Here is a 57,671-nt window from a genome sequence, read left to right as displayed (position 1 = left end):
TTTCCGGAAGGCACGACGTCCGACGGCGTTCAACTGTTGCCGTTTCACGCCAACATGTTTCAGGCGGCGGTGTCGGCGTCGCGTCCGGTGCAGCCTGTGTGCATGATGTACGAGGACGCGCAGGGCCGGCAGTCGACGGCGCCGGCGTATATCGGCGAGCTGTCGCTTGGCGAGTCGCTCGATGCGATGTTGCGCGCAGGTCCGCTGACGGCGCATGTGTATGTCGGTGCGCCGCTCGCGCCGGGGGCGGATCGGCGTTTGCTGGCGGCGGAGGCGCAGGCTTCCGTTGGGGCGGCGCTCGCCGCGCTGCAGGACCCCGAGGCGCGTCGTTCCGGCCAGATCGCGGATCGGACCCAGCAGTTCATCGACGCCGCAGCGGAAGCGAAAAATCCGCAAGAGCCGCTAGCCGATCCCGACGCCGACATGACGCGCCACGCATAGGGCTGCATAGCACTGCATAGCACGTCAGTCAGCCTTCATTCTTCGCGTTCAAGCGACGGCGCGGCAACCTTCGCATTCCACCTGCGTGACCGTGCGTTCGGCGGGCGACTGCGCCAGCCGGACGGCCGACAACTGCTCGCCCCACACGCAGCCCGAATCGAGTCCGATCAGATTGTCGCGGACCATCAAACCGAGCGCGGCCCAATGTCCGAAGACCACGGTAACGTCTTCCGTCTTGCGCCCCGGCACGTCGAACCACGGCATGAAACCCGAGGGCGCCGAATTGATGCCGCCGCTCGACGAGAAGTCCATCACGCCATCGGCATTGCAAAAGCGCATCCGCGTGAGTGCGGTGCAGGTCAGGCGCAACCGGTCGATGCCTTTCAGGCTCGGCTTCCAGCGGTTCGGCTCGTTGCCGTACAGGCCAGCCAGCGTCTCTTTCCAGGTCGGCGCGCGCAATGCGCGCTGCAGCTCGTCGGCGAGTTCCAGCGTCAGATCGACGTCCCACTGCGGCAGTACGCCCGCGTGCACGAGCAGCATGCCGTTCTCGTAATGAACCAGCGGACGATGGCGAATCCAGTGCAGCAGGTCTTCGGCGTCGGGCGCGGCGAGGATCTCATCGATCGTGTCGCCTTTCTTGGACTTTCTGATGCCCGCCGATACCGACAGCAGATGCAGATCGTGATTGCCCAGCACGGGCACGGCGCGATCTCCCAGCGCGATGATGTCGCGCAGTGTCGCAAGCGATTCGCCGCCACGATTGATCAGGTCGCCCGCGAACCAGAGGGGCGCGTCGGCGGGAGGCGCGGCCTTCGCCAGAAGTTGCTGGAACTGGGTGCGGCAGCCCTGCAGATCGCCGAAAGCGAGAGGAGGGAAGCTGGTGGAAACGGTCATCGGCAAGAAGTAGTGGTCCGAAGGACGCGGCGGCGGGGTATGGCAGCGCCGCGAGTCGCCGGGAATTGAGTTCGAAGCTGCTGCAGTCGAGCTGCATTGCACAACACGACATGATAGCGCGCGTTCCCGGGTCCGTCCGGGATCGGCGGCAGGTTGCTGGCGTCGCCGCGCCGTGTCGTACTCCATCGCCGTGCAAGCGCTGAATTATTTTGATTTTTTTCGGACTTTTGGGCGATTTTCTGGCGGCCAAACTACGCTTTCACGACCCTTGGCGAATGAACGGGGCCGATTCATTCGTCCGATATAATCGGCCACTGCCAGCGCGACAGGCGCTCAGATCAGGGAGGAAAGGGATTTGCGGCATCCGTCTCAGCCAGTCATCCACCGCGTTCTCATCACGGGAGCGAGCGGTTTCACTGGTGCCTACGTGCGCGAAGAACTCGCCGACGCAGGCTATGAGGTCATCGGCACGACGGCCGGCGATGCCCAGCCCGGCGAGCGCACGCTCGACATCACGTCGCTGCCGGATTGCCGCCGCCTGATCGGCGAGCTGAAGCCCGAATTCATCGTGCATCTGGCGGCGATCAGCTTCGTCGCACACGACGATCCGTTGGAAATGTACAACGTTAACGTGATCGGTACGACGAACCTGCTGCAGGCTTGCGTCGACGTCGGGCACGAGCCGCGCAAGATTCTGATCGCGAGCAGCGCGAACATTTATGGCAACGCGGAAGGTGTCGTCGATGAAGACGCGCCGGCTGCGCCTGTCAACCACTACGCAGCGAGCAAGCTGGCGATGGAGCATCTGGTGCGAACGTGGTTCGACCGGCTGCCGATCGTTGTCACGCGGCCTTTCAACTACACGGGGCGCGGGCAGTCCGAGCGTTTCCTGGTTCCGAAAATCGTTTCCCATTTTGTGCGGCGTCGACCGTTTATCGAATTGGGAAATATCAACGTTGCACGCGATTTTTCGGACGTGCGGATGGTGTCGCGGGCATATCGGGCGCTACTCGAAGCCCCGGTCGCGGGCGAAACGCTCAATGTTTGCAGCGGCAGTCCGCGCACTCTGACGGATATTATCGATATCGTCCGCGAGGCATCGGGTCACGACCTCGAAATTCGCGTAAATCCCGCCTTCGTCCGGCAAAATGAAGTCAAAGTGCTGGTTGGTTCGGCGAAAAGGCTGAACCGCGTCGTCCCTGACATGCCGGCAATCGGCATTGAAGACACCATCGACTGGATGCTTTCTCTGGTTGTCTGATTTACCAGGAGCTGCGGAAAGCCCCGTCAGGGGCGAGGCGGAGCGCGGCGGCCGACGGGCCACCTTGCGCTTTGCTATGCTCCCGGTATGTTGCCTCGCCGGAATCTAAAGCGCCTTGTGCCCCCTTCTGTTCAAACCGCTACCGCAACGCGCGTCCTCAGGCTTCGCCTGAAGGACCGGCACGCGCGCGTGTTACGAGAGTGGGCATATCACGTCAACCAGGTCTGGAACTACTGCAATGAACTAAGCGTACGCATCTTCGAGCGTGAACGCCGGTTCGTCTCGGCCTACGAGCTTGACCGCTACACCGCCGGCGCGACGAGGGAAGGCTTGCCACTGCACTCCCAAACGGTCCAGGCCATCAGCGCGGAACTGGTGACGCGGCGCAAGCAGTCCCGCAGGGTCAAGCTTCGCTGGCGCGTGTCCGGCGGCGCGCGCCGCTCACTCGGCTGGATACCGTTCAAGGCGAGTGCCATCCGCTATCGCAATGGACAGGTGTTCATCGCGAGCACACCACTCTCGTTGTGGGACAGCTACGGGTTGTCGCGGTACGAACTCGGCGCCGGCTGTATCAGCGAGGATGCGCGCGGCCGGTGGTATTTGAACATCACGGTGAAGGTCGAGAGCAAGCCTAAACCGGCCGTCAGCGGCGTTGCGCGGTCTGTGGGCCTAGACCTGGGGCTGAAGGACTTCGCCGCCACGAGCGACGGTGCTGCGCTTGAGGCGCAGCGCTCCTATCGCGAACTGGAGCCGGCACTCGCCAGCGCGCAGCGGGCGCGCAAGAAGGCGCGCGTGAGAGCGATTCACGCGAAGATTGCCGCACGCCGGAAGGATTTTCTCCATAAGCAATCGACGGCGCTCGTGCGGATGTACGGCGCCATCTTCGTTGGCAACGTGAACGCGCAGGCGCTGACGCAGACCCGCGCGGCGAAGTCCGTGCTGGATGCGGGCTGGAGCGCGTTCCGGACCATGCTGCAGTACAAGTGCGATGACGCAGGCGTGTGGTTCGACGAGGTCAACGAGGCGTACTCAACCCAGACCTGTTCTGCGTGCCGCGCGCGCAGCGGTCCGAAAGGACTTGAAGGTCTGCGAATAAGGGAATGGACGTGCGCCTGTGGCGCGCGTCATCATCGCGACGTGAATGCCGCGAAAAACATTCTCGCGGCCGGACGTGGCCGTCTTGCAGAAGGAATCCCTGTCCTCTTAGAAAGGGCGGGGAGGACGTCAAAAACTGTCTCAGTTTGTTAGTCCTCTGGTGTTTCTCATCGACACCTTTATAATGACTGGTTACGTACCCGCGTGCCCGTTTGTAAGGTTCGGTCAGCATTGCTGCCGCTCCTCTCCGGTCGGCAATGATTGTTCCGTCTCAGGCCGGCTCGGCATGCCGGCCACTCGGCCAAGAAAATCTCTAGAAGGAATCCCATGATCCTGGTAACGGGCGGTGCCGGCTTTATCGGCGCCAATTTCGTGCTTGAATGGTTGAACGCCTCGGATGAGCCAGTCCTGAACCTGGACAAGCTGACGTACGCAGGCAACCTCGGCACACTGAAATCGCAACAGGACAATCCTCGTCATGTCTTCGTGCGCGCCGACATCTGCGATCGTGACACGCTGGACAAACTCTTTGCCGAACACAAGCCGCGCGCGGTGCTGCACTTTGCCGCCGAAAGCCACGTCGACCGCTCGATCCACGGGCCGGCTGACTTCGTTCAGACCAACGTGGTAGGTACCTTCACGCTGCTCGAAGCTGCAAGATCGTACTGGAACACGCTGAACGATGCAGACAAAGCGGCATTCCGCTTCCTGCACGTATCGACGGATGAAGTGTTCGGCTCGCTGTCGGCGACCGATCCGCAATTCTCCGAAACCACGCCGTACGCGCCGAACAGCCCGTACTCGGCCACCAAGGCTGGCTCCGACCATCTCGTGCGTGCGTATCACCACACGTACGGCTTGCCCGTGTTGACGACCAACTGCTCGAACAACTACGGCCCTTACCAGTTCCCCGAAAAGCTCATCCCGCTGATGATCGCCAATGCGCTCGGCGGCAAGCCGCTGCCCGTGTATGGCGACGGTCAGAACGTGCGCGACTGGCTGTATGTCGGCGACCACTGCAGCGCGATCCGCGAAGTGCTGGCGCGCGGCGTGCCGGGCGAAACGTATAACGTCGGCGGCTGGAACGAGAAGAAGAACCTCGAAGTCGTGCACACGCTGTGCGATCTGCTCGACCAGAAACGTCCGAAAGCGCAGGGCTCGTATCGCGATCAGATCACCTATGTGACAGACCGTCCGGGCCACGACCGCCGTTATGCGATCGATGCGCGCAAGCTCGAGCGTGAACTGGGCTGGAAGCCGGCCGAGACTTTCGAAACGGGTCTCGCGAAGACGGTGCAGTGGTATCTCGACAACCAGGAGTGGGCCGACGAGGTCGCTTCGGGCGAGTACCGCAAGTGGGTCGAAACGAACTACGCGCAACGCGCGTAAGGGCGGAACGATGGCACGCAAAGGCATTATTCTCGCGGGCGGATCTGGCACGCGGCTCTATCCGATCACGCACGTCGTATCGAAGCAGCTGCTTCCCGTGTACGACAAGCCGATGATCTACTACCCGCTGTCGACGCTGATGGTCGCGGGTATCCGCGATGTGCTCATCATCTCGACGCCGCAGGACACTCCGCGCTTCGAAGCGATGCTCGGCGATGGCAGCCAATGGGGCATGAATATTCAGTACGCGGTGCAGCCGTCACCGGATGGACTTGCGCAGGCGTTCATCATTGGTCGCGAGTTCGTCGGTAACGATCCGTCGGCGCTGATTCTCGGCGACAACATTTTTTACGGTCACGATCTGGCAAAGCAGCTGGAGCGTGCGGATGCTCGCACGGATGGCGCGACGGTGTTCGCGTATCACGTGCATGATCCCGAGCGTTATGGCGTGGTCGAGTTCGATAAGGATTTTCGCGCGCTGTCGATTGAAGAAAAGCCGGCGAAGCCGCGGTCGAATTACGCGGTCACGGGTTTGTACTTCTACGATAACGAGGTTTGCGATATCGCCGCGGATATCAAGCCTTCCGCGCGCGGCGAACTTGAGATTACCGATGTGAATTCGCGGTATCTGTCGCAGAAGAAGCTGGACGTCGAGATCATGGGGCGCGGCTACGCATGGCTCGACACAGGAACGCACGATTCTTTGATCGAAGCGGCGACGTTCATCGCTACGTTGCAGAAGCGGCAAGGGCTGGTCGTTGCATGCCCGGAAGAAATTGCGTACCGGCGCAAGTGGATCAATGGCGAAGAGTTGCTCGCGCTCGCGAAACCACTGTCGAAGAACGCTTACGGGCAGTATCTGCGAAACCTTCTTACGGACCAAGTCGCATGGCCATCAGCGTAACTGCAACCGCGCTTCCTGAAGTCAAGATCATCGAGCCGAAAGTGTTTGGTGATGCGCGAGGATTCTTTTACGAGAGCTTCAACGCGCGTGAATTTGCCGAATCCGTTGAGGCGGGTGTCGAGTTTGTGCAGGACAACCATTCGCGTTCCGCTAAGGGCGTGCTGCGCGGGCTGCACTATCAGATCCAGCATGCGCAGGGGAAGCTTGTGCGTGTCGTGGCGGGTGACGTTTATGATGTGGCGGTGGATCTCCGCAAGAGTTCACCAAATTTCGGCAAGTGGGTGGGCGTACATCTCTCCGCGGAAAATCAGCGGCAAATGTGGGTTCCGCCCGGGTTTGCGCACGGCTTCTTAACGCTGTCCGATTCGGCTGACTTCTTGTACAAGACCACTGACTACTGGTTCGCGGAGTACGAGCGCAGCATTGCGTGGAACGACCCGCAGATCGGGATTGATTGGCCGATCGAAGGTGAGCCACTTGTTGCCGTCAAAGATGCCGCAGGTAAGCGCCTTGTCGACGCAGATGTTTTTGCTTAAAGGCCGAGGAAGTCAATGGGTGCAGATCGTATCGGGCGCACAATTCTGGTAACGGGCGTGAATGGTCAGGTTGGCTTCGAGCTTGCAAGGTCGTTGCAGGGACTCGGACGCGTAGTCGCGGTCGACCGCTCCGTAGTCGACCTGTCCAACCCGGATCAGTTGCGAGCGGCGGTGCGCGAGATTCGGCCCGACCTGATTGTTAATCCGGCAGCATATACAGCTGTCGACAAGGCAGAAGCCGAATTCGACCTAGCTATGCGTATCAACGGTCAAGCCCCCGGCATACTCGCCGAAGAGGCAAAAAAGTTGGGCGCAGCGCTGATTCATTATTCAACTGACTACGTGTTCAACGGTGACAAGCTTGGCTCTTACCTTGAGGACGATGCAACCGATCCTCAGAATGCTTACGGTCGGACAAAGCTAGCAGGAGAGCAGGCGGTTGCCGCAACCGGCGTTGATCACGCGGTCTTCCGTACTAGCTGGGTCTATGGCAGCCGTGGCAAGAACTTTTTGCTGACCATGTTGCGGCTTGGGGCCGAGCGGTCCGAATTGAAAGTCGTTGCCGACCAGTTTGGCGCGCCTACGTGGGCCAATACGATTGCCACCCTTACTGCCCACGTCGTTGCGCAGGCATTCTCTGTCAGCGATCGAATGGAGTGGTGGAGTAGTCGTTCGGGAGTTTACAACCTGACAGCGGCTGATTCGACCTCTTGGTATGGTTTTGCGACGGCAATATTTGAACTGGCGGGTCTGGAGGGGCGATCGAGTGTGCTGCCGATTCCCGCGTCGGACTATCCGACCCCGGCGAAGCGGCCGTCAAATTCACGAATGTCGAACGAGAAACTGGCGCGGGTTTTCGGTTTGCAGGCGCCACACTGGAAGGATGCGCTAAGACTGTGTCTGGAGACGCGTTGACCGGCATGTCCGGAGGCATACGGACCGGCTGCGTCGTTGTCTTCTATCGACCGGATCAAGCTTGTATCGAGCGTGCAAACCGGATCGCCCTCGTTCATCATGTTGTCGTTGTTGACAATACAGAGGAGCCATCCTCGGCGCAGGCGCTTGGCTTGTCTCCGCGAATAACTTACCTGCCGAATTGCGCTAACCGCGGTATTGCTACAGCGCTCAATCAGGGAGTAAGCCGACTGATCAGCGGCGGCTTTGGTGCGGCCTTTTTGTTCGATCAGGATAGTGAGCCTTCCGAAGCATTGTTGCTTCAACTCCCCGAGTTGCTGGCCGGATATGTGGCTCGTGACGAACGAGTTGCGCTCATGGGTCCCGCTTATGATGACGCGCGGCTTGGCGGCATTGCGCCGTTCGTACGGTTTCGATATTTCAAGCTTCAACGCGTCGCGCCGATCGGTGAACAGCCGATCGAAGTTGATTTTCTGATTACATCCGGTTCGTGTGTGAACTTGCGTTACTGGTCGGATGTCGGTCCGATGGACGATGAATTGTTCATAGACTTCGTTGATCTCGAATGGTGCGCGCGCGCAAGGCACAAGGGATTTCGCGTGCTCGGTGTACCGTGGCTTACCTTGACCCACGAACTGGGTGAAAAGCCTATACGTGTGCTCGGCAGGACCTATCCGATGCACAGCGCGTTACGCCACTACTACCTCTTTCGCAATACGGTGGCGCTGATGCTGCGCGGCTATATGCCGTGCAACTGGAAGTCCACCGAACTTGTAAAGTTGCCCGGGCGGCTGTTGATTTATTCGCTCCTGCCGCCGCATGGCGGCTCACACCTCAGGATGGCATTCAAGGGTATGTGGGACGCTGTGCGGGGGCGGATGGGGCGGCTTGAACAATAATGTGTCGCCTGTAGCGGCGCGTGGTGTCGCTACCGGCTGATTGGCTACTCGAACTGGCCGATGCGAGGCGGCTCAGCCAGTGCGAACGGTGCGAGGTCCGTCTTCAATGTCAGATTGCGGTTATAGGCAGGGTCGTTTGCAATCAGATCTGGCCAGCGTGCTTCCATCCATCGAACTTCGCCAACGAATCTCTCGTATTTATCGGGGGCCATGTCGGAGCCGCGCGATGCCGATTCGTGGTGATACAGCTCCGAGTGCGGTGTCCACACGTTTCGGTAGCCGGCCTTCAGCACGCGGATGCAAAAATCGACGTCGTTGAATGCAACTGCTAGCTCTTCATTCAAGCCACCGACCTGATCGTAGACCGACTTTCGGATGACCAGGCAGGCAGCGGTGACGGCAGACAGGTTTTGTGTCGTGACAGCCCTACCGAAGTACCCGAGTTGCCACCGCCGCAGATTTGGATGCATGTGGCCTGCTACGCCGCCCAGACCAAGCAGCACGCCACCGTGCTGAAGCGTGTCGTTCGGATACCAGAGCCGGGCGCCAACCGCCCCGGCGCCGGGTTGTGCGGCGAGGCTTACCATCTCGTCGAGCCAATCTGGGGTAATGACTTCGATATCGTTGTTCAACAGGCACACATAGTCACCGTTGGCTTGCGCGACGGCACGATTATTTAATGCCGAGAAGTTGAACGGCGAATCGTCGCGCAAGACGCGCACGTTCGGCTGTGTTGCGAGACGGGAGAAATAGTCAAGCGTCTCTAGCTTTACGCTACCGTTGTCGACAACGATGATCTCATAGTTCGGATAGGTTGTTTTAACCTGCACGCTATCGATGCATTGACGCAATAGCTCAAGGCCGTCACGCGTCGGAATGATGATCGACACTCGGGGCGCTGGGCTCGGGACGGCATAACGCACGCGCAGCGGCGCAGCATCGCCAAAAGGTTGTTCGACGCTGGCCCTTATTCCGCAGCGGCTGAGATGTTCTTCGATCGCGCGCACTCGCGCAATGTGCGCATACGGTTTCTCACTACCGCTTTGTGCCGTGCTGCCCGGCATGGTGCGCCAGTGATACAAGATGTGCGGGATGTGTACAACGCTGTCATGGCCCGAGATTTCCAGGCAGCGCAACGCCAGGTCGTGATCTTGGCTGCCTTCCAAGCCCTTTCGGAACCCTCCTGCTTGCCGTACAAGTGCGGTCTCGTAGACGCCTAGATGAGAAAAGAAGTTCTGCGAAAGGATCAGTTGCGGATTCCAATCGGGTTTGAAGTAGGGGTAGGTACGCATGCCGTCCAGCGTGAGCTTGTCCTCGTCACTGTAGAACATGCGTCCATGCGGATGCATGTTGATGTAACGAGCCACCATTGCGAGCGCGTGCTCCGGCAGGATATCGTCGTGGTCGAGCAACGCAACGTACTCTCCCTGCGCCAACTCGAGCGCGCTGTTAGAAGCTTCGGATATATGTCCGTTGGTCGCCCGCACCGTGAAGCGAATGCGTGGATCGGCCCCTGCCGCTTCGGTTAGGACCCGTGCGACCTGCGGATCGGGAGAGGCGTCGTCGGCAATGCATAGCTCCCAGTAGGGGTATAGCTGGGCCGTAACTGACGCGATCATCTCGCGTAATAGCTTTTCGTCGCTGTTGTATGTTGGTACAACAATCGAAATAAGAGGCTTCCGGGGCAGGGACTCAACTAGCTTGCGGACTTCTGAGCGTTTCCCATCGTCAAACGAGTCGAAGCGATCGATCCAAGCGTGATAGCGTTCGTCAGACGGCGGGCCGTCGGCGAAGCCTGAACCGTCGCGAAGCCGGACGAGGCGCGCGCGTACGCCTCGAAGACCCTCGCGGCGTACGATCGTCCAATAGTACGCAAGAGTGCTAGCGAGCCCGCCTCGCACCTTGGCCTGCCCGCGAATCGTATGGATGGCGCGCGGCATAATGTGCGCGGCTTGAGTGGCGAGTCGCATGGGCGCCGTGATGCGCCAGGAAGTCGAAGCTTTAATTGCATCAACCTCGAGTTGCAACTGAGCCGACTTGCGCTGATGTATCGAGGCAAGTTCTGCCTGCTGCCGCGCTTCGGTGAGTTGGGCTTCAAGGGCGGCGATGCGCTTGCGAGCACTATCGAGCGCCTTTTGCTGATCTAGGCTGGATTGATCCAAATCGTCAAATCTCATCGTTTTGAAGGGAAGACGGCGGAACTCCTTACATCGACTTGCGGCGCTGCTGTCTGGCAAGTACGCCGCCGAAGGCGCCATAAGGGGCCGTCGTTTAAGCCAGTACAGTAGCTCGCCGTTGCTGTCCGACTTATAGACGTCGTTGGCAATGTAAGACTTGCTGCGACGACCGCGATATATGAGCGACCGCCACGTCGACCACGTCGTCTTCAAGAGTCAGAACTCGCATCCCAAATGTAAATTGTCCCATTGTTGTGTCGGGCGGTTCCAGTTCGGTGAGGTTGACTAGTAGAGGATCTGTTGCGTTGATCCACTGTGCGCGCCGAGACTGATATCTCGCATGGGGATCCCCATCAGGCCCGTGGACACACTGGAAGACTCCGAGCGGAATATCAACGCATCGTGGATCCAGTGAAGCTGCACGTGATTCTCTTGGGTGCCTTCCGCTACAGCCGCGTTGACCGAGTACGTGCCGGCTATGAGAATCGGCATCGTAAACGTGAAGTCGGCGACTAGTAGAGAATCCGACTGGCATTCGACAGGTACTTCTCGGTACGTAAGGTACGTATTGTCACCGAACAGTGTCTGGCCAAGCTTGTCCTTAATGAAGAAGCCAACGATCGGAGAGGAGATTGCGCGCTCGGTATGAACTGTAACGCGGAGTGTTACTGTTTCGCCTCCCACAATCCACGTGAGTCGGTGTCCCGTTTCGTCGAGAAATTCGACGCCCATGATATGGGCACTGCCCTTACCGAACGACGGGGCATCGGGGTCAAACTTGAAAAGCTCGATGTCGTTTCTCAGATTGCTTTGATTGATGAAAGCAAGCCGCTGATCCTTCAGCGGCGGAGAAGCTTGTGCGTTCTCGCGTGCACGTAGCCTCGTAGTAGTGCTCTTGCCTTGTTGCGCTTCATAGAACGCTTCGAGATAGCGATTGCAGACTTCTTTTGGATCGCCGCTTTCAAGGATAACGCCCTTCTCAAGCCATATTGCGCGTGTGCACAGGCTACGCACAGAGCTTGTGTCGTGGCTAACAAACAGCACCGTCCCTTGTTCCTTGAACTTACGCAGGAAACGCATGCACTTTTGCGTGAAAAAGGCATCGCCAACGGCAAGCGCTTCGTCAATGATGAGCACATCTGCGTCCACGTGAGCAATGACGGCAAACGCGAGGCGCACGAACATGCCGCTAGAATAAGTTTTGACCGGCTGATCGATGAAGTCACCGATATCGGCAAATGCGACGATCTCGTCGAACCGTTGTGCGATTTGGTCACGAGTAAGTCCGTGCAACTGACCATTTAGGAAAACGTTTTCTCGACCCGTGAATTCGGGATTGAATCCGGACCCTAGTTCAAGCAGCGCGGCAACTCGCCCGCGTGTCGCAACTTCTCCTTGGGTCGGCGCCAGCGTGCCACACACAATTTGAAGGAGGGTGCTTTTACCAGATCCATTGCGCCCAATAATGCCGATAGTTTCGCCGCGATGGACCTCGAAGCTAACATCCTGTAACGCCCAGAACGTGCGAGCGCAGGCACTTGCACGCCGCCTCAGTTCGGCTTTCGCAAAGGAGATAGGAACGACACGTGAGGCTAGTGATAGTAGCCCTTGCTTCAGACGGTCCTGCGGACGCTCATAGGAGCGAAAGCCTTTTTTGACGCTGGATACGCGGACGACAACTTCAGACGACATAGGCAAGCCTCTTCTGTGTTTTCTGGAGTCGCACGAATCCACGCCATGTAATCAGATAGCGAACGCTCTGCTGGATGCCCCAGCCTTGCCAGCTAGAGAGTTTTGCCCACATGAGCGCGTTGACATGGGCAAGTATTGGGTTCCAATAAGTGAGCCGCTGAAAGCGAATGGGCGACGGGGGTGCAGGCAAGAAAATGGATGAAGGAAGCATGAGGGCTGTAATTGAAATTCCGATGGCCAAGCTAGTGCTCCGGATGAAGGCCCCAGTGCGGCCAGCCACCCATCGGTCCCCGAGGATGAAAAGGCACGACGGGGTCGGAACAAAATGGGTGAGCAGCGCAGATGCGCTATTGCCTATCTGCACTTTCCCGTCGTTGCTTTTCTTGGGCACACAGAGCACGGTAACATTATCGCACAGGGCCACGCGGGTTCTCACGCGTTTCCCCGACCGATCATGTGGTAGGCGGATTGGGTCCTCCCCCACAGTGCGCGCCGGTAAGCGACATGAGTCGCGATATTTGCACGCGATAGTCCGCTGCGGCCAAGCCACTCGGAGCCCGCATATTCCGTTCGAAGTTCGATTCCGGCCCCGCGACCGCGCGCCGGGTGACGTGCGCATCGCTCTTCGAGGCACTTTGCGGGGCTGCCTTCAATATTTTCTTCAAGGCGCAGGAAAGAAATTGCATCGTCAGATGACCGTTCGGTAAAACATTTCCGTATTTGTCTGTAGTTAGTTAAGCGTTTATACGGTGCCACGCGTACCGCAGATAGCGATCGCGATTCCGGGATTCGTGTGCGTCGCCAATAGGCGTGCCGCGATGATCGGCTGGTCGGAATGGTGCTCGAGGCAGGCGGTCTGACTGCAGGCCTTCATATATGAGACTCGTAAGTCCCACGTGCGTCCGAAACTGGTACCATTCTTTATTTTCGCCCGAGGGCGGTTGGGCTAGGTTCACTCCAAAAAAGGAACGCTGGGCCGTGCGCGGCGCGCGAATGAAAATTTTACCGGTCAAGCTCCGACGCGGCATGCCTTCGCGGACCCAGTCAGACAGCCGCTTTCAGTCGCGTGGCATCAAGCCACCAGTGCGTACTTGCGGTACGCGGGCAAGCCTGGTTACTTAAATTCAATACATTTTCAGATGCAAAATCAGCTTCCAGCCACAGGCGAGCGGTTCTTGCCCGAAGACATGGTCGGCGAGATCGAGTTTGAACACTACCACCGTTATCACGCTGTGTCAGAGTTGGTGGCGGGACTCGACGTCTTAGACATCGCTTCCGGCGAAGGTTACGGATCGGCTTTGATGGCCCGTGTTGCGAAAACCGTGACGGGTGTCGATATTTCGGCTGATGCAGTTGCCTTCGCTCGGAGGAAGTACTCTGGCGACCGGCCAAACCTCGCCTACTTGCATGGCAACTGTGCCGCCATTCCGTTAGGCGATGGTTCGGTTGACGCTGTCGTAAGCTTCGAGACGATCGAGCACCATTACCAGCATGAAGAAATGATGGCGGAGATCAAGCGCGTGCTTCGGCCGAATGGAATGCTGGTTATCTCCTCCCCTGACAAGCACGAGTATTCGGATGTCCCCGGGTACAGCAATCCGTACCACGTCAAAGAGCTGTATAAGGATGAGTTCGAGTCTCTACTGCTGCGCTCGTTCAAACATTGTAGGTTGTATGGACAGCGTGTGTACCGTGGTTCCACCATTTTCCCGCTTTCGGCAAGCGCCGCGGACACCGGAAATATCCGCAACTATCTGCTAGATGGTTCGAACACAGAGGTCGCGGCGGGAGCGATCGAGCCGCTCTACTTCGTGGCAGTGGCATCCGATATCGAGTTGCTGCCGAATTATCCAACGGGAGTCTTCACAAGTCGAAGTGAAGAAGGACGAATCGCACAACTCAGTAAAACGATTCACGAGCAGAGCGAACAACTCAACGCACTGCACGGGCATATTCACTACATGAATCAGCAGCAAGAGGCCAGGGAGGTTGAACTGAAAGCCAGGGAGGTTGAACTGGATTCTCTTCGTTTGGAGCTTGCGCAGGAGCGGGCCCAGAACGAGGCCTCAAACAAGGCACTTGCTGAGGCAAACGCGGTGAGGGCCGCGATGCTTCGATCGACCTCTTGGCGCGTCACGTCGCCGTTGCGCATGGGAAAGGTCCTATCGTCTTCGCTCGCTGCCCGCGTGCGGTTGAAGAGTGTCGCTTCAGAAAGCTTGCACGGAGCGATGGACGGACCCGCGCTGAGCTCGTCGCCCACAAGCGATACGCGCGATTCGGCAATACAACGGATGGCCCGGGTCGCTCGCAGACTTGGCAATGCTGGTAGACCTTTGGAGTTTGATGCCGCTTATTACTTGAAGTGTAATCCCGACGTCGCAGCCGCGGGAGTGGATCCCTATGAGCACTATCAGTCGAGCGGTCGACGCGAAGGGCGTTCGGCTGTACCGCCGAAATTGATTGTTAAGGAATATACAGGCTCGCTGATGCAAGATAGGCCGACTGTGCTGGTAGTTAGCCATGATGCATCGCGCACGGGTGCTCCGATTCTCGCCTGGAATATTTGCAAGGAGCTTCGGCTCCGAAGATTCAACGTGGTTGCGGTTCTATTAGGCCCGGGTGGCATCGCTAGTTTTTTTAACGGCGACGCGTGCGACGTGCTGATCGGACCATACCAATTAGACGCGCGAAATCCGATTGCGATGGGTGTACTCGTTCCACAAATCTGCGAGCGCTACCATATCGATTTCGCGCTAGTCAATAGCATCGAATCGCGATCTGTCCTGCAGGCGCTTGCCGAGAACTTCGTGCCATCGGTTTTGATGGTTCATGAGTTCTCCGCTTACACGCGGCCGAACGACGCGTTCGGATCGGCGCTGCGGTGGGCCGGCCGGGTTGTATTTCCCGCGAAGCTTGTGCGGGATAACGCAATAACCAGCGAAACGAAGGCAGCCATTGCACTGAGCGAGGTTGTGCCACAAGGGAAGTCGGCTATTCCGGTGGTTGCTGGCGGCAACAGTGATGTCAGCGAGTCCCATCTGAAATTCATGCGCGCCGTCGGCTTGGACGAGCGGGAGCGACGTCCGTTTCTTGTCTTGGGAGCCGGGACCGTGCACTACCGCAAGGGCGTTGACTTATTTATCGCGACCGCGGCAGAGCTAAAGCGTCTAGACCCCGCGGCGGATATCGTGATGGCATGGGTCGGGCACGGTTACAAGCCGGAGACGGACCTGCAATATTCGACCTACATTTACGAGCAGATCGAACGGGCAGAATTAGGCAATCGCTTCGCGATGGTGGGCGAGCTTGAAGATATGGAGCCTGTGTATGCGCTATCGGACCTATTCCTGTTGTCATCGCGGCTTGATCCGTTGCCGAACGTCGCAATCGATTCGATGCTGCACGGCAAACCCACGCTGTGCTTTGATCGGGCCACGGGTATAGCTGAGTTGCTGCAGAGCGACGAAACGACCGCGCAGTGTGTCGTGCCGTTCCTTGACGTCGGGGCGGCGGCTCGCAGAATTCTCGATCTGTATCATTCTCCCGACCAACTGGTCGCGTTGTCGAATATGGCCCGTCGCTTTGCCGAGCAACGCTTCGATAGAGGGGCATACGTGGCGAGATTGATCGAGTTCGGTGAAGAGTTGTCGGATGCCACGCGGCAGGAACAAAAAGACTGCGATTTCCTAGCAGGGACCGATGATTTCGCGCAAGACTATTTTGCTGCTCCAGAGTGGGCACCGCAAACCCGTGACGAATCAATCCGTCAATTCGTCAGGTCTTGGCGCAGCGGCATGGCGACGCGTAAGCCGGCACCGGGTTTTAATCTTTCGCTGTACGCTCAGCAGCACGATATCGGCGTTGAGAATCCGTTTGCACACTTCATCCGAGCGGGTCGACCGACGGGTGCGTGGATGCAAAGGTTGATAAACGTGGGGGCGCCGATAGTCGGCGCGGGTCCGGCGCCGAAGTGTGCCTTGCATATCCATGCTTTCTACCCTGAGCTAGTGCACGACATTCTCGCGCGGCTTGGCAAGAATAAGCTTGAGTGCGACATCTTCGTAAGCGTTCGGTCGGAGAGTGACGCCGACGCAGTGCGTGCAACCGTGACGGCCATCAACAAAGGACGAATCGAGATCGAAGTAGTGCAAAATCGTGGGCGCGATATTGGACCGTTCTTCACACAATTTGCGTCACGCTTCGAGCAATATGATGTTGTCGGTCACGTTCACACGAAGAAGAGCGTAGATCTACGGAATCCCGAGTTTGTGGAAAACTGGGTTCGATTCTTGCTCGAAAATCTCATTGGGGGAGTCCATGCGTCTGCAGACGCTATACTGAGCCGCTTTAGAACGGAAGCCGATCTCGGGATCGTTTATGCTGACGACCCTCATCTTCAAGGATGGTCGGAGAACAAACCCTTTGCGGCACCGCTTGCGCAGCGCATGGGGCTAGAGCAGCTCCCCGACGGCGACTTCAGCTTCCCTGTGGGCACAATGTTTTGGGCGCGACCACGGGCGCTTAAACTGATGTTCGGGCTCGGGCTCGATTGGACCGATTACCCTGAGGAACCATTGCCGTACGATGGGTCGATATTGCACGCAATCGAGCGATTGCTACCGCTGGTTGTGCAAGCCCAAGGCTTTTCTTCTGCCGTAACCTTTGTGCCGGGCCTCACACGGTAGTCTATTGGACACTATGTTAGTAGAAAAGGCATCGCTTTCTGGTACCACCATTGCAGTGTTGGGTGGTGGGGGGTTTATTGGCACCCACCTTGTAAATGGGCTTCTCGACCGGGGAGCGCAAGTGCGCGTGTATGAGCGAGAGCCGGTTGCACAGTATCGAGCGGGAGCGGTCGTGCCGGTGACTGGCAACTTCGTTGACGGCAGTGGACTGGATGCTGCATTGGCCGGTGCAGATGTTGTATATCATCTAATCAGCACGACGGTGCCCGGTACATCTAACATCGATCCAGTGGGAGACGTCCAGAGCAATCTCGTCGGTACGATTCGTCTCGTTCAAAAGATGAAGAAGCATCAGGTGAAGCGCATCGTATACCTGTCCTCAGGAGGGACGGTATACGGTGATCCCAGTCGCTTGCCGGTCTCTGAAGATCACCCGCTCGATCCGTTATGTTCGTACGGGATAGTTAAGGTTGCGGTCGAGAAGTACCTGAACATGTATTCGGTCTTGGAGGGTTTGACCGCTACCGTTCTGCGCGTTTCGAATCCGTACGGTGGTATGGCGCGGAGGACAAATGATTTGCAAGGCGTGATTCCAATATTCCTTCGTAAGATGGTGGCTGGCAAGAGCATTGAAATCTGGGGCGATGGTTCGACTGTCCGAGATTACATCTACATTGATGATCTGATCGATGCCATGGTTTGCGCTCTCGAGGCGCAGGGCTCGGCTGTTTATAACATTGGCAGCGGTGTCGGACACTCGCTCAATGAGGTATTGGCGATTCTGTCGGAGGTGACCGGCATCGAACCCCGTGTGGGCTATTCGGTGCCCCGTGGGTTTGACGTGACCCGCATTGTATTGGATGTAAGTAGAGCCCGAGAAGCGCTGGGTTGGCAGCCCAGAACGACGCTCTATGAGGGCTGCAATCGTTATTGGGGCATGCTGCGAATGCAAATGGCCGGTGCCTGATTGGACCGGTTGACGTCGCCCAGGTCGGCTTCTTGTATCGGTATGCGGTGTAGGCTACCCGTGATCCATCATATTTGCCTACTCGGCGCTTTCGGGTAAGCACTGTGCGCAATCTGTTGTGCCGCAAGCCGAGCGCGCCCAGTCCATATGCGCGCGTCGATTTTCGGGATAACGACCGTCCGTGATTGGAAGAGAGTGGCTCCAGGCTTAGAGGAGTGGTCCTCTCTCCGTGTTCTACATGGTCCCCACACAGGGGATTGCGGAACGTCCCCGTTCATGGAGATTCACGCTTCGTCAAAAGTAGAATTACTGTGAATGGCGTTCATGCGAGCGGCAATCGCCGTTCTGCAACTTCTTACATCGTTCCAGAAATCCGGCAAGTCTTCGATTGAAATCGGGCACAAGGCTAATTCGGCGCTCCAGTTCTGCATTAGCGAAGCGCCATAGATGCTCATCGCGGGCGTGAAGCCTTCCTAGCCACTTGTAGACATGCTCCCCAAGCAACACCTCCAGATCGTTCTCTCCCGGAAGGGAATCGCTGACATTCTGGCGGACGTATGTCATGTCGAGTCCTGACGGAAGATATACGGGTGAATTGAAGTATTCGAGCACAACCATCGCCTCGTCGTATCGTTCCACAGGAGCGCAAAGGGAGAATGCCGCGTATCGTGCACACGCCTTTTCCAAGTCACTGTCGCTCACGGCGTGCCCGTAAAATCCGTCGTTCGCGATGATGTTAACCTGCGGACTGTCGACCATATGCGGGTATTGTTCAATAAGCTGCTTGACAAACGACCGAAGATCAAGCTTCCGGGCCAGGAGCGCGAGGTCGCTAGACGGCTCCGATCCACGGAAATATTTATACATGGAAATCAGACGCGGAAATGGAGCACGGATCATTGCAAAATTAAATGCGCGGTACCCACGATTCCCAAGAAAGGGTTCAAATGACAGGCCATGAAAATTATGGCTGCTGACTGCTTGAATGCCGGGGTGGCTATCAAGGAATCTGACTAAGGCGCTTGCGTGAACAGGATTTCCTTCATCCTCCAAGTGCGAGAATCCGGCGCCGAACTGTGCCGCCAGGGATGAATCAAGCGTCGAGCCCGCGTTTTTGAATATATGATGATGAAGGATTATGTGGCGCATGGTATTTACTCACGAGGCGGAAGTATAGAGCGCGGATGGACGCCTAAATGGCATCCTATAGACGCGCTGGCAATCGATCGTTCTTGGCACTCGCGGGCGGGGCCCGTCAATTAGTATCGTCCTTCTTTCTGTGCCCAATACACTGCCAAACAGGCACTGCAAGAGACGAACGGGACGCAAGTTATAGAACCCGACACGAGGTCAGACGACGTCGGCAAACCCTCTGCGAGTCTTCTGGAACCAGGCGAACCCTATACACGCAAAGAGAGCACACGAAACGGTATAAATGGCCCAGTGCCGCCAGTCAAACATTTGGCCCCAAATCAAAAGGTTTCGACCCTGTTCGATCGGAAAGGTCATCGGATTCAGATAAACCAATTGCTGGAATCGCGGAGGCAGCGACGTGATGGAGAAGAAAACGGGGCTAAGAAACATTAAGGCGGTGATGAGGATGCCAATCGTTTGTCCGATGTCGCGAAGAAATACACCAGTGGCTGCTAGAAACCAGCAGGCGCCGAGTATAAACAGGCACAACGGTGCGACTATAAACGGAATCAATATGGCGGTCCACGGAACGGAGCCGCGTACTATCCACTCGGCAACGAGCAGGATGACGAGGCTCACGCTACTGTGAAACAGAGCGGACAGCAGCGTGACGCAGGGCAGTATCTCCAGCGGGAAGATAATCTTCTTGACGAAATTCGCGTTCGAAAGAATGAGCGATGGCGCGCGGCTGACGCACTCTGAGAAGAGATTGAACACGATCATACCGGCAAACAGCACTACAGCGAACTCGGCTTTCGATGCCTCGACGCCGCTGTTTTGCCAACGCGATTTGAAAACCGCGCTAAACACAAATGTGTAAACGCTCAACATCAACAATGGCGTTAACAACGACCAAAAAATGCCGAGGACTGATCCCTTGTATCGTCCGATTGCGTCCCGCTTGGCAAGGTCGATTAGCAAACGACGGTTCCTAATCAACGAGATGACAAGGCCGGTCGGCGTGGCGCTATGACTTTGCATAATGCTCTTCAGAAAACGTTAGATGATGGGCGACATCGTGAATGGACTACCACTGGTTATGTCAGCTTTCGTATGGAGCTACGCAGCTCCCTGTGTCTAGATCGCTGCTCGTGTAAACCACAATACAAATTGAACGTCTATGTGTTTGAGGTGGGTCGGAATTGCATGTGAGTTACGACTCGTGAGAAGCTTAAAAGATATGTATCGCTGGCGCTCTGCGGGTTAGCGTAAAAAGGGCCGTCCTAATGGAACTTTCGTGCGGCGTAGATAACTTCGTCCTGAATTGCAGTTTTCTGACGGTTGTCTGGTCAGGCGAATCCGGTGTCACAAGGGCGTATCGAGTGTTACCGATAAGACATACACACGTTTCACGCGAACATTTGTATTATACCGAAGAGGGAGGGCTACAAGATGGCTGCCCGGGAGACGTAGTCACAAGGATGTATGTGACGGGTGGGTGGCACGGACTGACCTTGCCCCTGTTCCACGAATCCCATAGCCGAGGGATTTGTGCGGCCGCACCTTGCTGAGCGGCGAGCCAATGCTCCTCGACCTCGAACGCATCACGGTCTGGCAGCGCGCTCCCCGTGGTTCCTGACACGCTACTTATCCAGTCAGCATTCGTGCCACTGGACCACATGTGTGACCGGCGACGGTTCGCGTCCTGCCCATGAAGCGATGTGGGCAGGGGTGAAACTTCAACCCTCAGATGCGGTTTAACAGGTTCGTGTAGCCGTCCCATGCTCAGCCTGGAGGGCTGATGTTGGTGTAACCGCTTTGCCGCAAGCCCTGTTTTCCACAGGCTACGTCACTTGCGAGTGTCGGCAAGTCACCGTCGCTTCGGCTCACTTCCTCTCGCAGCAGAGGAAGTGCATGCTCCGGTTCTACAGCGTCAACTCCTCCGGGTACTGCATTCCACACATGCTCAACCAGTTTCACCCCCATACGGGCGGGCTACGCTGGCTGGGCGTACTATAGCTCCTATCGAGCGCCAGATCCGGTTGCCGCGATCGATCTTCCGATTACGTAGTAGGTCCGGCCGGATCCTGTGGGCCGCATGTTCGTGGCTGGTGTTTGGCCTGCGATACAACGCCCCGATGCCCATGCGCCTCGTCAGCGCACTGAAGTGCTTGCTTCCGAATGAGAAGCCTTCGCGCCTGCTCATGCGTGCGTGCATCCGGGTATCAGAAAATGGATGCCTTCGGACACGGTACGAGGGCCAAGCGCGTCTCCAACTCGGAAGCATTGACGCTGTCCGAGGCGAAGCGCGCTAGCCGAACTGGCTCAGGAGTTCGATGTTCGCACGAGGCGCGATCGTCGCGATTGATGCGATGGGCAGCCAGCCGGCATGCGCTCACCCGACACGTTCACGATCAGGGCGGTGACTATCTGCTGGGGCCGAGGGCCAATCAGGGCGCGTTGCTTCTACTGACGCGTGGGCTCCGCGGTATGGCATACTGTGCGCCCCCAAGCGCAACTTTTAGCTACGAGATGACGAAAGAAGTCGCCGCCGACGTTACTGAGACTCAACGTACGCGAGCGTTCGCCAGAAGTCTGGCGACGGTGTTATTTGTTATCGGATGGCTATTCCTGATGCCGCTATTGCCGGAGATGCCCACAACAGGGCTGGATCCGTCATGGCGATTTGCTCTGAATGTCGCGGTATCACATGGGTTAGTCTTCGGCCGCGACGTGTTATTTACGTTTGGCCCGCTTGGGTCCATTTACACCCAACTTTATAGCCCAGAAACCGATCATCTTATGATGGCGGGAAGTGCCGTATATGGTGCTGGGTTCTGCGGAATGCTTGTTGTGGCCGCCCCTCCTCGCAGGCGGTTCGTCGCTATTGCGATTCCGGTTCTTATTGCGCTGAGTCCGGTCCGAGACCCGCTTTTTATCGTCGCACCTCTCCTGCTGTTTTTTAATATGGGGCGAGCGTGCTTGCCGGGATATTCCTATCTCTATCTAAAGCCGACCCACAGCAATGTTTGTGTTCTTGCCTTGGGAACCATAGCCGTCGGGATGATACCAATCATAAAGGCAAGCTTCATCGGGGTTGTCCTGCCGATAACGGGAGCGACTTTTGTGGTCCTCGCTCGCAAGAATATTCGAGCAGCCGTAGGATTCGCCTTTCTCCTGATCGCTTCGACCTGCTGCTGGTGGGTAATATCTGGTCAATCGATCGTCTATCTTTCGCAGTTTTTCAGTGCGCTATCGCCTATCATCTCCGGCTATACGGAGGCGATGTCGCTGAGTGATTCGCCGTATGGCCCGCTCCTGTTCGCGGTCGCGTCAGCTATCATCTGCATCTCGCTGTTCTACTGCACGCGGAAGACGGACATCGTTTTCGGGGTCGGCGTCTCCATATGTGCGGCGTGGACGCTGTTTGTTGCGCTCAAGGCCGGTTTTGTCCGCCATGATGGTCACGTATTTATTTCGGCTGGAGCCCTCCTGTTCGTTGCCTACCTGGTAGTGTGCACATCCGATGCGTTGAAGGCCTTGGTTATTTTGGGTATGGCAGTCCTCACCTCCGCTACGATCGTAGGATCCGTAGTTCAAGTTGGCATCTATTTCCCTCTGCAAGTTATCCAGAAGGCGGTTTCGCAGACCGTTGACGGCCTAGGTCTACGGTTTGAACGTCCCGCAGACCTCAAGCGCAACTATGCCGCAGCGGTCAAGGCAATCCGCGACTCCGAGCCGCTTCCGCAGGTCTCAGGAACCGTCGACATATATCCATATGAAATGGCGGCGATTTTTGCGAACAATCTCGACTGGTCAGGAAGGCCGATATTTCAAAGCTACTCAGCGTATACACCGGATCTCCTGAAGAAGAACAACGATCATCTGATGGGCCGCGACGCCCCGGATAATGTGTTCTTCTCGCTGAATGCGATTGATCATCGCATGGCCGCTTTCGATGATTCGAGCAGCATACTGACACTCTTGGCACGATATAAAATTGTCGGCTACCAGCCTCCTTATTTGCAGATGGAAAAGGCTTCTGCAGCCAACGGTACGCGCTTGGTTGATGCGAAGTCGAGAGTTGAAACTATCGAATGGAATCGCGAAATTGCTATCGACGGACATGCGCCGCTATGGATAAGCATTGATGCCAATCGGACGATGTTAGGCCGCGTCGCGGAAACGCTGTTCAAGCTTCCTCAGATTGAGATTGATCTAACGCTTGACGATGGCACAGTAGTCCATCATCGATACATTCCAGAAATTGGGCGCTCTGGCTTCATTATGTCGCCTTATATGACGACGGGGCAAGATTTGCTTGACCTGGCTGCGGGTATACCGGCGACCGCGACAGTCAAGTCGTTCAAACTCGTTACCCGATTCTCTGCCTTCTGGAGTCGGACGATGAAGGTCCGGCTGACTCCAATTGAGATCGTGATTCAGCCTAGCGCCAGAGATATTGCACTCACCAAGCCTTCGAAAGCTCCCGATGCGCTGTTAAATATAGGTACCTCCGCGCCGACGCAATGCGCCATGGATATCGTCAATGGCGGACCCTATAGCTCGCACATATCGAATAAAGACAGGAAAGCCATCCTTAGTATTCAAGGATGGTCTCTCCCAGCGAACTCGTTTGACGCGCGTGATTTCGACACGTGGGTAGTGGTTACCTCGAAGTCAGGCGCCAAGCATTTCTTTAAGGCGTTGCATCTTGCCAGACCCGATGTTGCCAGCGCCTTTAAACGACCAGATGCGCTCAGTAGCGGGTTCTCAATCGTGCTCGACTCGGCGCCATTCGGCGATCTCGAAGATATCAGGATCGCCGCGGTGTCCAAGGATGCGGCGTATTTGTGCTCCACCGGCATTAACTATGGTCGATAATAGATTTCGTCCATTCCTAATTTCTCTGATTGGGCTTGATGTTCTGAGAATACTATGGCGCTCGATTCATCGACTCGCCGACTATTCGGCTTTGCGAAAGCGATCATTCCGGGGGCGGCGCCACGCATGAATTCCGGGCGCCACCTCTGCTTCAAGAGGGACCGCCGTTCCAGGCGAGTCAACACAAAATCTGACTAGTGCTTAAAGCTAAATTTTTTATGTCCGATGTAACTGGTAAAAACTGGAATTGCGACCCCAAATAGGTGCGCAATGTCTCTGACATGCCACGTTAATCCCACCCGCGGAAACACATAATACGCAAGCCCGACACTTACCACCCACGTCTGCAGCACAGCCACCAAATTGACCAATGTAAAGAAAAAAACCGACCGCGCAGTCGACTGCGTACTCTTGGTGAACACAAACAACTTCGCCAGAACAAACGCCGTAATCATCCCGGTGATATACGCAACCACAATGGCCGCAGAGTAGGGCATCCAGATGTTGTACACGATCCGGCTACCCCAGTTGACGGCGGCCGCGAAGCCGCCCGTCAGCAGGAACATCAGGAAGTCCTTCGAAATGAAGGTTTGCTTCACGACGGAATGGGCCCGCGTCATATCATCCTCGCCATCTTGCGAGACAATCCGATACTCTCGGAAATGCCGCGGTCTTCAGGGTAGTAATAGGATGTATCCGCAACGAGCAGACCTTGCACCGGCAGCTGGATCGGCGGCAGGCGATCGAGATAGCCCGGCTCGCAAATCGGTTGAGCGAAGCGATACCGGCTCGCGCGCACGTCGATGAAGTCGTCTGCTTTCAGATCCGGATTGATCTTCATCAGATAGCGCCTCACCTTGTCGATGAACGCCGAATCCGGTTCAGCGTATTTCGGATGCTCGCCGGGAATGTAGAACGGCACATAGACGACGTGATGATCCAGCGGCCGAAGGTTCGTATACTCGACGATCCCGGGAATATCCATCTCCGGATCGTTCGTGTTCAGCCAGAAGTTCTCTGTCACAGCCTTCTTGAGCTTGGCGATCACGCACACCACAGCGACGTTCTTGACGCTTCGGAAGGCATCGAGAATGTTCGCCGGCAGATCAGGCATCACGCGGGGCACGTAAGGCAGGGGAATCGTGCTGATTACCTTGTCGAAGGGCAGTACTTCGCCTCCCGCTTCGATGCCGGTGACCTTGCCGCCGTCGATCACGACCTTTTGCGCCGGCGTTCCAAGACGGAATTCTCCGCCGTTGGCTTCGATGTATCGGCGCATGCCTTCGAGCAGCGTATCCGAGCCGCCCTCCAGATAGCCTAGCTTCTCGTGAAAGAGGTTGTAGCGCGAACGCCCGATTCGGCGGATGCGACTCCAGATCCATGCGGCCGACAAGTTGTACGCGTAGTCATAGAACTTGTAGTCGAACAGACGGCGCCACAGCACTTCCCACGCTTCTTCGCCGATCCAGCGGCGAATCCATCCCGTTGCCTCGACGTGATCGAGTGGCTTCCAGTCATTGCGTTTGGTCGACAGGAACGCATGCAAGCCGTAGCGGAATTTAGCCTGCAGGCTAAGACCCTTGAATTTCAGCAAGGCCATCGGGTTGCCCCAAGGCTGCACGCGTCCTTGGTAAAAGTATCCCATCTTGGTTTCGCGCCACTGCATCTTCTCTTCGATGCCGAGCTCGCGCAGCACTTCGAAGAACGCGTGGTCCGAAATCGCGTGAAAGTGGTAATACCGTTCGATCGACAGTCCGCCGAAATCGAAGCACGCAGCCATGCCGCCGACGCGGTCGTCGGCTTCGAAGATGATTGGCTTGCGCCCGTCCTTCACGAGTTGATAGGCAGCGCCAAGCCCCATCGGCCCTGCGCCAAGTACTGCAATGCGTTCTCCGCTCATAATCGTTGTCCGTCAGAATTCGAGTGCGATGTGGCTGTACGTCGGATCGTTGAAGGTCTCGTCCATCGCTTTCGCGAAGGGCGTCGCACGAACCTTGAAAATGCCTTCCCAATCGATGACTTCAAATTCGTCGCCGGCCGTCAGCGCCTTGAGCTGATCCGCCGTAAAGGGCGGATTCTTGCTGAAGAGCGCGTAGACCTTCAGCAATACGTAGAAGAGGCCGTATGGGATGCGCACGATCGCACAGCGCGCGCGCGTGGCCCGCTTGATCTGGCGGATGATATCGATGTAGTCGACCCGTTCGAGTCCCGTGATATTGAAGGCCTCGCCTTTGAGTCGCGAATCGATGCAACTGATGATGACATTGCAGAAGTCGCCGACGTAAAGCGGTTGGCGCATGTATTTGCCGCTGCCGGGAATGGGGAACACGGGCACGCGGTGCATGAAGCGTGAAAGCCAGCCGAGATGTTTGCGATCGAACCAGCCGAACATCAGCGTCGGCCGCAGCACGACGCATTCGATGCCTGACGCGACGACGATTTCCTCCTGCTCGCGTTTCGTCTCCGTGTACCAGTCATCGCCCACCGAGTTCACGACGGAGGAACTGATGTGCACCGTGTACGGAATGTTGCAGCGCTTGATGACGTCGAGAATGTGACGCGTCGAATCGATATTGTTGCGCACGAACGGGTCGCGCGTCGGCGCGCCGATCTGGGCTTGCAGCATGACGACAACGTCGGCGCCTTCGAAATGTTCAGCCCAGTCGCCGGGCTCGGCAAGGTCAGCGAAGATAGCGGTTACGTCCGGGTGGACCGAGCGCAGGACTTCGAGATTGGCTCTGTGCTTGTCGAGCACGACGAGATTCGTGTACCCGCGCGCTTTCAGTCGCGCGACGAGGTTCTGGCCGACGAGGCCGGCGCCGCCTGGAAGAATGATGCGGGTCTGGTTCATGCGCATGACTCAATAAGAAACTGCAGGTTCGTGCCGATAGGCAAACGTCAATGATACAAACATTCGGCGGCGGGGCCGCGCGATTGGCTAATTGCCGGCGGGCGAACCGGCGAGCGGCATCGTCCCCGCCGCCTTCATGGCGCAATACCTGCCATCCGCCGTTGGCGCGGCAATGTGGATCTCTCCCTTTGCCGGCGCCTTGAAAAATGCGGTCCAGCCGCTATAGCGCGCACGCCTGCCTTCATGGACGCGCGCGTCAGGGCGCGGTCCGCCCGTCACGCCTGTACCGAGCGTCGCATTGCTATCGTCCGTGACCACCACGAAACGCGGCGTAGACTGTTCGTTGCTGTCGTAAATCCAGCCAGTTGCCCTGAGCATGTTGGGATTGCTCGTTGGGAACACGCCATCGATGGCGCCCTCGCAGGTCGACTTGCTGTCGATGCGTGGCGGCGGCGCCAGATAGTCCGATTGTCCGGCCGCGAATATCGACACCTTCGCTTCTTCAGCGGCTTTGGCGATGTTGACCAGCCTTTCGGGGAATGGGTAGACGGCAGTGACGATCTGCGGATCGTAGACATGCGAGCGCAGTGCCAAGCCGGCAACCAGCCGCGCGTGAGTCACATCGTGTGCGTCGTTGAACGCGAAGCGCTGCGCGGAGGCGATCAGTACCGTGGCGACCACAGCAAGCGTGAGCACCTTGTGGCGTTCGTCTGTCGTCTCGATGTTCAGCGCTGCGAACAGAATGAGGGCGAGCCAGGCTGCGAGCGATGCCGTGGTGTAGCGCGACGAAAGTGCGGAGTCCACGCCAAATCCAAGGCGTCCACTGGCGGTGAGCAGCGCGTTCCCGGTGATGAACAGCGTAACCGAGAACAAGGCGATGGCGCGCACAGGGCGGGTCGGATGGCGCAGCAGTTTCGCGCCGAACGCGAACAGCGTTAACAGCACCAGCGCACCCGCCACGTAGGCACCCGGGGCGCCAAGGCGTGCCTTCTGAGCCGGTGCGCCGAGATAAAGCAGAACGTAGCGCACGGCGACAATGGGATGTTGACCCAGCGTAGCGACGAAATTTCCACTGCTCGCCGAGTTGTGCCAATCGACGAAATAGCCGATCCATACCGCGGCAGTAACGGCCAGTATCAGCAAAAGGGCGCGCAGCTTGAGACGCTGATAGATCGCTTGCGCGATCAGGACCGGCAGAACCAGTACGCCGCTCGACATCGAAAACGCGGCAATCGTGCCGCTTGCCAGTGCGGCGACCAGCCAGCCAAGCGATTTCGCAGCGTCCCCTCGGGCTTGAGCTTGCGCGGAGAGATCAAGGGCGTGAAAGGCGAGCAGCGCGAACAGGTAGACCGCGAACCATTGACTCTGGAAGCCCCACGTGAAGTTCTCCTCCTGGATCCACGAGAATGTGAACACCAGAATGACCCCGACAAGCGAAAGACGCATCGCGCGATCGAGCGACGCATAACGGGAAGTCACGCGATAGAACGCGCGTGCGAGTAATGCTGCCAGCACGAGATTCGCGGCCAGCGAAAGCAGGTTTCTCCCGCCGAAGAAGCGGACGTCGGGAAAGAAGATGAGGCGCGAAAAGGTGAGGCGGTGCTCGTTATGCTGCTCGAAGAGTGACTGCCACGGATTCTGCAGAGCGCGCATGTAGAAGCCGATCGTGCCATCCCATTGATCACCGAACGGCAACGGCGAGTAATGACGCCACACCGCGTAGAGCGTCGTGGCGAACGTTAATACTCCGAGGGCAAACAGTAAATAGCCGCAAGAGAATCGTGTTGCTTTCATGAAGCGCGTCTCAAAGCGATGTACGCTTGAACACCGGCTTCGGTACCGACCGGATGATGAGCATGATGAGCGACCAGAACCAGGGCGTGTAGACGACGTCCTTGCGCTTGTCGATGGCACGCAGAATGTCGCTTGCGACTTTCTCCGGTGTTGCGACGAGCGGCCCCGGCAGTGGCAGCCCAGCAGTCATCGGCGTCGCCACGAAGCCAGGCTTGATCGTCAGCACATGGGCGCCCGCCTTGAACAGGCGCGCATTCAGGCCCTCGCAGAACGCGGAAAGTGCGGCTTTCGCGCTGCCGTACAAGTAGTTCGACGGACGGCCGCGATCCGCAGCAACGGACGAAATGACGGCCAGCGTGCCGCGTTTCTGCGCTTCGAGCGTGTTGGCGATCGGCGTGAGCAGGGCGATCAGGGACGTCGCGTTTGTGGTGAATTCCTTGACGGCGACGGCAGGGTCCGACTGGCAAGCGGCCTGATCGGGCAAGGTGCCCGGCGCGACGAGCACGACATCGAGGGCGCCGAGTTCGGCAGCGCATTGTTCGAGCATCGTCGCGTGAAGATCGAGCCGGTCGACATCGAGCTGATGGCAGGAGGCGAGCTGTGCCCCACGCGCCTTCAGATCGCCCGCGACCTGCTCGAGGCGTTCGCCATTGCGTGCGACCAGAAAGAAGCGCGCGCCTTCTTTTGCCCATTGACGCGCACACGCGATGGCGATAGCCGACGTGGCGCCGACGATAAGAATGTTTTTCATATTTGGGTAGTCCGTTCCCAGAAACGCGACAGGATCGCCGGGTCGCGAAGTGCTTCGACCTGCTGCCACTGTGGATAGGCCGCGCGAAAATCCGCGCCGGACATGTGGGCGTCCTTGGCCGGATAGATGCGTCCGCCTGCTTCGCGCACGATCGCGTCGAGTTCGGTGAAGAGCCGCTCGTTGAGCGCATCGTGCTGGGGAAAGTCCAGTGCGAGCGAGGTACCTTCGAGCGGAAATGACAGCAGGCCCGGCGAAGGAAGGTTGCCGCAGCGCTTCAGCACAGCCAGAAAAGAGCCGGTGCCGCTTTTCGCGATCGCGCCAAGAATGGCATGGATCGCCTCGCGGGCGACGCCCGCAGGCACCACGCATTGATACTGCTGGAACCCCGCGCGGCCATAGATGCGGTTCCATTCGAGCAGGCTGTCCAGCGGATAGAAGTACTGGTCATAGCCGACCGTCGACTTCACTTCGTCGTGCATCTGTCGGCGGTAATAAAGTTCGTTGAAGCCCCGCAATGTCAGGCGGTTGAATATCGGCACAGGCAGTGTGAAAGGCACCGTGCGCTTTTTCCGTTGATCGGCTTCGAGCGGTCCCGTGGCCGCATGATCGCCGACCATGTAGATGCCACGGCCGATAGCCGAACCCCGCGCCTGGCAGTCAACCCAGGCGACGCCGTATTCGTGCAGAGGGTCGAGCCGCTCCGACAGGGTGAAAAACGCTTCGAGATTGGCAAAGCGAATGCTCGTGACGTCGATCATGCTCGAACGGATCGGCATCAGCTGTATCTCGGCCCAGAGGATCAGCCCGGTCAGCCCCAATCCGCCGATGGTGGCGGCGTACAGGTGCGCATTCTCGTCCGCCGCGCATTCGGTCAGGCTGCCATCGCTGCGCGCCAGCGCGAAGCGGCGCACATGGCGCCCAAACGTGCCGCGCACATGATGGTTCTTGCCGTGCACGTCATTCGCAATGGCGCCGCCGAGGGTCGCGTACTTGGTGCCTGGCGTGACGGGCAACATCCAGCCGCGTGGAATCGCCACCTCGAGAATCTGTTCGAGGGTCATGCCCGGCTCGGCGCGCAATACGCCGGTGTTCCAGTCGACGCAGATCAGGCGGTCGAGCGGCAGCGTCTGCACGACGTGACCGGATGCCGCGAGACAACTGTCGCCGTAGCTCCGGCCGTTGCCGAACGGCAGCATCGTGCGGTGCTCGCCCACCGTCTCCGACCACACGGACCGTGCGGTATCACGCCACGCCACTGCGTGCGCGGATTGAGGGATGCGGGGATATCGTCCCCAGGAGAGCACCGTCGTCATCGCCTAGATGGCCGCCCAGAAAACCAGGCCGCACAGTATGACGACCGCGAGGCTCACGCGGTCACGCGCGGCGAACACGATTGGATCGTCGTGCATCAGTCCGCGGTGCGCGATGATCCAGGTCCGGCTGACCCAGTACAGCAGAAGCGGACATGCCAGCCAGATGATCTGCGGGTAGCGGTAGAGCTGCGCAGTGCGCGCGTCCTGGATGTACAGCGCGAGCACCAGCACCGCGAGATAGCCCGACGACGTGCCGAGCGACGAGATCAGCGACAGGTCGCTCGACATGTAGCCCCGGCCGCGCGTTTTCACGAGACCGCGCGACTTCAGTGAATAAAGCTCCGCGTAACGCTTGACGAGCGCGAGGCTCAGGAAGATGAACATCGAAAACCCGAGCAGCCAGAACGTCAGGTGCCCGTGGATGGCCGCGGTGCCCGCTACGATGCGTGTCGTGTATAGCATCGCCAGTACGACGACGTCGACCATGACCTGCTTCTTCAGGTACACCGAATAGGCGAGCGTCAGCAGGTAGTAGCCGCCAAGCACGGCACCGAACCGCAGGGGCAGCAATGTCCAGGCGATCGCAATGGCCGCGGCGAGGAGGGCAGGAAAGAGTGCGAGTCCCCAGGTGATCGGCAGCGCGCCCGACGCGAGCGGACGGTTGCGCTTCACGGGGTGATGCCGGTCGTCTTCGAGGTCGAGCAAATCGTTCAGCACATAGACGCTCGATGCGCACAAGCCAAACGCAAAGAACGCAAAAACCGCCGCGAGCAGCTGCGGCATCTGCGAGATTCCGTGACTCGCCAGCAGGGGCACGAAAATCAGCAGATTCTTCAGCCACTGATGCAGGCGCAGCGAACGCGCCCACGTCTTCAAGGTCGGCGGACGCGATTCGATCACGCGCTCGACGTTGGCATGACGGCGCGCGACCCGCTCCACGCCGTGCGACGGGTTCACGATATAGGCGTGCTCCGCCGATTTCCACACGGCGATGTCGTCATGCGAATTGCCCGCGTAGTCGAAGCCTTTCTCGCCGTACTCGGCAACGAGCCGATCACGCTTGCGATGAGACGACAGGTTGATTTCGGCGTTGGTGGCGAAGGTACGGTCGAACAGGCCGAGGTGATCCGAAATGGCCTGCGCATAGCGTTCGTGGGTCGCGGTGGCGAGCACCAGCGAACGTCCGCTTTGCCGCTCGCTCTTGAGCCACTCGAGCACCGTCTCGTCGTACGGGAGGACGCTCACGTCCACATTGGTTCGGTCAGCCAGGCGGGCCTTGAGTCCCGCCTTGCCTTTTTGGGCGAGCCAGATCAGCGGTTCGTAGAACCGGTGCGGTGCGGCTTTGAGAAAGGCAAAACCCGATTCGATCAGAACGTCGGAGCGAATGAGCGTGCCATCGAGGTCGACAACAAGAGGTTTACTGCGCATCGGTCATGCCTTGGAGGCGCATAGCAGGATGAAAGCGAAGCGGAATTGAGTCCATCGCGCGTGGCCGAGGTGCGTCCTGGCGAGGCTGCGAGCGAATGTTACAGATGGCCGGTTACGATGGCCGGCGTGGCGGCGCTACTTTACTATCAGCCCTATCCGGACACAACCCGTCGACAGCAAAGTGTTTGATTTTCTGTACTTTTTTCCCGCCGGGATAATCTAATTGCGGGTCAGATGTGTTATATGAGCGGTAACAAAAGGCAAACTGACTTGCGGATTGACGTAAATTTCAGCAAACTCCGCGATTATTGCGGCCCAGAAACAAGCAAGTGTCGTCGACAAGACACAGCGTTCCCATTAAATGACTCTCACACGCGAGCCGCGTTCCGAAACCGAGGGCCTTTCGATATCCATCGTCGTATATCGTCCGGACCTCGCGCTCCTGCTCAGTACGCTCGAGAGCGTCGCCACGGCCTGCAGGACGTTGCGTGTCGCGCGTCCGTCCTTCGCGCTGCGGCTGACGATCATCGACAACGGCGGTTTGCCCGATATCGAAACGTCGCTTGATACGTTGCGCGGGAACGGTATTAACTGCGAAATTCTCAGCGGTCACGGCAATATCGGATATGGATGCGGCCACAACCTTGCGATTGAAAATTCGCCGTATTCGTTTCATCTGGTTCTCAACCCCGATATCGAACTGGACGCGCGGGCACTGGCGAGCGCCGTCGATTTCCTCGACGCGCATCCCGAAGCGGGACTGCTGACGCCACGTATTGGTGACGACGCAGGCCAGCTCCAGTTCCTATGCCGCCGGTATCCCACGCTCGTCGATCTGTTCGTGCGCGGTTTTCTTCCTGCACGTGCGCGGCGGCTGTTCGACAGGCGTCTCGCGCGCTACGAGATGCGCGACCTGATCAACGAGCGTGACACGGTCTGGGACCCACCCATCGTCAGTGGTTGTTTCATGGTGTTTCGCACGACCGTGCTAAAGACTTTGGCGGGTTTCGATTCACGTTATTTCCTCTATTTCGAGGACTATGACCTGAGCTTGCGCGCGCACGAAGTGACGCGTGTGGTCTATGCGCCCGTCGTGCGTGTGCTGCATCACGGTGGCGGGGCGGCGCGTAAGGGCAGCGCGCACATTCGCATGTTCGTGTCTTCGGCGTTCAAGTTTTTCAATCGCTTCGGCTGGAAGTGGCTATGAGCCGTATTCTGGTGACGGGCGCGAACGGCTTCGTCGGTCGCGTAACGTGCGATCTTCTTCTTGCGCAGGGGCATCGGGTCATCGGGCTGGTTCGGCGCGCTGGCTCGCATGCGGCTGGCGCGGAGGAGTGGCTCGACGCTTCCGGCGATTTCTCCGGCATCGACGCCGCCTGGCCTGACGCGCTGGTGCCCGACTGCGTGGTGCACCTCGCCGCGCGCGTGCATATCATGAACGAAGACGCGGCCGACCCGGAGGCGGCCTTTCGCGCTACCAACGTCGACGCAACGCTGCGTCTGGCGGCTGCCGCGAGACGCAAAGGGGTGCGGCGCTTCGTTTTCGTCAGCAGTATCAAAGCCGTTGCGGAGGGCGACGGCGGCGTTCCCCTCCGCGAAAACGCCCCCCCGCGCCCCGAAGACGCCTACGGCCGCTCGAAACGCGCGGCAGAAGACGCATTGACCCGTCTCGGCGACGACACCGGCTTGGAAATCGTGATCGTGCGGCCTCCGCTCGTGTACGGCCCGCAAGTGCGCGCTAACTTCCTGCGCCTGATGGACGCCGTCTGGCGGGGCGTTCCGTTGCCTCTCGGCGGTGCCGATGCGCAGCGCAGCATGGTGTACGTCGGCAATCTGGCCGATGCGCTCGTCCATTGCGCGACCGATCCGCGCGCTGCCCGCCAGTGCTTCCACGTAGCGGACAATGACGCGCCGACCGTTGCCGAACTGGTGCGCGCGCTCGGGCGACATCTCGGCAAGCCGGCACGGCTGCTGCCCGTTCCGGCCGCGTGGTTGCGCATGGCAGGCCGGCTGACGGGGCGCTCGGCGCAGGTCGACCGTCTGATCGGCAGTCTGCAGGTCGATACGTCGCACATTCGCGACGTGCTCGGCTGGCAACCCCCGTTCTCAACCGACGAAGGTCTGGCGGCTACCGCCGACTGGTATCGTTCGACTCATCGAGCCCGCTCATGCAGATGCAAGAATCACTGATGGCTCCATGGACACTTCCGCTCATCGCTGGCGCGGCCGTCTGCGCATGCGCGGCGATCCTGTTTGTCTTGCTGAAGACCGGCCTCGCCTGGCGCCTCGCAACCGATATCCCGAATGACCGCTCGCTCCACGTGCGCCCGACGCCGCGCGTCGGCGGCTGGGGCATCGTGCCCGTCGCCGTGGTAGCGATGCTGCTGGTCGCGCCTTCCCTCTGGTTCGCCGCGCTGGCGACGGCGTTTCTCGCCGCCGTCTCGCAGGTCGATGACCGCCGCGGTTTGCCCGCGCGCGTGCGCTTCGCCGCGCACCTGGTCGCCGTCGCCACGCTCGTCGCGCTGTTTCCCGCAGCCGTGCCGTGGTGGGCGCTGTGTGCGCTGGCATTCTTGATGATCTGGCTGGTGAATCTCTACAATTTCATGGATGGCGCGGATGGCCTCGCGGGCGGCATGGCGCTGTTCGGTTTCGCCGGCTACGCGGCCGGGGCGCTGCTTTCCGACCATCCGATGCCAGAACTGGCCCTGGCGTCGCTGGCGGTAGCGGGCGCCGCGCTTGGCTTCCTGTTCTTCAATTTTCATCCGGCCCGTATTTTTCTCGGCGACGCCGGCTCGATCTCGCTGGGTTATCTGGCGGGCGCGCTCGGTTACTGGGGCTGGCGCGGCGGCGCGTGGCCCGTGTGGTTTCCGGCGCTGGTGTTTGCGCCGTTCATCGGCGATGCGTCGGTGACGCTGGCGCGGCGCCTCGCGCGCGGAGAAAAGTTCTGGCAAGCGCATCGTGAGCATTACTATCAGCGCATGGTGCGTTCGGGCGTCGGCCATGCGGGCACCGCGTGTGCCTGGTACGCGGTCATGATTGTCGGCATAGCGCTTGCGTTGTATGTACTCGGCCGCTCCCCGGCCGTTCAGTGGGGCACCGTCGCAGGGTGGGCCGCCGTGCTGGTCGTCATCGGATTCATCGTCGACTTGCGCTGGCGCCGGTTCCAGTCAACACAGTCCCAACAATCCGAGGTATGACGCTGATGCTCAGATCCAAAGCCAGCTGGCTGTCTTTCAGCGCTTTCCTTTTCGATCTTGCTGCTGTCACCGGCGCGTGGCTCGTCGCCTATGTGATCCGCTTCAATGGCGTCGTGCCCGCCGAGTTCCGCGACGGCGCGCTGCACGCGCTCATCTGGGTGTTGCCCGTCTACGGGGTGATGTTCCGCATTTTCGGCCTGTACCGCGGCATGTGGGTCTTCGCGAGCCTGCCCGACCTGATGCGCATCTCGAAGGCGGTCGCGACGGGCGCCTTGCTGTCGATGATTCTCGCGGTGATGATCCAGCCGGTGCCGATCGTGCCGCGCTCCGTGCTGCTCGTGTCGCCGCTGTTCCTGTTCCTCGCGATGGGTGGATCGCGAGCCCTGTATCGCGCGGCCAAGGAATTCTACCTGTATGGCGGCCTCGTCGCGCAGGGTAAGCCGGTCATCGTGATCGGCGCGGGCACGGCAGGCGCGATGCTCGCGCGGGAGCTGTCGCGCTCGAGCGAGTGGCGGCTGATCGGCCTGCTCGACGACGACGTCTCGAAGCAGGGCCGCGAGATTTACGGCTACAAGGTGCTCGGCCCTATCAACAAACTGCCCGAAATCGCCGAGACGACGAAGACCGAATACGCGATCATCGCGATTCCGTCGGCGCCCGTCGAGCAACAGCGCCGTGCAGCCACGCTGTGCGTGCGCGCCGGGGTGCGCGCAATGGTGCTGCCGGCGCTGACCGATGTCGGGGAAGGCCAGGCGTCGCTGTCGCGCGTGCGCCACATCGACCTCGAAGACCTGCTCGGCCGCGAGCCGGTCCATATCGACACGCCGCACGTCGAAGCGCTGCTGCACGCGCGCGTCGTGATGGTGACGGGCGCGGGCGGCTCGATTGGCTCGGAACTGTGCCGTCAGATCCTGCGTTTCAAGCCTGCGCAATTGATCGCCTTCGATATCTCCGAGTACGCGATGTACCGGCTCGTCGAGGAGTTGCACGAACGCTTCCCGGGGCTGTCCATCGTTCCCGTGATCGGCGACGCGAAGGATTCTCTGCTGCTCGATCACGTGATGGCCCGCTATACGCCGCACATCGTCTACCACGCAGCGGCCTACAAGCACGTTCCGCTGATGGAAGAGCAGAACGCGTGGCAGGCGGTGCGCAACAACGTACTCGGCACGTACCGCGTAGCGCGTGCGGCGATTCGTCATGACGTGAAGCGCTTCGTGCTGATCTCGACCGACAAGGCCGTCAATCCGACCAACGTGATGGGCGCGAGCAAGCGGCTCGCCGAGATGGCCTGTCAGGCGCTGCAGCAGACGAGCGAGCGAACGCAGTTCGAAACCGTGCGCTTCGGCAATGTGCTCGGCAGCGCGGGCAGCGTGATTCCGAAATTCCAGCAGCAGATCGCGAAGGGCGGGCCCGTTACTGTCACGCATCCGGAAATCACCCGCTTCTTCATGACGATTCCCGAGGCCTCGCAGCTCGTGCTGCAGGCGTCGAGCATGGGCCATGGCGGCGAGATCTTCATTCTCGACATGGGCGAGCCGATGAAGATCGTCGATCTCGCGCGCGACCTGATCCGGCTCTACGGCTTCACCGAAGACCAGATCCGCATCGAGTTCACGGGCTTGCGGCCGGGCGAGAAGCTGTACGAAGAACTGCTCGCCGACGAGGAAACGACCACGCGCACGCCGCATGCGAAGCTGCGTATCGCGTTGGCGCGCGGCGTCCCCGACAATCTGCTCGACGAGTTGCTGCCGTGGCTGATGCAGCATCGCGTGCTGACGGACGACGAAGTGCGGCGCGATCTGCGTCGCTGGGTTGCTGAATATCAGCCGACGCTCAGCGCGCCGCCGCTGCGCAGCGTACCGCCGCCTCCGGGCAAGCGGGCTTCGATGTAACGAAAAAGGCGCCGAGGCGCCTTTTTTCTTGTTTGTTATTGCTGGCGTCGCTCCGAACGCCACGATAAGTCGATAGCGCGGCGCAACGACTTCAGATCTGGCGACGGGGTTCGAAATTTGGGAGCGCTCCGTGAGTGTCAGCCTGGTTGGCGTTTATGCTGCGTTTTCTCTGCCTAAATTTTCTGCGCCAACATGGTAGCAGTCAGATCCTTCTGAATGTAGCGATGCTATGTTGCGCACCATGCCGCGTCTGAATGCAATCCTTCCTCGGGATCCAGCCAACTGGGCGTCGCGGATTTTAAGATTTGCGGATGAAATTCTGAAGCGAGTCGTGACAGAACGTTCACCGAAAAGCTGGGTGCTTTACCGGAGCTTTCCAGGTTAGTGACCTAAGCCGGCTCACGCGACCGGTTCCAACCCGGTCCCCCGCTCCCTTACATCTCAAGCGCAATTGAGCGACGAACCGATAAAAGTTCAACGATCTGACAACAGCGAAGTGCCTGGTTGTTACAACAAGTATCAGGCACCATGCCAGCGCGCACCAAGCATTGACAACGCGCCGAATCGATCAGCTTCTTCCGTGACCAGCGATACTGCGTCCCGTTGAAAGCTCGGGCAAACTCGCGAGCTTTTCGTCTTTGCTTGCGGGCACACAGTACTAATATTCTCTCTACCTATCGGCGTCAATGACGCATCGACCTCAAGTGCAGTGCACTTCATTTCTTATACGATCGCTCGATTAGCATAATTTTTTCCACCGGCGATACCGCTAAACGTGCTCGCATGTGTCCTGCTCGAAAATCAGCTTCGCTGGACACGCCCCGACCTGGACTTTCTCGATGTGTTGCAGCCCGGTCGGAATAGATGCAACGATGCGCGAACAGCGCGGCAGCATTCTCTCTTTCGTCCAAGGCAAATAAATCAGGCACGTCGCACGCAATCCAATCTCAACGCGATTGTGATGAACGCGCCTTCAAAGGCGGGAAATCACTTGCACACCCGATGTGCGGATTTCTTTATTCAATTTTTGCCGGTACGCGCAGCCGGAAAGCAAATGCGCGACAGCAATTGCTTGACTCGACAGGTCTGCGCCTGCGGTCAGGTAGCCTTAGCCGGCTATCGTCGGTTCAAGGATCACCGGGCGACAGTGCTTCCCTGGGCCGGGTGAATTCTCTGATCTTCAAGATCCTGGAAAGCAAAGCGTGCAGTCAATCTCCACAACACGACGCCCCTTGATAGGTGAGGCGCCGTAATCATTGATCCGATCGTGAACTTTCAACTGGACTATCAGCTGTTCATCAAAAACGCTAGGTTGCCGCAGCGGCTCGCGGACGAACTTTGCGAACTCTTCGCGCGCGCCCTGTCGATCGCGCATGACAAGACCAGCGGCAAATCGGACGAGATATCAATCTCGACGCAACAATATCGAGTTCAGGTTCTGGTAGCCGGATTCCGCGATCTTCGCAAAGGCGGATTCGCGATCATGTCGCCATGGAATCTTGGAGAAAAACATATCCGTTATCTCATCAACTTCTGGGTCAACGAGAAGAAGCACTCTCAGGACGCGGTCAAGAACAGGCTGACGTGTTGGCGCGCGCTCGCAGCGTGGATGAAGAAGCCTCAACTTGTGCAGATGATGAACGATTACATGGGTCTTTCCAGCGAACGGCACCGGCCGGACCGCGCGGCGGAGCACAAGACTATTGTGCCGGCCGACGTTGACGTTGGTGCAGTTTTCCGGCGACTTTGCCAGCGGGACCGATGGGTCGCCATGCAAATCGAACTTCAGGCGACCTTTGGACTGTGCGCCAAGGAGAGCATGCTGTTGCGTCCGTTGCGGTGCCTGCGCGCTAGAGGGCACCTCCATGTGATCGACGGCACCAAAGACAGACAGCCTCGAGTCGTTCCGATCGATGCCGAATGGCAATACGACGTTCTGATTCGTGCTGCGCGGCTCGCCAACCCCCGTACGGGGTTCATGATTCCGGACCCGTGGTCGCTGAAGGAGTGGTACCACCACTTCTACCACATCCTGAAGACGGAGGGGATAGGGCCCGGCGCCACGGTCGCCACGGTTCAAGGTCTGCGTCTCGCATACCTGCGGATGATGTCTGAGCAGGTGACTGGTCTTCCTGCACTTATGATGCGGCAAGATTACCAACCGGACCCGCAACTGCTCCACGCTGCGATCGAAGGGCTGGTCGAGGTGGCGCGAGAAGGCGGTGGGACGAAAGCAAGGGCTTCCGTGTCGACATTCGCTTACTTGGGCGAGCGATCGCGGCCTCTCTCGGCGGAGGACGCCATAGCGGCTATCGCTGCGGCAAGCGGGAACAAGTCAGAGGCAGCCAAAAGCCTCAAGATCTCCCGGCAGGCTCTGTACCGGTTACTGGCAAAGGGCAACGATCGGCAAGCCGCATCCCAGTAAAGGCTGCGCTGGGTGATCGGCGAAGGCGCAGTTGGGTTCACCTTCTACAGTCGTTGGGTAGGCCACTGTCGCGGAGTCGTATAGCCCGGCATGGCGTGCAGGGTCGCGCCATCGCCGTCTCACCAAGGACCTTGGTCATACGGTGCCGACGACCGCGTAGAGAATGGTTGTCGCCAATGCGTCCCAGAACAGGCGCGCAATACGTTCAACGGGCGGATCGGAATTAGCGAAAAACGGACTTGCTCCGCACGCCCTGATGCGCGAGACGGACGGCGGCAAGGGATGGGCCGAGCCACCGCCTTGGTTTTTAATTTCGCTACGACGCGTCGAACGTCGCCTTGAGAGAACTGTGTACCCTGCGACCAGCGGGGCCGAGGGCGATCGACGGTTGCTTCGAGGAAGCCAGGAACTGGAGTTGCATGTCCGCGAGCTATGGACCGTCATCCGGCTCGTCTCCGGATGCCTCGTTACGCCGCAGCTTAGCGAGAACGGGCCGCCCGTGCGGTCGATGGGTTTTCGCGATACTGGTGTTTCTCGCTGTCGTGCGGTTCTGGGGCCGCACTCAGCGTGCTATGCTGCGTCGTGGGGTGCGGCTCCTGTGTAAAGGTCGATGGGGCGGGGCGTTGCCCCCGGCAACGCGTAATTGCGCTTGCCTTACCCGTTCGATTGCCAGGAGAGAGAAAGGGTTGTCGCTAGTAATCGACTATGAACGGAGACTGACTATGGGCTTCGGTGTTGTTGCGCTAGTCCTGACGGCTGCGATTTGTGCGTATGGCGTGCACATGAGCAACCTCGGCCGCAAGGCAGATCGCGAACGTCGGCATCCCCGCGTTTCCCGCTGATCGTATTTCTCGCGCGCAACGCGGGCTGCGGGCTTCATCAATAGCAGCACCTTCGGCGCCCGGCGTGCACGGGCGCGCCAAAGGCGATATCGTTTTTGCCGGGTTGTCGGTTAAACCAGGCGAATGCGGGAATCGGCCTCTGTCGAGGCCGAGACAGTCCGTATGGGGCACCGGCCGCGTGCGGAATCCTGTGCCAGCAAGGTCTGTATGCGCAAAACTTTCATAGAGATGCGCATACTGCGCCGACACACGCGGGTCCCTCGTCGGGCGTAATGAAACCGGCGAACCGGACGAGTCACTTTACGCGATCTGAAGCCCCCTTTTTACTCCTGGCTGGTTGTTCAGTCGTTACGTTCGGGCCGCCGCGCTGTCGCGGAAATAAGCGCGTTCGCGGTCAACCAGACGGGCAGCCCATCACTCGACGAATCACTATAAAGCTGAAGCCTGCGTCGACATAACGGTGGTATCGAGAGAGATTTACTTGCAGGACCAGCTCGCGCGAATTCAGACACGCTGATTGACGTGGCCGCGTAGCCCGCACAATGCCACCCTACGGCGAGAGAGCGTTTGCTAGCGCACCCGCCATAGCGAAAGATCATGCAGGTGCACCTAGCCGAGGAAATGCCACCAAGCGGAACGGATCAGGCTACTGATCGAGAAGCTGTACAGTCCGGAAGCCGAAGCCTGCTTCAAATAGCGCTGTGCTTGAACAAAAGCTATACGATTTCAGAGACCATTCCGGGTTTAGACCGTGAGCCGGCTCGTCCAGTCGTCATATCACAGGAGGCGATTCGCTTCGCCGACGCCCCCGAGGCCGCCGTTGTCCGCATCGGGCGAGCACGTACACCTTTGCGAAAACGGGGCGGCTGTGCGGACGACGGCTTTTCGCAAATCGATCCGTTTTCTATGCGAAATCAGCGACTTGCGGCTTTAGTGTCAGAGAATCAGGACCGTGATCCAGCTCGCATGTTGACGCCTCGGTGACTCTTACGGATATGCTGCGAAGTTTTGCGAAAGCAGAATACGTGTGCGGACGTTGAGTTTTCGCAAATTGAGCCATTTATGCCGCAAGATCAGGGACTTGGCATGGTATGCCCGGAAGAATCGACACCTTATCCGGCTCGGCTACCGGCGCCTTTCGTCCTTGGAAATTCCCGAAGCAGTCCTGGGTAACTGGGCGGTTGTCGCCGAGGCATTTGCCGGAGGCCGGGGCGCCATCGTCGCACGAAATATCGGGTCAATATTTTCGAGGATGAAAGCCGCCCTGGCCTCTGGCGTTCCCGTCGTTCCACGGTCCAGTTGTGCCGTTTTGCGATCATCTAGCGCTCACAGTAGTTAGAAGCTGCGACGCTGAGATCCGGGACTGCGTTGACGCATCGTCGTAGCACTACATCGACCGTTGCCAAGCCGCGTCAGTAGCCATGCGCGTCGCGAGCCACACACTTGGCGCACCCGCGCGGAGATGGCGTGCGGGTTAGCGCGGACGCCGCGGTTGCGCAGCCGGTGTTTTTCGTCTGCTCCGTTCCGGATCTGAGGTGCTTCGCAGTGTCTCGCCGAAAAGACGCTATTTCTTGGGCTTCATAGCGCCGCCATCCGACAGCGCATTCGTGTATTTTATGATTTCGCTAATGGAACGGTCGACCGCTGAAGGGGGGGCAGTGAGCAAAGACAAAAGCCGCAATCGATCTCGTCAACGAGTAGTGCTGCATCCGAGCTTTCTGGTGGCGTATCTGTATCAACGAGGACTCGAGAGCGGCAAATGGACCACCCAGGCGGACGCGTCGCGCGCGTTAAAGGTGAGCCAGACAAATCTGTCGGTTGCCCTGCGAATGGGCTCGCTGCCAGCCGAACTAATGGGAATGTTCGCGGACATTTCCCAGGTCACCGCTCACACGGTACGCGTCATTCGTGGCGTCATAGCGCAGGAAGGTCAAGAGGCGGTACTTAAGCGAATCAGGCCGCATATTACTGCCGGCGGCAAACTGCCAGCAAAGGCGGTCCTCGCGCTGGTAAAAGGCCGTATGTCGAACTCGGCGAAAGCAGTATCAGCTGCCCGCAGAGACAGGTTCATACACCCATCACCGGACCTGCCGATGTCCATATCCAACCGCTACCATCAAGGAATAGTGAACGGTGAATGGACGAGCTACAGCGCCTGCTCACGCGCGCTGCGTATTCCTCGCAGGAACATAAGCGATGCCGTTTCTATTGGCCAACTACCTCTCGCCGTCAGATCTCTGTTTAGCGAAAGCAAACTGACGTTCGCGGTAGGACGGAAACTCCTTGCGATCTCAAGGGTGGTGACCAACTCGACTCTGATCAAGCGATCAAACGATATCAGCTATCTTGCGGAAAGCTACACGTCCGGGCAACTGCTGCGTGAGCTCAACGGCGAGAGCCTCCCGCCAGGGGCGCACATTACCCGTCTACGCATCAGGAAGGGTAGAGGGGCAGGGCAACTCATCATTGAGTGCAATCACCCAGACTTCTTGCTCCGTTACCGTCGCGATATGGAAACCGCGCTTAATCAGGTAGTCAAGCGCATCACACAGGCTGAGGACAGGCAGAAGCAATTCGCCGTTTTCCGCTCGTTCTTGTAAAGGCTCGGTTCCCAAAGAGCACTGCGGATTCCATGAGCTGAGCAGCGCCCATCAGTCAGAAATTTCGCCGCGTTCGCGATAATCGACGCGGCAGGCCGCGTTTGCACTGCTAGAGAACGGCGGCGAACGCCTTGCCGTGCGCCCCTTCGCCTGCCGTGCCTTGACTTCCGTTTGGCATGGGCACTCTGAATTAACGAAAACTAATTCAGAGTGCCATGCAACGTATAACGGGGCTTCACTATCATGTGGTCAAAAGACAACCAGCTATCGCATTCATCGCGCCGGCCCGGTTCCTCTCGCGCACCTCGCAAAGAACAGTTTTTTGCAACCCAGTGCTGGACGTGGCTGCCCCGTCAGGGGGCGCGCAATGAAGCCCAGGTCATCAGCGATTGCGGTAAGCCACACGCCAAAATCACCGGCGGCATTAGCCGACCCCGAACTGGCGCATCTTGAAGCGGTAATACGCCATCTCAGCAACACGAATATCCTTGATACCGCCTTTAGTCTCGGCGTGTCCTACTGGCTCACCAGGATTGCCGAGATCGAACAAAGATTCTATTTGGTTCCACTGCAGATCCGAAGGCTCGCGCTGCTGCGGAAGATACTCACGGATCTTGGATGAATGGGACGTTGGAGCCGGGCCGGCGCCCAGTGCGTCCACGCGAATCAGGATAACGAACCTCTGGTTGATGCTCATCGGCGGTTCCATCACGAATCGACTGACGTTGAAATGGAGCCAGGCCCGGTCGCTAAAGCGTCACTGCACTCGGGAGCAATGCAAGAGCCCCGGAAAGCCGGAACTGTCGTGCGACGATGATGAATAACGTGCGTAGGGGAATTGAGAAAGGTGGGAGTCTATGCCGCCGGCTAGTTGTGGCGCGGCGGCGTGCGCGGCTCAACACGACACCGCATCGCCTTCTGACAAGACCCCGAGCTTTCATCGGTGTGGTACGCTTGCCGCAATCTGGGCATCCGATGAGCGGAGATCAATTATGAATCTCGGTTTGTTCGTCCTATCTCTCCTGGCGCCGATTCTGGGTTACGGTGCTTACATGAGCAGTCGCGGTCGCAAGCGTGAACGACAGCGACGGCGGCGTATCTTGCGCTGATTGTCCAATTCAGTTGCATAGCCTGTGTTCCGTTTTTGTAGAGGGCAACATCGTCGGCATGCTTCCTTTTGCGAGCCGTGCACGAAGAGGCGGTAATGGGTTGCCAGCAGGCGTATGCCAGGCCTGACTTCAAGACGAGGTTCGATCGGGAGTTTCGTGCTAACGTGTATGCAAGGAGCAACTCCGAGCGAGGAGAACGAGCAATGGATATCAGTATTCTGGTGTTCGGCGCCGCAGTCGTCATGTGTGGACTTGGCGCGCTGATGGAGCACAATGCAAACAGGGTCAAGCGTCAACGACGTCTTCCGCGCAGTTCACGTTAAGCTTCCACGAAAGGGAGAATCGTATGGGCTTCAGTTTCTTTGCGCTTGGCGTGGCTGTCGCTTTGTCTGTATTCGGTCTGGTCATGGACCGAAACGGCCGAAAAGTTGACCGCGCTCGTCGGCGCATGTCATAGCGCAGGCGTAGGGTTAAGGACGGACAACAATCGAAGCAAGGCTGCGTCTTTCGGGCGCGGCCTTTTTCATTTTTTGAAATCCTGTGTCGCACCTTTTGGTCTGAAGCGTCAGTTGACGGCAACGTTGATTGACATTGCCCGATGTCTGTCGCGTCGCATGACCGTGTGGGCTGGTCGCTTCACGGAAAACGCCACGCCAGTCTCCCTGCTGCGGGCGCTTCACCGGTGCCTTCGGACCACCAGCCAGCGCGGCACCTTGAATCGCACGATGCTCATGTACAACCACACGTACGTCGCCGCGAACACCACCACGAAACAGAACAAATGCAGCGTGTGGCGCCAGAAGAGTGTGGCGGGTATCACCGCGATCAGGCACAGTAGCCACAAATACGGCGACGTCAGCGAATTGCGCCGCGTCAATTCGCGCGCCGTCCTCGAGCCCACCGCCCACCGCATAAGCCGCTTATAAACGAGCATATGCAGATGCACGCCATCGGGAATCCCGGGCGACATTCCGCGAATAAACTTCTTCCGGTAGATAGAGAAGCAAGTCTCGAAGATCGGATACATAAACAGCAGCACGGGATACCACGCCGACACATCGCGATTGCGCATCACGAGCATGATCGACAGTTCGCCGAGCATGAAACCGATGAAGTACGCTCCGCCGTCGCCGAGAAAGATCAGCCCGGCGGGGAAGTTCCAGATAAAGAAGCCCATTACCGCGCCCATCATGATGAGCGATGCCGACAGCACGATCGGGTCATGGACCTGAAACGCCACATACGCCAGCGACGCGAACATCATGAACGCGACCATCGACGCCAGCCCGTTGAAGCCGTCGATGATATTAATCGCATTGGCGAGCGCCGCGACTGCCAGCACCGTCACCGCGCAGGAAATGGCCGCATACGAGAGCAGAAAATCGAGTGGCGGCACGCTGATGCGCGTGACGGCGATTCCCAGCACGAAATAAGCGAGCGCTGCGGCGACCATCGTGCAGATCAACCGGGCCAGAGGCGACACCTTTTTCGTCAGGTCTTCGATCAGACCCGAGGCAAACGCCGGAAGCCCGCACGCGACAATGCCGAGAATACCCGCCGAAACGGCCGGATACGCGCCGTACAACTGGATCGCCGAAGCGACCAGCCCGACCAGAATCCCCGTTCCGCCGATCCGCGGCACGGGCCGCGCGTGGAATTTCTGCACGCCGGCCAGATCGTTGTCCGCAAACGTTTCATGCAGATGCGCATACCGCACGATCACGAGAGTGACCAGTAGTGAAACGATGAAGCCGAGCGCGAAACTGAGCATGAAGTGGAGGCCGGAAAGGCAAACGGTGGATTATACAAATGAAACGCAGCGGGCCCGGACGGGTTGACGGCTCGGCGGCAGACGGCGCCGTTTTCGCCCATAATGCGCTGCATATTCAAGCCGTACGGTCGAAGATGCGTATCTCTCTTCTTGCATGCCTGAGCGCGGCGCTATTCGCGCTGCCGCTGGCATCCATCGCAGTCCCCTCATCGGTGCCCGTATCGATGAAAGGTAGCGCCGACAGCGGCGACTCAGTCGAGCTTCGTTTCGACAGTTCGCCTTCGAAAACTGCAACGCTGCTGATAAAGGGCGACAGGACAGGAACCGCTCCCAAAGCCGTTCCCTGTACATACGAACTCGAACCCATCCAGAAGGGCGCGCTCGAGAGCCCGATCGTCAAGATCACGTTCAACGACAAGCAGACGATGACGATCGCTTGCGATCCGCTGTCGGACAACTGTCACGCGGACACCTACCCGACGGTCGGCGGCACCAGCTTCTCCATGCTCTGGCACATCGTGCGTGCGGACGTGCAGGTAGCCCGTGCAAAACCCCGGCTTCCACGGTAGCAAAGCGCAGACAGCGTTCGAGGGAGCCGGCGCAGAGCGCGCCATCCCACATGCTACGTCATGGATTCTCCCTATTCGGAGTCCGTCCCTTGCTGCCGATAGCCATCGATGGGGCTGCCATCCCGGCTGGCCGACAGCACGTCACGGACACTCATGCTCAAAAACATCACCATCCGGCAAGGACTGACGCTCGTCATCGGCATCTTCGCGGCTTTTCTCCTGATCGTGATCGGCGTCGGTTGGGGCGCGCTGAAATTCACCAACGATGGCCTGCAGAACGTGCAGCAGTCATCGGCGGCGATGAACGCGCTGACGTCGAGCTCGGAAAAACTCCTGCAGGTGCGCCTGTCGCTCGGCAGCTACGAGACGCTTTTCAGCGTCGGCAAGGACACGGACGGACTGCTCGCCGCCGCGCACAAGCTGCTGGAGTCGTCGAACGAGGATTTCCGCGTCTACATGGCGGGCCCCTTCGGCAGCGAAGAAGAGGGCAAGCTCGCCCAAACCGTGGCGCAGGCTCGCGCGGCACTCGTCAACCAGGCGATCGAGCCGGAGCACAAGGCGCTCGTCGACAACGACTTCAATACGTTCCGCACGATCCAGGGCGAGACGGCGGACCGCTTTTACGGTGTCTACGCAAAGGCGATCGACGCGCTCAAGCGCGCGCAGGACGATAACCGCCAGCGCGAGGCTGGCAAGTTGAGTCGGCGCTTCACACTCTCGACGGGTCTGTTCATCGCGATCGGCGTGGCCACCGTCGTAATCGGCGCGTTAGCGCGCGCGGGCCTGTCGTCGGCTGTCGTGAAGCCGGTGAACCAGACCATCCGCCACTTTCGCAGCATGGCGGAAGGCGACCTGACGACCTCGGTCAAGGTGCGCTCGCGCAACGAGATGGGCCAACTGCTGCAGGCGCTCTCGCAGATGCGTGACGGCCTCGTCGACACGGTGTCGAAAGTGCGCGGCAGTACCCATTCGATCACGCTCGGCGCCAACGAAATCGCCGCCGGCAACGCGGACCTGTCGAGCCGCACCGAACAGCAGGCCGCCGCCCTTCAGGAGACGGCGGCGAGCATGGAAGAGCTGTCGGCGACCGTCAAGCAGAACACCGACAACGCGAAGCTCGCAAGCCGCCTTGCGCAAGGCGCGCTCGACACGGTAGTGCGCGGCAGCGACGTGGTCGCGCGCGTGACGCAGACGATGGACGGCATCACCGCGTCGTCGCGCAAGGTGGGGGAGATCATCGGCATCATCGAAGGCATCGCGTTTCAGACCAACATCCTCGCGTTGAACGCAGCCGTCGAGGCGGCGCGCGCGGGCGAGCAGGGAAGAGGCTTTGCTGTGGTCGCATCGGAAGTGCGCGCGCTCGCGCAGCGCTCGGGCGCAGCAGCGAAGGAGATTCGCGAGCTGATCGGCGATTCGACGGCACAGGTTGCGCAGGGCGCGTCGCTGGTGGCCGACGCGCGCAAGACGATGGAAGAGGCGATGAACTCCGTGCAGCGCGTGACGGGCATCATGTCGGAGATCGAAGGTGCCGCGCACGAGCAGAGCGACGGCATCGAGCAGATCAACAAGGCGATCGGCCAGATCGACGAGGTGACACAGCAGAACGCGGCGCTCGTCGAGCAGGCAGCGGCGGCGGCGAAGACGCTCGAGGCGCAGGCTGTCGTGTTGCGGGAGGCGGTGGCGGTGTTCAGAGTCGAATCATAGGAGTGGTTTCAATCGCTGCGATTCTCAAATTAGACCGCAGAGATCGACGACTCGACTCGTCATAAACTCGGACCCGCTCTTGCGTTAAGCAACGACCGGTTTGCGTTTTGAGTGACTTCGGACTCGGGGAGCATGGAGCACGCAAATTCGCAGTCCGCGCGACTAAGCAATGCCGAAACATGCATGCGCGCAAAGGGGGCGGAAATCGCGAGTCTGCTGTCGCGTGCTGCAATTTGACTGACGACGATCCGGCGCAATTGAGTCTCTTAATACTTAGTAAAAGAAAAAGCTATGCGCTTTGGGGAGCTTTCCGGGTTAGGACCGTGATCCGGATAATCCGAACGTTACTCTTCACGAGGCACTGTAGTCTTTCTGATACGCGTAAGTCGCTATCATTCGTTGCTGAAAGGTTAGCGCAGTGAGTGAGCATGACGATGTCCGCGGAACTGCAGGTCACTCTCTTTCGCCGGCGAGCGGCGAATAGCGAAGCACAGGGCTTTTCTTGCAAGGATTAGTTATGATGCGCATGGATGCCCGAAATCCGCTTTATGCACTTGGATCTTCATGGGCCATTTGCACTGCCCAATTTTGCGAAAACGGGGCGCCTGTGCGGTCAATAGTTTTTCGCAAATCAGGCGGTTTCCTCTGTGAAATCAGACGCCTGCGCTAATTTGCTCCCAAAAGCAGGAACTTAATCCGGATACGTCCGTACGCCTGACCGCCCCTTGCGACCAACGGGCCGTTGCGACGGCGCTTTGGCAGCCCACGACCTATTACCGGATGGCCGCCATCAGATACAACACGCGGCGATCTAATCTAGCTTGGCGGCAAACGTAGCCGGCAAGGCGGTCTTCATTTCTTTGCTGCCCATCAGTCTGTCCTTCCAGCCGGCAGATTGCGATCCGTTTTTCTCTGTCCCCGCGATTGCAGCCCGCGTCGATCGTGGATCATCCTTTCACAGTACCGCCGACCTATTCGAACCGACAGGTCGGCGTTGGCATGTCGAGAAGTGACACTCGAAGCCGGCGACTCGCCCTGACTGCCCGATGCGAAGCGACGTTTCGCCGGAAATTCCACAATCCCTTACGTACCCTCCGTTTGATCGCGCCAAAGTTGGCAACCACGACTCATCACTAGCATGGCACGTACCCCTTGCGAGTGGAGACTTGACTTCGCTGCAGGGACGCGAAGATGGGTCTGGCTCTGGTGTTCATGGCGCGAGGCGCGATGCATCGGGCTGCAACCACGAGGTGGAAACATGCTGGAACTGATCAATATCTTGCGTCATGGCCTACCGCTGTCTGAACCGCGCACGTGGCTATTTATCGCGGCGTTTGTCGCGTCTGGCGTCGCAGGCTGGTGCAGTCTGGACGTCATCGAATATTTCAAGAACAACAAGCCGGAGGCGTAAATGGGCGTTACGGACCGGCTGACGTCTTGTTACATGAAGTTTATGGCGCTACCGTTTTTCGCGCGCAGGACAATAATCTTTCTCGCCTCGCTGGGGTTGTGGTGGTTCGCTGCCATGCTCGCGAGCATGCATGTGAACAACGACTTGTGCGTTGTGTTGCTTGTCACAGGCGCAGCAGGCGCAATCTGGTCCAGCGAGCTATGGCGCATGTGGAAGGTGTTCGCCATCGTGGTGGCGGTCTGCCTCGCCATCATGAAGTAAGCGAAGCGGAAAAAAAGAGCGGCGTCCTGACATCCGGGCGCCGTTTTCGCATATACGGCTCAATGGGACCGCTGAGCCGAAAGAACAAGATTCTGTGGAGCTCCAATCCAAGTACGGAGATTGGACCACCAACGTTGGCTGTCTGTTCTGCGCTTCTTGAGACCGATGTGCGTCGTTTCAGTAACGTGTGGCGCCTATCTGCTCAGCGGTCACCTGCCACGCCTGCCGCTAGACTCCGGTGCGCCCGTACTGATCGTCAAACCGCACGATATCGTCCTCACCGAGATAACTGCCCGATTGCACCTCGATGAGTTCGAGCGGTGTCTTGCCCGGATTCTCCAGCCGGTGCAGGGTGCCAAGCGGGATATACGTCGACTGGTTTTCCGTCAGCAGGAACGTTTCCTCGCCGCGCGTCACGCGCGCGGTGCCGCGCACGACGATCCAGTGTTCGGCGCGATGGTGATGCATCTGCAGCGACAACCGCCCGCCCGGCTTCACGACAATACGTTTCACCTGAAAGCGCTCGCCGTGATCGATCGAGTCGTAGCAGCCCCACGGCCGCTCGACTTTCCGATGCACCTTCGCTTCCGTGTTCTTCGCCGCGTTCAGGCGGTTCACGATCGCCTTCACGTCCTGCACGCGGTCTTTCGCGGCGACGAGCACGGCGTCGGCCGTTTCGACCACCACGACGCCCGTCACGCCGACACACGCGACCAGCCGTCCCTCCGAGTGCGCATAGGTATCCGTCGAACCTTCGAACAGCACGCGGCCGCGCGCGACGTTGCCTGAGACATCCTTCTCGCTGATGTCCCAGACGGCGTCCCACGCGCCGACATCGGACCAGCCGGCCGTCAGCGGCACGATGATCCCCATCAGCTTCGGATCGTCGCCGATGTGTTCCATCACCGCGTAGTCGATCGAATCGCTCGGGCAGGCGGCGAATGCGGCGCGATCGAGTTGCAGCGAGCCGTCGCTCGCGATGCTCGCATGTTCGTACGACGCCCGGCATGCCGCCGCGATGTCCGGCTGGCACGCCGTGATCGCCGCGAGCCAGACCGATGCGCGCATCACGAACACGCCGCTGTTCCACCAATATTCGCCCGAGGCGACGTACTGTTCCGCCGTTTCCTGCGCGGGCTTTTCGACAAAACGCTCGATGCTGCGCGCGCCGCGTGCGTCGGCGGGCAGGCCGGTCTTGATGTAGCCGTAGCCCGTTTCCGCGCGCTCTGGCGGCACGCCGAGCGTGACGATCGCATCGCGCAGCGCGTGCTGGATGGCCTGCTGCAGCGTGTCGACGAAGGCGGCGTCGTCGCTGATCAGATGATCGGCGGGCATCACGACGAGAATCGGGTCTTCGCCGTGCGGCGCATCCCCGAGCGCCGCCAGTGCGGCGATCGTCAGCGCGGGTGCCGTGTTGCGCGGCGCTGGCTCCAGCACGACGCGGGATTCACATGCGCAGCGCTCGAGCCGCTCTTTGGTCGGCAGCTTCAGCTCCTCGCTGCAGACGACGAGCGTCGGCTGTGTCCTGACGATATGCGGCGCGGGATGCTCGTGAGTCGGCGCGCGCAAGCCCTGGGTTCGGCGCAGTGTTGCTTCGAGCAGCGATTCGTCGCCCGTCAGACCGATCAGCTGTTTCGGGCATTGCTCGCGCGACAGCGGCCACAGGCGTGTCCCGGACCCGCCCGCCAGCACGACGGGCTGGATGACGCAGGCAAGGTGGGTTTCGTGATCGAGGATATCCTGTGCAGCCGCTTCTGCAATGACGTTCATTGTGCCTCCCGGGACGCCGGGTCGGAATGAACGACGCAGCGCCAGTGTATGAGCGCCTATTGAAGCAGCGGACGGGAGGCGTTTCTGTGCGTCGGAGCACAGAAAGGAGGAAGGGGGATGGGCCGGGGCTAGTGGGCCGCCCGTTCGACAGGCGGGATGCGCAAGCGCATCCCGCGCGTTTCGTGGGTTTCGTGGGTTTCGTGGGTTTCGCGAGTGTCGAGCGGCGGACTTATTCGAATCCGCGCGGATTCTGCGCCTGCCAGCGCCAATGGTCGGCGCACATGCGCTCGATGCCGTATTGCGCCTCCCAGCCGATCACCTCCAGCGCCTTAGCGGGATTGGCGAAGCACTGCGCGACGTCGCCGGGGCGGCGCGCGACGATTTCATACGGCACCGGCTTGCCCGACGCCTTCTCGAACGCCTTCACGACGTCGATCACGCTATAGCCCTGACCGGTGCCGAGATTCACGACGAAGCTCGCGTCGTGCCTGACGAGCGCGTCGAGCGCCGCGATATGGCCGCGCGCCAGGTCGACGACGTGGATGTAATCGCGCACGCCCGTGCCGTCCGGCGTGTCGTAGTCGCCGCCGAACACGCGCAGTTTTTCCAGCTTGCCGACGGCGACCTGCGCGACATAGGGCATCAGGTTGTTCGGCACGCCGCCGGGATCTTCGCCGATCAGGCCGCTTTCATGCGCGCCGACCGGGTTGAAGTAGCGCAGCGTCGCGATGCGCCACGACGCATCGGAGACTTCGAGATCGCGCAGGATCTGCTCGGCGATCAGCTTGCTCTGGCCATACGGATTGGTTGCCGAGAGCGGGAACGATTCGTCGATGGGCGAGCTTTTCGGCACGCCATACACGGTCGCCGACGAGCTGAACACGAACTGCTTCACATTGCGCGCGCGCATCACGTCGAGCAGCACGAGCAGGCCGTCCATGTTGTTGCGGTAGTACTCGAGCGGCTTCGCCACCGATTCGCCCACCGCCTTTAACGCCGCGAAGTGAATCGCGCCCGTGATGGGATGCTTGTCGAAGATCGTGTTGACGACGGCTTCGTCGCGCACATCCGCTTCGTAGAACGCGACCTGCTTGCCCGTGATCTTCTCGACGCGCGCGATCGATTCGCGCTTGCTGTTCACGAGATTGTCGATCACCACCACGTCGTAGTCGCTGTTGAGCAGTTCCACGCACGTGTGCGAACCAATGAAGCCTGCACCGCCCGTTACCAGAATCGTGCCCTTCGTGGTCATGCTGAACTCCCTTTAGAGTGATATGCCCGTCAACTGCTGGATCAGGCCTTTATACCGTTCGACGACAACCCGTTCGTCAAATTCCCGTGCGACTTTCTCGCGGCCGCGCTCGCCCATCGCGCGACGTTCGTCGTCGCTCATGTCGAGCATCTGCGCGAGCTTCGCTGCGAGGCTGTCCACATTACGCGCCTCGCATAACAAGCCGTTGACACCGTGCGCGACCACTTCGCGGCATCCCGGCACGTCGGTGGCGACGATGGGCCGTCCCATTGCCGACGCTTCCATCAGCGTGCGCGGCACGCCTTCGCGATACGAAGGCAGCACGACGCAATCGGCGGCGGCGATCAGCGGGCGCACGTCGTGCGCTTCGCCCAGATAGTCGATCACGCCTTCGCGCACCCATGCGTCGACTTCGGCCTGCGAAATCGCGCTGGGATTGTCGACGCCGACGGGCCCAAGCAACTGGAAGCGCGCATGCGGATACTTCGCGCGCAATTGCCGTGCGGCCTCGACATATTCGCCCACGCCTTTATCCCACAACAGGCGGCCGATTAATACAAAAGAAAATGCATCCTGCCTGTTTTCACGCACATGCAGGGGCGTGAAAGAAAACTGCTCGAGATCCACGCCTTCGCCGTGCAGCAGGCGCGCGCGCTCCGGATGCGCGAGCAATTGCTGGTCGCGAAACGCAGCTTCATCGTCCTTATTCAGAAACCATATTTCGCGCGGAAAACGGAATGCAAAACGGTACAACAGCTTGGCGATTTGCGCCGCACGGCTCTTCTGGATGAAAACATAGCCGAGGCCCGTCGTGACGGCAACCGAATCGACGCCTGCCAGTTTCGCCGCAATCGTTCCGTAGATGTTCGGCTTGATCGTGTAGTGAAACACGACATGCGGACGAATCTCGCGATAAAGCCGGTACAGCGCCCATAACGTGCGCAGATCGTCGCGCGGATTCGTGCCTTTCGATGCGACATGCAGCTCGATGCAGCGGCAGCCCATCTGCTGGAGCAGATCGAAGGTGCGGTCGCGCGGCGCGATCACCGTCACGTCGACGCCACGCGCGACGAGCGTGCGTATCAGCCCTTGCCGGTAGGTGTAGATCGCGAACGCGGTGTTGCAGACGAGCGTGATGCGCAGCGCGCCAGCGGATTGGGTGGGTTGCTTCATGCTTGCGTTGCAGGTTGGACGGGCGGTGTTCAGAGGCTCGCACGCGGCGCGTAGAGCCGCTTCTTCACGCGCTGAAGCGTCTGGTAGGGCGTGACGAAGTGCAGCAGGTTCTTTGCGAGGCCGAGCCAGTCGTATGGATTCAGTACGTTGAAGTAGCGCATCTGCAAGCGCAGCGTCGAGGCGATCTGGCGGCGCCGCTTCGTCGCGCTGATGCCGCCTTCGTTCAGCTCGTAGTACAGGCCGAGTTCTGGCAGGTTCGCGCAGTCGTAGCGCGCCATCAGGCGCAGGAACAGATCGAGGTCTTCAGCCGCCTTGTAAGCCTCGCGATAGTTGCCCACGGCGACCACGGCGTCGATGCGCAGCATCATCGACGGATGCACGAAACACGCGCGCATGAAGCGCACGCGGCGGATCGCGCACGGCTCCGCGGGCGGCGTCAGCATGAAGAGCGGCTTGCCGTCGCGCGACACCACCTGCGTCCACATGCCGAGCCCCGCGACCTGCGGATGCGCTTCGAGATACGCGCGCTGACGCGCAAGCCGCTGCGGCACGGTCAGGTCGCCGGCGTCGATGCGCGCGGCGTAGCGAAAGCCGCGCGCCGCCAGCGCTTCGATACCCGCCTGCAGCGCGCGTTCGATACCGCCGTTCTTCGGCATGCGCAGCACCTCGATCGACAGGTTCGGCAGCGCGGGCGCGACGATGGGCGGCGTGCTGCCGTCGTCGACGATCAGCACGTGGATGCGCGCGTCCTCGCTGAACGAGGCCAGCGTGCGCTCGACGTCCGCCTGGCCGTTGTAGGCGGGCATCAGCACGGCGACGTCGTCGAGCGGCGCAGCGCCCACGGGCGGCGGGAATGAAGAAGACGTCATGGGCGCAGCTTGTAACGGATGTAATAAAAATTGACGGAAGCCGCGGCGAGATAGCCGGCGGCAAGGCCGATCAGCGCGCCGTACGCGCCGAAACGCGGAATCGCCAGCAGATTGACGATGCCCGCGACGGCGAGCGCCAGCAGCCACTTCGACAGCAACACGAACTTCGCCTGATACTTCAGGACCACCAGGTTGCCGATCGCCTCGATGCCGGCGGGGACGGACAGCCATACGGCCCAGCGGAAGATATCGACGGCTTCCTCGAAATCCGGCCCGAACACGCGGCGGATGATGAAGCCTGCCAGCAGGTCCAGCACGAACGCGCCGGCGATCATCAGAACGGCTGTCATGGCCGTGAGCCGCCACATGTTGCGGCGCAGCTGCACCGCGTCCTGGACGCGGTAGACGAAGGCGGGCGCAAGCGTTTGCGCCAGCATCAGCGCGAGCGTGATCCAGTTCTCGTTGAGCTGTTGCGCGGCCGAGTAGCGGCCGAGGTCGGCGAACGAGATTGCGCGCTCCAGCATCAGGCGGTCGAGCTTCAGGAACAGGTACATGCAGATCAGGCCGAGCCAGAACACGGTGCCCGCCGTCGCGAAGTGGCGGAACAGCGCGCGGTCCACGCGCCAGCCGAGTTTCCCGCCGTGCCTTTGCATGAAATAGACGACCAGCACCGCGCCGATCGCGGCCGATTCGAGCGCCCACAGCCAGCCGAAGCGCGACGGCGCGGCGGCCGCGCGCACCAGCAGCCAGACGAGGATGGCCTTGGCGATGGCCGTCGTCATGCTGGTGAGCAACTGCGGCTTGCTGTAGGTCATGCTTTGCAGCCACGCGTTGATCACGCCGACGAACGGCTCGCGAAACAGCATCGTGACGGCCAGTCCGGCGAGCATCGCCCCGACGACGGGATCGGTGACGCCCGCCGCAATCCCTGCCCAGGTCAGCAACAGCGCGACGGCCGACACCGAGAGCCGCAACGCGAACGCGCTGCCGAGCACGGTGCCGAGTTGTTCAGGCGGACGATGTACGATGGTCGGCACGAGAATCTCCGCGCCGCACACCCATGTAATCGGCGACAGGACGAGCAAAAGCGTGTTGGCGTATTGCCATTTGCCGAACAGGTCGGCACCGAAGTAGCGCGCCAGCACGCCGCTGATCGCGATCGCCACGCCGATCTGGGTGAGGCGTTCGAGGCCAAGCCAGACAAGGTTTGCGACAGCGCGCGTGACGTCGGGATTCGTAAAACGCTTAAGCGCCAGTATCCGCATGGTGTCCGTTTGCAGTTTGCGGGCACGAAGGGCGCATATCGTCGGTAAGCTGACGTGCCCGGACGAGGGTTTGATGCGGCAACTTTGTGAGCGCGGGGCGTCTAAACATTAGAATGGCGCCAGTAAAACGTCGCTGAAAGGCGCAATTATAAGTTGAATCCGGACCGCTTCCGGCAGGACACGGCGCGCTGACAGCACCGTGTCGATCAAATTTTGGGTCTGTCTTCTTTCCTCGACGCTGCCCGGCCTCACTGTCAGGGTCATCGCCTGTCTGATCGCGCTGAGCATTTATACGCGCGTGAAGCACAATCCGATTGCCAACCTGGTGCTGATCGCGGTGACGATTGCCTTTGCCGCGCAGAGGATCACCGGGACGCCGTATCGCATCTTTTCTGATGGTTCGCAGTTCGTCCATTTCCTGTCGGGCCCTCAACGGTTGCATCTCCGTTGCGGCTGTGGCGGTAGTGGGACAAGTTAAAGGGCGCCACGCTTTCGCTCCTCCGCAGTCGAGTAGCCCTTCGCTCAGGGTGATCGTCTCGGCGGTGGACAATGTCAAGCTCTTCGGCGCCTCGCATAAAACGCTTGTGCTGCTTGCGCCGAAGTGGTCACAACGCGCATTGCCATGGTCGTGGCCGAGAAGGTGGGCGGCACACCCTCGCTCACTGCCGCGCTCGCGATTTCAACGGGGGTGTTCGCGCCGAGACAGCCCGCTAGAGTCTTGAGCATCGTGCGCTTGACGAGGTTGCGCGGCGCGCCGGCGCGCGAAAGGACCCGGCGAGCGGCAGCGCATCGTTTGCGAACGGGACGGATGCTCTGCCGCCACTGCGATTGGGGATAAGAGAAGGCGCGCCGTCGCGCTTCAATGCGATGCCGGTTCCCGATGCGCACTTCGTCATTCAATTCGCCGACGTTGGGCCGCTCGCGATCTTCCATGCGTAGTCCGTCTTGTCTGGGCGTCACGCCGCAGTCTTCTGCGTTGGACCTCCATGGGCGCCCTGACGATCTCCACCGGCGCGACTTGACTTTGCGATTTCGAGTGGAGACTGGCTTGGCGAACGTCCTCCGGAAAGAGGCGGTCGCTGAACCATTACCCAGGAGAGTTGAGATGACGAGTGATGAAGCATGCGCGTGCCAGCGCGACCAGTGGTGTCCCATGTGTGCCGCATGCCGATGCAGTGCTGAGACGTTTTCGCACGGAGCACGCGGACAGCAAAGTGCCCGGAAACACACGATTGTCGCATCCAAAAAAGAAAAAGGGCTCGGGCGAGCGGCGCGTTGCCCCAATTGCTGCACCTGCGGGCTGGGAGGCGGCGACGGACGGGACACCTGGATCGTCTCCTATGTCCGTACGAAACTCAGGACTATGTCGGGCGAGACCTTCCAAATCTCCCGTCACACCGCTGACTGTGTCGCCAACGCATTGCAGGAGCGTTTTCTCTCGGATACGGATGCCATATTGAAACGAATCCTCGATCTTGCTGCGCTTCGGTATCTGCGTGACGGCTCAGGTACCGTTACGCTGGAAGACGTTAGGGTTGCCTTGCGCTC

At 59.4% G+C, this 57,671-nt stretch carries 42 protein-coding genes (1 of these 42 running past the window's edge); 22 read left to right on the top strand and 20 right to left on the bottom strand.

Annotated elements, in window-relative coordinates; genetic code table 11:
* Window positions 1-441: the 3' portion of a lysophospholipid acyltransferase family protein gene (locus tag C2L66_RS12475; protein ID WP_060599811.1), read on the top strand. It extends 417 nt beyond the left edge of the window; the window shows 441 of its 858 coding nt (coding positions 418-858); its start codon lies off the left edge, out of view; it ends in the stop codon at window positions 439-441.
* A gap of 48 nt (window positions 442-489) precedes the next feature.
* On the opposite strand, the gene C2L66_RS12470 is transcribed toward C2L66_RS12475, so the two are convergent.
* Window positions 490-1,335, bottom strand: coding sequence for a symmetrical bis(5'-nucleosyl)-tetraphosphatase (locus tag C2L66_RS12470; RefSeq protein ID WP_060599813.1), 846 nt, complete (start codon window positions 1,333-1,335; stop codon window positions 490-492).
* Between the two features lie 355 nt (window positions 1,336-1,690).
* Between C2L66_RS12470 and C2L66_RS12465 the strand changes: the two genes are divergently transcribed.
* From C2L66_RS12465 to C2L66_RS12435, 7 genes are all read left to right on the top strand, one after another.
* The gene (locus tag C2L66_RS12465) at window positions 1,691-2,596 is read left to right on the top strand and encodes an NAD-dependent epimerase/dehydratase family protein (RefSeq protein ID WP_060599815.1); all 906 of its coding nucleotides are present in this window, start codon (window positions 1,691-1,693) and stop codon (window positions 2,594-2,596) included.
* Window positions 2,597-2,785: 189 nt separating this feature from the next.
* Window positions 2,786-3,844: an RNA-guided endonuclease InsQ/TnpB family protein gene (locus C2L66_RS12460; protein WP_233444914.1), complete on the top strand. Its 1,059-nt coding sequence runs from the start codon at window positions 2,786-2,788 to the stop codon at window positions 3,842-3,844.
* A gap of 174 nt (window positions 3,845-4,018) precedes the next feature.
* Window positions 4,019-5,080, top strand: coding sequence for a dTDP-glucose 4,6-dehydratase (gene rfbB, locus C2L66_RS12455; protein WP_060599817.1), 1,062 nt, complete (start codon window positions 4,019-4,021; stop codon window positions 5,078-5,080).
* A 10-nt stretch (window positions 5,081-5,090) separates the two neighbouring features.
* Window positions 5,091-5,984, top strand: coding sequence for a glucose-1-phosphate thymidylyltransferase RfbA (gene rfbA / locus C2L66_RS12450; protein WP_060599819.1), 894 nt, complete (start codon window positions 5,091-5,093; stop codon window positions 5,982-5,984).
* Window positions 5,969-6,520 carry a dTDP-4-dehydrorhamnose 3,5-epimerase gene (gene rfbC, locus C2L66_RS12445; protein WP_060599821.1) on the top strand — a complete coding sequence of 184 codons (552 nt, stop codon included), beginning with the start codon at window positions 5,969-5,971 and terminating at the stop codon, window positions 6,518-6,520. Before rfbA ends, rfbC begins: the two co-directional genes overlap by 16 nt.
* A 15-nt stretch (window positions 6,521-6,535) precedes the next feature.
* Window positions 6,536-7,435: a dTDP-4-dehydrorhamnose reductase gene (gene rfbD / locus C2L66_RS12440; protein WP_060599823.1), complete on the top strand. Its 900-nt coding sequence runs from the start codon at window positions 6,536-6,538 to the stop codon at window positions 7,433-7,435.
* A gap of 5 nt (window positions 7,436-7,440) precedes the next feature.
* Window positions 7,441-8,334 carry a glycosyltransferase family 2 protein gene (locus C2L66_RS12435; protein WP_060599825.1) on the top strand — a complete coding sequence of 298 codons (894 nt, stop codon included), beginning with the start codon at window positions 7,441-7,443 and terminating at the stop codon, window positions 8,332-8,334.
* A 44-nt stretch (window positions 8,335-8,378) separates the two neighbouring features.
* On the opposite strand, the gene C2L66_RS12430 is transcribed toward C2L66_RS12435, so the two are convergent.
* Together C2L66_RS12430 and C2L66_RS12425 are read right to left on the bottom strand one after the other, a co-directional pair.
* Window positions 8,379-10,304 carry a glycosyltransferase family 2 protein gene (locus tag C2L66_RS12430; RefSeq protein ID WP_082670368.1) on the bottom strand — a complete coding sequence of 642 codons (1,926 nt, stop codon included), beginning with the start codon at window positions 10,302-10,304 and terminating at the stop codon, window positions 8,379-8,381.
* Between the two features lie 492 nt (window positions 10,305-10,796).
* Window positions 10,797-12,203: an ABC transporter ATP-binding protein gene (locus C2L66_RS12425; protein ID WP_060599827.1), complete on the bottom strand. Its 1,407-nt coding sequence runs from the start codon at window positions 12,201-12,203 to the stop codon at window positions 10,797-10,799.
* 1,139 nt (window positions 12,204-13,342) lie between these two features.
* Here C2L66_RS12425 and C2L66_RS12420 point away from each other — a divergent pair.
* Both C2L66_RS12420 and C2L66_RS12415 read left to right on the top strand, forming a co-directional pair.
* On the top strand, window positions 13,343-16,888 hold the full coding sequence (locus C2L66_RS12420; protein ID WP_060599829.1) for a rhamnan synthesis F family protein: 3,546 nt from the start codon (window positions 13,343-13,345) through the stop codon (window positions 16,886-16,888).
* A 13-nt stretch (window positions 16,889-16,901) separates the two neighbouring features.
* Window positions 16,902-17,855 (top strand): NAD-dependent epimerase/dehydratase family protein, encoded by a 954-nt coding sequence (locus tag C2L66_RS12415; RefSeq protein ID WP_060599831.1) that lies wholly within the window; start codon window positions 16,902-16,904, stop codon window positions 17,853-17,855.
* A gap of 306 nt (window positions 17,856-18,161) precedes the next feature.
* Here C2L66_RS12415 and C2L66_RS12410 read toward each other — a convergent pair whose 3' ends face one another.
* Together C2L66_RS12410 and C2L66_RS12405 are read right to left on the bottom strand one after the other, a co-directional pair.
* Entirely contained in the window at window positions 18,162-19,004 is an 843-nt protein-coding gene (locus tag C2L66_RS12410) for a sulfotransferase family protein (RefSeq protein WP_148654555.1), read from the bottom strand.
* Between the two features lie 201 nt (window positions 19,005-19,205).
* The gene (locus tag C2L66_RS12405) at window positions 19,206-20,030 is read right to left on the bottom strand and encodes an ABC transporter permease (protein WP_060599835.1); all 825 of its coding nucleotides are present in this window, start codon (window positions 20,028-20,030) and stop codon (window positions 19,206-19,208) included.
* A gap of 1,491 nt (window positions 20,031-21,521) precedes the next feature.
* Here C2L66_RS12405 and C2L66_RS12400 point away from each other — a divergent pair.
* Window positions 21,522-23,873, top strand: coding sequence for a hypothetical protein (locus C2L66_RS12400; protein ID WP_148654556.1), 2,352 nt, complete (start codon window positions 21,522-21,524; stop codon window positions 23,871-23,873).
* Window positions 23,874-24,067: 194 nt separating this feature from the next.
* On the opposite strand, the gene C2L66_RS12395 is transcribed toward C2L66_RS12400, so the two are convergent.
* From C2L66_RS12395 to C2L66_RS12365, 7 genes are all read right to left on the bottom strand, one after another.
* Window positions 24,068-24,493, bottom strand: a complete 426-nt coding sequence (locus C2L66_RS12395) for a GtrA family protein (protein ID WP_060599839.1) — start codon at window positions 24,491-24,493, stop codon at window positions 24,068-24,070.
* A complete protein-coding gene (locus C2L66_RS12390; RefSeq protein WP_060599841.1) occupies window positions 24,490-25,773 on the bottom strand; it encodes an NAD(P)/FAD-dependent oxidoreductase in 1,284 nt (427 codons plus the stop codon). The genes C2L66_RS12395 and C2L66_RS12390 overlap by 4 nt, the downstream gene beginning before the upstream one ends.
* A 12-nt stretch (window positions 25,774-25,785) precedes the next feature.
* Window positions 25,786-26,724, bottom strand: coding sequence for an NAD-dependent epimerase/dehydratase family protein (locus C2L66_RS12385; protein WP_060602512.1), 939 nt, complete (start codon window positions 26,722-26,724; stop codon window positions 25,786-25,788).
* 87 nt (window positions 26,725-26,811) lie between these two features.
* Entirely contained in the window at window positions 26,812-28,638 is a 1,827-nt protein-coding gene (locus C2L66_RS12380) for a hypothetical protein (protein WP_233444913.1), read from the bottom strand.
* Entirely contained in the window at window positions 28,529-29,269 is a 741-nt protein-coding gene (locus C2L66_RS12375) for an SDR family oxidoreductase (protein ID WP_060599845.1), read from the bottom strand. The genes C2L66_RS12380 and C2L66_RS12375 overlap by 110 nt, the downstream gene beginning before the upstream one ends.
* Window positions 29,266-30,582 carry an FAD-binding oxidoreductase gene (locus C2L66_RS12370; RefSeq protein WP_060599847.1) on the bottom strand — a complete coding sequence of 439 codons (1,317 nt, stop codon included), beginning with the start codon at window positions 30,580-30,582 and terminating at the stop codon, window positions 29,266-29,268. The genes C2L66_RS12375 and C2L66_RS12370 overlap by 4 nt, the downstream gene beginning before the upstream one ends.
* A 3-nt stretch (window positions 30,583-30,585) precedes the next feature.
* The gene (locus C2L66_RS12365) at window positions 30,586-32,010 is read right to left on the bottom strand and encodes a UbiA family prenyltransferase (protein ID WP_060599849.1); all 1,425 of its coding nucleotides are present in this window, start codon (window positions 32,008-32,010) and stop codon (window positions 30,586-30,588) included.
* A 361-nt stretch (window positions 32,011-32,371) separates the two neighbouring features.
* Between C2L66_RS12365 and C2L66_RS12360 the strand changes: the two genes are divergently transcribed.
* The 6 genes from C2L66_RS12360 (at window position 32,372) to C2L66_RS12335 (ending at window position 42,969) form a co-directional block, all read left to right on the top strand.
* Window positions 32,372-33,217 carry a glycosyltransferase family 2 protein gene (locus tag C2L66_RS12360; RefSeq protein WP_060599851.1) on the top strand — a complete coding sequence of 282 codons (846 nt, stop codon included), beginning with the start codon at window positions 32,372-32,374 and terminating at the stop codon, window positions 33,215-33,217.
* Window positions 33,214-34,200 carry a UDP-glucose 4-epimerase family protein gene (locus C2L66_RS12355; RefSeq protein ID WP_060599853.1) on the top strand — a complete coding sequence of 329 codons (987 nt, stop codon included), beginning with the start codon at window positions 33,214-33,216 and terminating at the stop codon, window positions 34,198-34,200. Before C2L66_RS12360 ends, C2L66_RS12355 begins: the two co-directional genes overlap by 4 nt.
* Window positions 34,179-35,207 carry an MraY family glycosyltransferase gene (locus C2L66_RS12350; RefSeq protein WP_060599855.1) on the top strand — a complete coding sequence of 343 codons (1,029 nt, stop codon included), beginning with the start codon at window positions 34,179-34,181 and terminating at the stop codon, window positions 35,205-35,207. The genes C2L66_RS12355 and C2L66_RS12350 overlap by 22 nt, the downstream gene beginning before the upstream one ends.
* Window positions 35,208-35,212: 5 nt before the next feature.
* The gene (locus C2L66_RS12345) at window positions 35,213-37,102 is read left to right on the top strand and encodes a polysaccharide biosynthesis protein (protein ID WP_060602515.1); all 1,890 of its coding nucleotides are present in this window, start codon (window positions 35,213-35,215) and stop codon (window positions 37,100-37,102) included.
* Window positions 37,103-38,369: 1,267 nt separating this feature from the next.
* Complete coding sequence (locus C2L66_RS12340) at window positions 38,370-39,527, top strand: integrase domain-containing protein (protein WP_060599857.1); 1,158 nt, start codon at window positions 38,370-38,372, stop codon at window positions 39,525-39,527.
* Window positions 39,528-42,027: 2,500 nt separating this feature from the next.
* Window positions 42,028-42,969: a hypothetical protein gene (locus tag C2L66_RS12335; RefSeq protein ID WP_148654557.1), complete on the top strand. Its 942-nt coding sequence runs from the start codon at window positions 42,028-42,030 to the stop codon at window positions 42,967-42,969.
* Between the two features lie 424 nt (window positions 42,970-43,393).
* On the opposite strand, the gene C2L66_RS12330 is transcribed toward C2L66_RS12335, so the two are convergent.
* Together C2L66_RS12330 and C2L66_RS12320 are read right to left on the bottom strand one after the other, a co-directional pair.
* A complete protein-coding gene (locus tag C2L66_RS12330; RefSeq protein ID WP_148654558.1) occupies window positions 43,394-43,666 on the bottom strand; it encodes a hypothetical protein in 273 nt (90 codons plus the stop codon).
* Between the two features lie 1,088 nt (window positions 43,667-44,754).
* Window positions 44,755-45,849, bottom strand: a complete 1,095-nt coding sequence (locus C2L66_RS12320; RefSeq protein ID WP_060599863.1) for an MraY family glycosyltransferase — start codon at window positions 45,847-45,849, stop codon at window positions 44,755-44,757.
* A gap of 38 nt (window positions 45,850-45,887) precedes the next feature.
* Here C2L66_RS12320 and C2L66_RS12315 point away from each other — a divergent pair, with 38 nt between their 5' ends.
* The 4 genes from C2L66_RS12315 (at window position 45,888) to C2L66_RS12305 (ending at window position 49,794) form a co-directional block, all read left to right on the top strand.
* Window positions 45,888-46,418: a hypothetical protein gene (locus C2L66_RS12315; RefSeq protein WP_060599869.1), complete on the top strand. Its 531-nt coding sequence runs from the start codon at window positions 45,888-45,890 to the stop codon at window positions 46,416-46,418.
* 153 nt (window positions 46,419-46,571) lie between these two features.
* Entirely contained in the window at window positions 46,572-48,122 is a 1,551-nt protein-coding gene (locus C2L66_RS12310; protein ID WP_060599870.1) for a methyl-accepting chemotaxis protein, read from the top strand.
* Window positions 48,123-49,380: 1,258 nt separating this feature from the next.
* On the top strand, window positions 49,381-49,533 hold the full coding sequence (locus tag C2L66_RS41230) for a hypothetical protein (RefSeq protein WP_167352342.1): 153 nt from the start codon (window positions 49,381-49,383) through the stop codon (window positions 49,531-49,533).
* A complete protein-coding gene (locus C2L66_RS12305) occupies window positions 49,534-49,794 on the top strand; it encodes a hypothetical protein (protein ID WP_060599872.1) in 261 nt (86 codons plus the stop codon).
* 228 nt (window positions 49,795-50,022) lie between these two features.
* Here C2L66_RS12305 and C2L66_RS12300 read toward each other — a convergent pair whose 3' ends face one another.
* The 5 genes from C2L66_RS12300 to C2L66_RS12280 form a co-directional block, all read right to left on the bottom strand.
* Window positions 50,023-51,564 (bottom strand): mannose-1-phosphate guanylyltransferase/mannose-6-phosphate isomerase, encoded by a 1,542-nt coding sequence (locus C2L66_RS12300; protein ID WP_060599874.1) that lies wholly within the window; start codon window positions 51,562-51,564, stop codon window positions 50,023-50,025.
* Window positions 51,565-51,793: 229 nt separating this feature from the next.
* The gene (gene galE / locus C2L66_RS12295; protein ID WP_054928740.1) at window positions 51,794-52,816 is read right to left on the bottom strand and encodes a UDP-glucose 4-epimerase GalE; all 1,023 of its coding nucleotides are present in this window, start codon (window positions 52,814-52,816) and stop codon (window positions 51,794-51,796) included.
* A gap of 12 nt (window positions 52,817-52,828) precedes the next feature.
* Window positions 52,829-53,989: a glycosyltransferase family 4 protein gene (locus C2L66_RS12290; protein ID WP_060599876.1), complete on the bottom strand. Its 1,161-nt coding sequence runs from the start codon at window positions 53,987-53,989 to the stop codon at window positions 52,829-52,831.
* A gap of 29 nt (window positions 53,990-54,018) precedes the next feature.
* Window positions 54,019-54,858, bottom strand: coding sequence for a glycosyltransferase (locus tag C2L66_RS12285; RefSeq protein WP_060599878.1), 840 nt, complete (start codon window positions 54,856-54,858; stop codon window positions 54,019-54,021).
* Window positions 54,855-56,123, bottom strand: a complete 1,269-nt coding sequence (locus tag C2L66_RS12280) for an oligosaccharide flippase family protein (protein ID WP_176056887.1) — start codon at window positions 56,121-56,123, stop codon at window positions 54,855-54,857. Before C2L66_RS12280 ends, C2L66_RS12285 begins: the two co-directional genes overlap by 4 nt.
* Window positions 56,124-56,322: 199 nt before the next feature.
* Here C2L66_RS12280 and C2L66_RS12275 point away from each other — a divergent pair, with 199 nt between their 5' ends.
* The gene (locus C2L66_RS12275; protein ID WP_103323705.1) at window positions 56,323-56,601 is read left to right on the top strand and encodes a hypothetical protein; all 279 of its coding nucleotides are present in this window, start codon (window positions 56,323-56,325) and stop codon (window positions 56,599-56,601) included.
* Window positions 56,602-56,675: 74 nt separating this feature from the next.
* On the opposite strand, the gene C2L66_RS42500 is transcribed toward C2L66_RS12275, so the two are convergent.
* Window positions 56,676-57,056 (bottom strand): hypothetical protein, encoded by a 381-nt coding sequence (locus tag C2L66_RS42500; RefSeq protein WP_060599886.1) that lies wholly within the window; start codon window positions 57,054-57,056, stop codon window positions 56,676-56,678.
* Window positions 57,057-57,671: the final 615 nt, after the last annotated feature.

The organism is Paraburkholderia caribensis (genome assembly GCF_002902945.1).
GTDB classification, from domain to species: domain Bacteria; phylum Pseudomonadota; class Gammaproteobacteria; order Burkholderiales; family Burkholderiaceae; genus Paraburkholderia; species Paraburkholderia caribensis.
The sequence above is the reverse complement of the archived record's forward strand: the minus strand, read 5'-3'. Positions and strand labels throughout refer to the sequence as shown.

Bases quoted from the DNA above. Each gene is read 5' to 3' on its own strand.
- C2L66_RS42500 (WP_060599886.1), bottom strand. From the start codon at position 57,056: ATGGAAGATCGCGAGCGGCCCAACGTCGGCGAATTGAATGACGAAGTG.
- C2L66_RS12430 (WP_082670368.1), bottom strand. From the start codon at position 10,304: ATGCGACTCGCCACTCAAGCCGCGCACATTATGCCGCGCGCCATCCAT.
- C2L66_RS12360 (WP_060599851.1), top strand. From the start codon at position 32,372: ATGACTCTCACACGCGAGCCGCGTTCCGAAACCGAGGGCCTTTCGATA.
- C2L66_RS12470 (WP_060599813.1), bottom strand. From the start codon at position 1,335: ATGACCGTTTCCACCAGCTTCCCTCCTCTCGCTTTCGGCGATCTGCAG.
- C2L66_RS12280 (WP_176056887.1), bottom strand. From the start codon at position 56,123: ATGCGGATACTGGCGCTTAAGCGTTTTACGAATCCCGACGTCACGCGC.
- C2L66_RS12405 (WP_060599835.1), bottom strand. From the start codon at position 20,030: ATGCAAAGTCATAGCGCCACGCCGACCGGCCTTGTCATCTCGTTGATT.
- C2L66_RS12330 (WP_148654558.1), bottom strand. From the start codon at position 43,666: ATGAGCATCAACCAGAGGTTCGTTATCCTGATTCGCGTGGACGCACTG.
- rfbA (WP_060599819.1), top strand. From the start codon at position 5,091: ATGGCACGCAAAGGCATTATTCTCGCGGGCGGATCTGGCACGCGGCTC.
- C2L66_RS41230 (WP_167352342.1), top strand. From the start codon at position 49,381: ATGCTGGAACTGATCAATATCTTGCGTCATGGCCTACCGCTGTCTGAA.
- C2L66_RS12290 (WP_060599876.1), bottom strand. From the start codon at position 53,989: ATGAAGCAACCCACCCAATCCGCTGGCGCGCTGCGCATCACGCTCGTC.
- C2L66_RS12315 (WP_060599869.1), top strand. From the start codon at position 45,888: ATGAAACGCAGCGGGCCCGGACGGGTTGACGGCTCGGCGGCAGACGGC.
- C2L66_RS12370 (WP_060599847.1), bottom strand. From the start codon at position 30,582: ATGACGACGGTGCTCTCCTGGGGACGATATCCCCGCATCCCTCAATCC.
- C2L66_RS12400 (WP_148654556.1), top strand. From the start codon at position 21,522: ATGACGAAAGAAGTCGCCGCCGACGTTACTGAGACTCAACGTACGCGA.
- C2L66_RS12345 (WP_060602515.1), top strand. From the start codon at position 35,213: ATGCTCAGATCCAAAGCCAGCTGGCTGTCTTTCAGCGCTTTCCTTTTC.
- C2L66_RS12420 (WP_060599829.1), top strand. From the start codon at position 13,343: ATGCAAAATCAGCTTCCAGCCACAGGCGAGCGGTTCTTGCCCGAAGAC.
- rfbB (WP_060599817.1), top strand. From the start codon at position 4,019: ATGATCCTGGTAACGGGCGGTGCCGGCTTTATCGGCGCCAATTTCGTG.
- C2L66_RS12300 (WP_060599874.1), bottom strand. From the start codon at position 51,564: ATGAACGTCATTGCAGAAGCGGCTGCACAGGATATCCTCGATCACGAA.
- C2L66_RS12355 (WP_060599853.1), top strand. From the start codon at position 33,214: ATGAGCCGTATTCTGGTGACGGGCGCGAACGGCTTCGTCGGTCGCGTA.
- C2L66_RS12350 (WP_060599855.1), top strand. From the start codon at position 34,179: ATGCAGATGCAAGAATCACTGATGGCTCCATGGACACTTCCGCTCATC.
- C2L66_RS12425 (WP_060599827.1), bottom strand. From the start codon at position 12,203: ATGTCGTCTGAAGTTGTCGTCCGCGTATCCAGCGTCAAAAAAGGCTTT.
- C2L66_RS12390 (WP_060599841.1), bottom strand. From the start codon at position 25,773: ATGAGCGGAGAACGCATTGCAGTACTTGGCGCAGGGCCGATGGGGCTT.
- C2L66_RS12320 (WP_060599863.1), bottom strand. From the start codon at position 45,849: ATGCTCAGTTTCGCGCTCGGCTTCATCGTTTCACTACTGGTCACTCTC.
- C2L66_RS12410 (WP_148654555.1), bottom strand. From the start codon at position 19,004: ATGCGCCACATAATCCTTCATCATCATATATTCAAAAACGCGGGCTCG.
- C2L66_RS12435 (WP_060599825.1), top strand. From the start codon at position 7,441: ATGTCCGGAGGCATACGGACCGGCTGCGTCGTTGTCTTCTATCGACCG.
- C2L66_RS12285 (WP_060599878.1), bottom strand. From the start codon at position 54,858: ATGACGTCTTCTTCATTCCCGCCGCCCGTGGGCGCTGCGCCGCTCGAC.
- C2L66_RS12385 (WP_060602512.1), bottom strand. From the start codon at position 26,724: ATGAACCAGACCCGCATCATTCTTCCAGGCGGCGCCGGCCTCGTCGGC.
- C2L66_RS12395 (WP_060599839.1), bottom strand. From the start codon at position 24,493: ATGACGCGGGCCCATTCCGTCGTGAAGCAAACCTTCATTTCGAAGGAC.
- C2L66_RS12375 (WP_060599845.1), bottom strand. From the start codon at position 29,269: ATGAAAAACATTCTTATCGTCGGCGCCACGTCGGCTATCGCCATCGCG.
- C2L66_RS12305 (WP_060599872.1), top strand. From the start codon at position 49,534: ATGGGCGTTACGGACCGGCTGACGTCTTGTTACATGAAGTTTATGGCG.
- C2L66_RS12365 (WP_060599849.1), bottom strand. From the start codon at position 32,010: ATGCGCAGTAAACCTCTTGTTGTCGACCTCGATGGCACGCTCATTCGC.
- rfbC (WP_060599821.1), top strand. From the start codon at position 5,969: ATGGCCATCAGCGTAACTGCAACCGCGCTTCCTGAAGTCAAGATCATC.
- C2L66_RS12310 (WP_060599870.1), top strand. From the start codon at position 46,572: ATGCTCAAAAACATCACCATCCGGCAAGGACTGACGCTCGTCATCGGC.
- galE (WP_054928740.1), bottom strand. From the start codon at position 52,816: ATGACCACGAAGGGCACGATTCTGGTAACGGGCGGTGCAGGCTTCATT.
- rfbD (WP_060599823.1), top strand. From the start codon at position 6,536: ATGGGTGCAGATCGTATCGGGCGCACAATTCTGGTAACGGGCGTGAAT.
- C2L66_RS12415 (WP_060599831.1), top strand. From the start codon at position 16,902: ATGTTAGTAGAAAAGGCATCGCTTTCTGGTACCACCATTGCAGTGTTG.